The sequence below is a fragment of the Rheinheimera soli genome, assembly GCF_031457405.1.
In the GTDB taxonomy this organism is placed as follows: Bacteria; Pseudomonadota; Gammaproteobacteria; order Enterobacterales; family Alteromonadaceae; genus Pararheinheimera; species Pararheinheimera soli_A.
Window position 1 is genome coordinate 1 of record NZ_JAVDWR010000020.1, and the last position, 57,671, is coordinate 57,671.

45 protein-coding genes (1 of these 45 running past the window's edge) are annotated in these 57,671 nt (G+C 46.8%); 13 read left to right on the plus strand and 32 right to left on the minus strand.

Annotation, left to right across the window (positions count from 1 at the left end):
- Positions 1–403 precede the first annotated feature (403 nt).
- Positions 404–2,104 carry an alkaline phosphatase D family protein gene (locus tag J2W69_RS18035; protein ID WP_310281082.1) on the plus strand — a complete coding sequence of 567 codons (1,701 nt, stop codon included), beginning with the start codon at positions 404–406 and terminating at the stop codon, positions 2,102–2,104.
- A 55-nt stretch (positions 2,105–2,159) separates the two neighbouring features.
- Here the strand turns inward: J2W69_RS18035 and lnt are convergent, their stop codons facing one another.
- From lnt to miaB, 5 genes are all read right to left on the minus strand, one after another.
- Positions 2,160–3,689, minus strand: coding sequence for an apolipoprotein N-acyltransferase (lnt, locus tag J2W69_RS18040; protein ID WP_310281085.1), 1,530 nt, complete (start codon positions 3,687–3,689; stop codon positions 2,160–2,162).
- Between the two features lie 3 nt (positions 3,690–3,692).
- The gene (locus J2W69_RS18045; RefSeq protein ID WP_008900342.1) at positions 3,693–4,571 is read right to left on the minus strand and encodes an HlyC/CorC family transporter; all 879 of its coding nucleotides are present in this window, start codon (positions 4,569–4,571) and stop codon (positions 3,693–3,695) included.
- Positions 4,572–4,688: 117 nt separating this feature from the next.
- The gene (gene ybeY, locus J2W69_RS18050) at positions 4,689–5,150 is read right to left on the minus strand and encodes an rRNA maturation RNase YbeY (RefSeq protein WP_310281089.1); all 462 of its coding nucleotides are present in this window, start codon (positions 5,148–5,150) and stop codon (positions 4,689–4,691) included.
- A 3-nt stretch (positions 5,151–5,153) separates the two neighbouring features.
- The gene (locus tag J2W69_RS18055) at positions 5,154–6,218 is read right to left on the minus strand and encodes a PhoH family protein (RefSeq protein ID WP_310281091.1); all 1,065 of its coding nucleotides are present in this window, start codon (positions 6,216–6,218) and stop codon (positions 5,154–5,156) included.
- A gap of 72 nt (positions 6,219–6,290) precedes the next feature.
- Positions 6,291–7,718, minus strand: coding sequence for a tRNA (N6-isopentenyl adenosine(37)-C2)-methylthiotransferase MiaB (gene miaB / locus J2W69_RS18060; protein ID WP_310281093.1), 1,428 nt, complete (start codon positions 7,716–7,718; stop codon positions 6,291–6,293).
- A gap of 304 nt (positions 7,719–8,022) precedes the next feature.
- On the opposite strand from miaB, the gene leuE reads away from it, so the two are divergent.
- Positions 8,023–8,673 carry a leucine efflux protein LeuE gene (leuE, locus tag J2W69_RS18065; RefSeq protein WP_310281095.1) on the plus strand — a complete coding sequence of 217 codons (651 nt, stop codon included), beginning with the start codon at positions 8,023–8,025 and terminating at the stop codon, positions 8,671–8,673.
- Positions 8,674–8,965: 292 nt separating this feature from the next.
- On the opposite strand, the gene J2W69_RS18070 is transcribed toward leuE, so the two are convergent.
- The 7 genes from J2W69_RS18070 to J2W69_RS18100 form a co-directional block, all read right to left on the minus strand.
- Positions 8,966–9,832 (minus strand): DUF2971 domain-containing protein, encoded by an 867-nt coding sequence (locus J2W69_RS18070; protein ID WP_310281098.1) that lies wholly within the window; start codon positions 9,830–9,832, stop codon positions 8,966–8,968.
- Positions 9,833–10,011: 179 nt separating this feature from the next.
- Entirely contained in the window at positions 10,012–11,247 is a 1,236-nt protein-coding gene (locus J2W69_RS18075) for an ABC transporter permease (RefSeq protein WP_310281100.1), read from the minus strand.
- 10 nt (positions 11,248–11,257) lie between these two features.
- A complete protein-coding gene (locus tag J2W69_RS18080; RefSeq protein ID WP_310281102.1) occupies positions 11,258–12,568 on the minus strand; it encodes an ABC transporter permease in 1,311 nt (436 codons plus the stop codon).
- Between the two features lie 9 nt (positions 12,569–12,577).
- Positions 12,578–13,282 carry an ABC transporter ATP-binding protein gene (locus tag J2W69_RS18085; protein WP_310281104.1) on the minus strand — a complete coding sequence of 235 codons (705 nt, stop codon included), beginning with the start codon at positions 13,280–13,282 and terminating at the stop codon, positions 12,578–12,580.
- A gap of 36 nt (positions 13,283–13,318) precedes the next feature.
- Positions 13,319–14,593 (minus strand): efflux RND transporter periplasmic adaptor subunit, encoded by a 1,275-nt coding sequence (locus tag J2W69_RS18090; protein WP_310281106.1) that lies wholly within the window; start codon positions 14,591–14,593, stop codon positions 13,319–13,321.
- A 165-nt stretch (positions 14,594–14,758) separates the two neighbouring features.
- A complete protein-coding gene (locus J2W69_RS18095) occupies positions 14,759–15,646 on the minus strand; it encodes a hypothetical protein (RefSeq protein WP_310281108.1) in 888 nt (295 codons plus the stop codon).
- A gap of 192 nt (positions 15,647–15,838) precedes the next feature.
- Positions 15,839–16,690 carry a DMT family transporter gene (locus tag J2W69_RS18100; RefSeq protein WP_310281110.1) on the minus strand — a complete coding sequence of 284 codons (852 nt, stop codon included), beginning with the start codon at positions 16,688–16,690 and terminating at the stop codon, positions 15,839–15,841.
- Between the two features lie 222 nt (positions 16,691–16,912).
- On the opposite strand from J2W69_RS18100, the gene J2W69_RS18105 reads away from it, so the two are divergent.
- The 4 genes from J2W69_RS18105 to J2W69_RS18120 all read left to right on the plus strand — a co-directional run bounded on the left by J2W69_RS18105 (position 16,913) and on the right by J2W69_RS18120 (position 19,981).
- On the plus strand, positions 16,913–17,896 hold the full coding sequence (locus J2W69_RS18105) for a response regulator (protein WP_310281112.1): 984 nt from the start codon (positions 16,913–16,915) through the stop codon (positions 17,894–17,896).
- 10 nt (positions 17,897–17,906) lie between these two features.
- Positions 17,907–18,296, plus strand: coding sequence for an Hpt domain-containing protein (locus J2W69_RS18110; protein ID WP_310281115.1), 390 nt, complete (start codon positions 17,907–17,909; stop codon positions 18,294–18,296).
- Positions 18,297–18,380: 84 nt separating this feature from the next.
- Positions 18,381–18,761: a response regulator gene (locus tag J2W69_RS18115; protein WP_310281117.1), complete on the plus strand. Its 381-nt coding sequence runs from the start codon at positions 18,381–18,383 to the stop codon at positions 18,759–18,761.
- A 104-nt stretch (positions 18,762–18,865) separates the two neighbouring features.
- Entirely contained in the window at positions 18,866–19,981 is a 1,116-nt protein-coding gene (locus tag J2W69_RS18120) for a sensor histidine kinase (RefSeq protein ID WP_310281119.1), read from the plus strand.
- Positions 19,982–19,986: 5 nt separating this feature from the next.
- Here J2W69_RS18120 and J2W69_RS18125 read toward each other — a convergent pair whose 3' ends face one another.
- From J2W69_RS18125 to J2W69_RS18185, 13 genes are all read right to left on the minus strand, one after another.
- Complete coding sequence (locus J2W69_RS18125; protein WP_310281121.1) at positions 19,987–23,574, minus strand: EAL domain-containing protein; 3,588 nt, start codon at positions 23,572–23,574, stop codon at positions 19,987–19,989.
- Positions 23,571–24,626 carry a chemotaxis protein CheB gene (locus J2W69_RS18130; protein ID WP_310281123.1) on the minus strand — a complete coding sequence of 352 codons (1,056 nt, stop codon included), beginning with the start codon at positions 24,624–24,626 and terminating at the stop codon, positions 23,571–23,573. Before J2W69_RS18130 ends, J2W69_RS18125 begins: the two co-directional genes overlap by 4 nt.
- Before the next feature lie 13 nt (positions 24,627–24,639).
- Entirely contained in the window at positions 24,640–26,841 is a 2,202-nt protein-coding gene (locus J2W69_RS18135; protein ID WP_310281125.1) for a hybrid sensor histidine kinase/response regulator, read from the minus strand.
- 13 nt (positions 26,842–26,854) lie between these two features.
- Complete coding sequence (locus J2W69_RS18140; RefSeq protein WP_310281126.1) at positions 26,855–28,489, minus strand: methyl-accepting chemotaxis protein; 1,635 nt, start codon at positions 28,487–28,489, stop codon at positions 26,855–26,857.
- Positions 28,489–29,103, minus strand: coding sequence for a chemotaxis protein CheW (locus J2W69_RS18145; RefSeq protein WP_310281129.1), 615 nt, complete (start codon positions 29,101–29,103; stop codon positions 28,489–28,491). The genes J2W69_RS18140 and J2W69_RS18145 overlap by 1 nt, the downstream gene beginning before the upstream one ends.
- On the minus strand, positions 29,088–30,575 hold the full coding sequence (locus J2W69_RS18150) for a CheR family methyltransferase (RefSeq protein ID WP_310281131.1): 1,488 nt from the start codon (positions 30,573–30,575) through the stop codon (positions 29,088–29,090). The genes J2W69_RS18145 and J2W69_RS18150 overlap by 16 nt, the downstream gene beginning before the upstream one ends.
- The gene (locus J2W69_RS18155) at positions 30,572–31,057 is read right to left on the minus strand and encodes a chemotaxis protein CheW (protein WP_310281133.1); all 486 of its coding nucleotides are present in this window, start codon (positions 31,055–31,057) and stop codon (positions 30,572–30,574) included. Before J2W69_RS18155 ends, J2W69_RS18150 begins: the two co-directional genes overlap by 4 nt.
- Positions 31,058–31,206: 149 nt before the next feature.
- Positions 31,207–35,643: an EAL domain-containing protein gene (locus J2W69_RS18160; protein ID WP_310281135.1), complete on the minus strand. Its 4,437-nt coding sequence runs from the start codon at positions 35,641–35,643 to the stop codon at positions 31,207–31,209.
- A gap of 201 nt (positions 35,644–35,844) precedes the next feature.
- Positions 35,845–36,804: a cobalamin biosynthesis protein CobD/CbiB gene (locus tag J2W69_RS18165; RefSeq protein WP_310281137.1), complete on the minus strand. Its 960-nt coding sequence runs from the start codon at positions 36,802–36,804 to the stop codon at positions 35,845–35,847.
- Entirely contained in the window at positions 36,805–37,518 is a 714-nt protein-coding gene (gene mtnN / locus J2W69_RS18170) for a 5'-methylthioadenosine/S-adenosylhomocysteine nucleosidase (protein ID WP_310281139.1), read from the minus strand.
- Positions 37,519–37,617: 99 nt separating this feature from the next.
- Positions 37,618–38,502 carry a pirin family protein gene (locus J2W69_RS18175; RefSeq protein ID WP_310281141.1) on the minus strand — a complete coding sequence of 295 codons (885 nt, stop codon included), beginning with the start codon at positions 38,500–38,502 and terminating at the stop codon, positions 37,618–37,620.
- 105 nt (positions 38,503–38,607) lie between these two features.
- Positions 38,608–39,099: a methylated-DNA--[protein]-cysteine S-methyltransferase gene (locus J2W69_RS18180; protein WP_310281143.1), complete on the minus strand. Its 492-nt coding sequence runs from the start codon at positions 39,097–39,099 to the stop codon at positions 38,608–38,610.
- A complete protein-coding gene (locus J2W69_RS18185; protein ID WP_310281145.1) occupies positions 39,096–40,499 on the minus strand; it encodes an AlkA N-terminal domain-containing protein in 1,404 nt (467 codons plus the stop codon). Before J2W69_RS18185 ends, J2W69_RS18180 begins: the two co-directional genes overlap by 4 nt.
- A gap of 204 nt (positions 40,500–40,703) precedes the next feature.
- On the opposite strand from J2W69_RS18185, the gene J2W69_RS18190 reads away from it, so the two are divergent.
- The gene (locus tag J2W69_RS18190; RefSeq protein ID WP_310281147.1) at positions 40,704–42,035 is read left to right on the plus strand and encodes a PP2C family protein-serine/threonine phosphatase; all 1,332 of its coding nucleotides are present in this window, start codon (positions 40,704–40,706) and stop codon (positions 42,033–42,035) included.
- A gap of 11 nt (positions 42,036–42,046) precedes the next feature.
- Positions 42,047–42,544, plus strand: a complete 498-nt coding sequence (locus J2W69_RS18195; RefSeq protein WP_310281149.1) for an STAS domain-containing protein — start codon at positions 42,047–42,049, stop codon at positions 42,542–42,544.
- Positions 42,545–42,586: 42 nt separating this feature from the next.
- Here the strand turns inward: J2W69_RS18195 and J2W69_RS18200 are convergent, their stop codons facing one another.
- Positions 42,587–43,492 carry a LysR family transcriptional regulator gene (locus J2W69_RS18200; protein ID WP_310281151.1) on the minus strand — a complete coding sequence of 302 codons (906 nt, stop codon included), beginning with the start codon at positions 43,490–43,492 and terminating at the stop codon, positions 42,587–42,589.
- Between the two features lie 133 nt (positions 43,493–43,625).
- Here J2W69_RS18200 and ycaC point away from each other — a divergent pair, with 133 nt between their 5' ends.
- The 3 genes from ycaC to J2W69_RS18215 all read left to right on the plus strand — a co-directional run bounded on the left by ycaC (position 43,626) and on the right by J2W69_RS18215 (position 49,387).
- A complete protein-coding gene (gene ycaC, locus J2W69_RS18205; RefSeq protein ID WP_300930576.1) occupies positions 43,626–44,252 on the plus strand; it encodes an isochorismate family cysteine hydrolase YcaC in 627 nt (208 codons plus the stop codon).
- Between the two features lie 220 nt (positions 44,253–44,472).
- Entirely contained in the window at positions 44,473–46,383 is a 1,911-nt protein-coding gene (locus J2W69_RS18210) for an extracellular catalytic domain type 1 short-chain-length polyhydroxyalkanoate depolymerase (RefSeq protein WP_310281153.1), read from the plus strand.
- A 340-nt stretch (positions 46,384–46,723) separates the two neighbouring features.
- On the plus strand, positions 46,724–49,387 hold the full coding sequence (locus tag J2W69_RS18215; RefSeq protein WP_310281155.1) for a CHASE domain-containing protein: 2,664 nt from the start codon (positions 46,724–46,726) through the stop codon (positions 49,385–49,387).
- 62 nt (positions 49,388–49,449) lie between these two features.
- Here the strand turns inward: J2W69_RS18215 and J2W69_RS18220 are convergent, their stop codons facing one another.
- The 3 genes from J2W69_RS18220 to J2W69_RS18230 all read right to left on the minus strand — a co-directional run bounded on the left by J2W69_RS18220 (position 49,450) and on the right by J2W69_RS18230 (position 51,361).
- Complete coding sequence (locus tag J2W69_RS18220; RefSeq protein WP_310281157.1) at positions 49,450–49,797, minus strand: winged helix-turn-helix transcriptional regulator; 348 nt, start codon at positions 49,795–49,797, stop codon at positions 49,450–49,452.
- Between the two features lie 107 nt (positions 49,798–49,904).
- A complete protein-coding gene (locus J2W69_RS18225) occupies positions 49,905–50,204 on the minus strand; it encodes a YciI family protein (protein ID WP_310281159.1) in 300 nt (99 codons plus the stop codon).
- A 146-nt stretch (positions 50,205–50,350) separates the two neighbouring features.
- A complete protein-coding gene (locus J2W69_RS18230; RefSeq protein ID WP_310281161.1) occupies positions 50,351–51,361 on the minus strand; it encodes a hypothetical protein in 1,011 nt (336 codons plus the stop codon).
- Between the two features lie 73 nt (positions 51,362–51,434).
- On the opposite strand from J2W69_RS18230, the gene J2W69_RS18235 reads away from it, so the two are divergent.
- Entirely contained in the window at positions 51,435–51,782 is a 348-nt protein-coding gene (locus J2W69_RS18235; RefSeq protein WP_310281162.1) for a HopJ type III effector protein, read from the plus strand.
- Here the strand turns inward: J2W69_RS18235 and J2W69_RS18240 are convergent.
- From J2W69_RS18240 to J2W69_RS18250, 3 genes are all read right to left on the minus strand, one after another.
- Entirely contained in the window at positions 51,779–52,171 is a 393-nt protein-coding gene (locus J2W69_RS18240) for a response regulator (protein WP_310281164.1), read from the minus strand. The genes J2W69_RS18235 and J2W69_RS18240 overlap by 4 nt on opposite strands.
- A gap of 233 nt (positions 52,172–52,404) precedes the next feature.
- Entirely contained in the window at positions 52,405–54,351 is a 1,947-nt protein-coding gene (locus J2W69_RS18245) for a phytase (RefSeq protein WP_310281166.1), read from the minus strand.
- A 14-nt stretch (positions 54,352–54,365) separates the two neighbouring features.
- Positions 54,366–57,119, minus strand: a complete 2,754-nt coding sequence (locus J2W69_RS18250; RefSeq protein WP_310281168.1) for a TonB-dependent receptor — start codon at positions 57,117–57,119, stop codon at positions 54,366–54,368.
- A gap of 198 nt (positions 57,120–57,317) precedes the next feature.
- Here J2W69_RS18250 and J2W69_RS18255 point away from each other — a divergent pair, with 198 nt between their 5' ends.
- Positions 57,318–57,671, plus strand: the 5' portion of a protein-coding gene (locus tag J2W69_RS18255) for a GGDEF domain-containing protein (protein WP_310281170.1). The gene runs 546 nt beyond the window's last position; only the first 354 of its 900 coding nucleotides appear in the window; it begins with the start codon at positions 57,318–57,320; the stop codon falls past the right edge of the window.

Sequence of the window (57,671 nt, forward strand, 5' to 3'; positions counted from 1 at the left end):
CAGCTGATCCAGTAATTGGTCTGTAATTGGCATTCTTTATCCCTTCCAAGGAGTTAGGTAGAATGCCACTTACACAGATTTTTTTACACTCTCAATTTTTGCGTTGTATATTTCACATCTTTCTTTTGTTTTTCCCTATCTTATTTTATGTAAAACACAATTCTCTGCAAATCTGTACCTTAATTGGTTTGTAAAGTGCAATTATCTGGAAAATTGTTAACGATATTGTGTGATTTCATCTTTTGTTCTTTAAGTATTCTGATGTTCTAACTCCTAGCTTAGGTATGTAACTTTAATGTTGTTGGTGATAAGGGGGAGTGTGAATAAAAAGTGCTGTTACCCTGGCTTTTCGTCATAAAAAAATCACTAAAGCAATTTAAAGTGATCCTCTTTCGGAGGAACTATGTCGAATTTTAGCAGAAGAAATTTTATTAAAAACAGCGCTTTTTTAACCGGAGCAGCCTGGCTAAGTACCGCTGTCTTTGGTTGCAGCAGTTCAGTCAAAACAGCAAAAAACAGCAGTCCTATTCAGTTTTTGCATGGCGTTGCCAGTGGCGACCCTTTAACAGACCGCTTAATTTTATGGACTAAAGTGACACCTGAACAACAGCCGGATTCAGTGCAGTTGTTGCTGGAAGTCAGTGAAAATGCCGACTTTTCTGTTGTGCAACATCAGCAGCTTTGTCTGGCGCGTAAAGAAGCCAATTATTGCTGCAAAGTGGATTTAACCGGCCTGTTGCCTGGCCGCAGTTATTATTATCGTTTTAGTGATAGCAATACTATGTCTGCAACAGGCCATGCGAAAACTTTGCCTGAAGGTTCTGTATCGCATGTGCGTTTTGCTGTGTTGTCTTGCTCTAATTATCCGGCGGGTTATTTTCATGTCTATCAGCAAGTGGCAGAACAGCAACTCGATGCCGTATTGCATTTAGGTGATTACATTTACGAATACGAGCACGATGGTTATGCCACAGAACGCTCTGTTGAATTAGGCCGGGCTTTAGCCGCAGATAATCAGGGCGAAATTATCAGTCTGACGGATTACCGCAACCGATATGCTTTATACCGCAGTGACAAAGATTTACAGCAAGCTCATGCCAGCCACAGTTTTATCTGTGTTTGGGATGATCACGAAATTACCAATGATGCCTGGACAGACGGCGCTGAAAACCATCAACCCAATGAAGGCGATTATCAGCAGCGTAAGCTCAATGCGCTACAGGCCTATTACGAGTGGATGCCAATACGGCCTTTGGTTTCAGGACAACAACAAAGTTTGTACCGCAGCTTTTCTTTTGGTGATCTGGTCGATTTGCATATGCTCGACACCCGGATTGAAGGGCGTAATGTGCAACTGGAGTACAAGCATTACACAAATAAAGAAACCGGCGCCTTTGATACTCAGCGTTTTGTCGGCGATTTAACCAGTCCAAACCGTACTTTGCTGGGACAAAAACAGCAGCAATGGCTGCAAACTCAGTTGCTGCGTTCTAAAGCCCGGTATCAGGTGTTAGGCCAGCAGGTCTTAATGGCGAAGATGATGTTTCCATCTGAGTTGTTGTCAGCTTTTTCTAAACCAGGCCCTGAGCTGGTAAAACAGATTGCTGAACTTTCAGCATTAAAGCAGCGCGCACAGCAAGGTGATGGAAGCCTGACTGCACAGGACAAGCAACGTATAGAGTCAGTGATTGCTTACAACCTGGATGCCTGGGATGGTTATCCCTATGAGCGCGAACTGATTTATCAGACGGCACAGCAGCAGAATAAACAACTGGTGGTCCTGGCAGGGGATACCCATAATGCCTGGGCTTCGACTTTACATGATCAACAAGGTAAAAAAGTGGGAATAGAGCTGGCTACTGCTTCGGTTAGTTCCCCTGGTATTGAGACTTATCTGAAACTCAATACCGCTCAGGTAGAGCAGTTGGCTGATGTGTTACCTACACTGATCAACGAGCTGGAATACTGTAACTTGCATCAACGCGGCTACCTGTTGGTGTCATTCAGTAAAACACAAATAGATGCACAATGGTTTTTTGTTGATGACATCACCAAAGTTGTGTATCAGACGACCTTGGGACATCAGCAAAGCTACAAGCTTTAAGTTGTCTTTAAAACAACAAAGCCATCGCAAGGTGGCTTTGTTTATTGGAGGCGCGTCACTTAGCTTGATTAGCCAACTGGTAGCGTCTGACACTTAACAGACCAACACAAAGCAGGCTGATTATTAGCACTGGCCAGTCGCTCAAAAGGCTGTATAAAGTACGGCCTTGTACCAATGGCACTTCAGCTGTTAACACTCCCTCTTCAAACTGAGCTAAACGTGCTTGTTCTTTGCCATCAGCAGTCACCACAGCGGTAATGCCGTTATTGGTGGCGCGAAGTAGTGGGCGGCCTAATTCCAGTGCACGCATCCTGGCTATTTCTAAATGCTGGTGGGGGCCAATAGAGGCACCAAACCAGGCGTCGTTACTGACCGTCAACAGGAAGTGGGTATTATCATCAAAGTTGGCAATCATCTGGCGTGGAAAGGCAATTTCAAAACACAAAGCGGCCAGCAGTGAATAGCCATTGGCTTGTAAATTAGGCTGCAGCCAATCCCCACGGCTGAATGAACTCATCGGCAGGTTAAACAGCGGTGCTACATACTTCAGTACATCCTGAAAAGGCACAAACTCGCCAACGGGTAATAAATGATGTTTCTGGTACCTGTTGTCTGTGTTGTATCTGTAATCGCCGCCACTGGCTTCTTTAGAAAATTTCCCCAAGACGATCATGCCGTTATAAGCATCACCGTTTTGTTTGTAATCCAGAATACCTGTGACAACAGCTGTATTGTTTTCTGCCGCCAGCATATCCAGATTAAATAAATAGGCTAAAGCTAAAGGCTCGAGTTGTGGAATAGCGGCTTCAGGCCAAATCATAATATCGGCGTTCAGATGTGGGCGGCTCAGCTCCATATACTTGCGCATAGTGATGGCTTCCTGCTCCGGATCCCAGCGTAAATCCTGGGCTATATTGCCTTGCACTAAAGCTACCTTCACCTGCTCGCCAGTATCTTGCCAGCCTTTGATGCTGTTTAATGCAGGGCTGACCATCAATACTATGGCCGCTATCGCTGGCCAAACCCACAGCTTGCTCTGAATAGCTACTGCCACACAACCTGCAATCAACAGCATTAAAAAGCTGATGCCGGTTTCGCCCACTACCGTAGCCCATGGCGCCATCCAGCCATCGGTTTGACTATAACCCACAGATAACCAGGGGAAGCCAGTTAAAAACCAGGAACGGATATTTTCGGCGATAAACCAACTGGAAGCTAATAGCAGCGGAAACCAAAAGTTGCCTCGAAATCGCCAGCTAAACCATATAGCAAGGGCAGGGAAGAGTGCCAGATAACCTATCAGAAATGCCATAATAGCCAGGCTGGCAATCAGTGGCATGCCGCCAAAAGTGGCGATACTGACATGCACCCAACTGATCCCCACACCAAACCAGCCCAAACCATAGGCATAACCAAACAGGGCTGCCTGTTTTGGACTTTGTGCCTGCAGCAGGCAATACGCCATTACAGACAAGGTCAGCAGCGGTAACATATGGTAAGTAAAAGGGGCAAAAGCTAAGGTGTTTAATGCACCCAGCCCTGCTAAAAGCAGGGCTGGGAACCAGGAGGTTTTTGACAACAGCAAAAGTTAGTCCTTCTGTAGCGCTGTAGTTTCTGTGGCAGTTTTAGCACGAATGACCTGCAACTGCACCAGACGTCTGCTATTGGCTTTGCTGACTTTAAAGGTCAGATTTTGCAGTTCAATGGTTTCGCCTTTTTCCGGCATATGGCCAAAGGCATGCAGCACTATACCGCCTATAGTACCAGCCTCTTCTTCATCGAAGCTGGTGCCGAAACTTTCATTAAACTCGTCGACAGGTGTTAAAGCGCTGACCTGATAGACATGGCTGGCCATTTTTTTGATATCCAGATCTTCTTCATCGTCGTGTTCGTCTTCGATTTCACCGACAATTTGTTCCAGAATATCCTCAATAGTAATCAAACCGGACACGCCACCGTATTCATCAACCACTATGGCCATATGGTAGCGTTTCTGACGGAATTCTTTTAATAAGGCATCCACCCTTTTACTTTCAGGGATAATGACAGCGGGGCGTAATAAATCGCGCAGACTCCATTCGGTATTGCCTTGTAAGCTGTGCTGCAACAAGTCTTTAACCAGCAGAATACCTTCGATATGGTCTTTGTCTTCGTTAACCACAGGATAACGGCTGTGGTTATTTTCCAGCAGCAGCGGCATCATTTGTTCAAGGGACTGATCAATATTAATGGTAGCCATCTGCGAACGTGGCACCATAATGTCACGGGCGCGCATTTTGGAGACATCCAAAACACCCTGCAACATACTGTGAGTATCGTTATCAATCAGCTTGCGCATCGCAGCTTCGTTGATCACTTCAACCAGATCAGATAAATCTTGTGGTTCTGCGGTAAAAATCGCGGCTATACGTTCCAGCCATGATTTGGCGGCAGAACCCCGACTAGAGTGGGAATGGTCGTCACCCATGAGTGAACTTAAGCTCCAAGTAATGAAAAAGAAAATACCCAAAGTAAAATGAGTTGCGGCGAGAGTTTAAAGTCAACCAGGCTGCAGCTTCAGGTACGCAAGAAATTAAAATAACAGTTAATCTTCTAAAACATAAGGGTTCTTTATACCCAGTTGCTGCAAAATCAGAATTTCTTCTGCTTCCATTTGCTCCGCATCTGCGTCATTTATATGGTCAAAGCCTAATAAATGCAAGCAGCCATGCACCACCATATGGGCCCAGTGATGATGTAATTCTTTGCCTTGCTCTACAGCTTCTGCTGCCACTACCTGAGCACAAATAACTAAATCACCTAATAATGGCAATTCTTCCACGCCTGGTGGCAGCTCAAAAGGGAAGCTCAGCACGTTAGTGGGTTTATCTTTTTCACGGTAATCAAAGTTTAATTGCTGACTTTCTTCTTCGTCCACAATTCGTACTGTGACTTCTGCTATCTCCTGAAAAGGCAGAATAGCGGCTTCCAGCCAGAGCTGAAATTGGGCTTCGGATGGCAGGTTCGGCGCTTCGCTTGCCAGCTGTAAATCCAGGGTAATGCTCATGTTTTAGTCTTTACTCGTGTTGGCTGCGTCCAAAGCTGCTTGTTTTGCTGCCTGCTTTTCGGCTTGTTTTGCTTCTTCCTGGGCCTCCAGCTTTTTCTGTTCAAAAGCTTCGTACGCCATGACAATTTTTTGCACCACAGGGTGGCGAACCACGTCTTTGGCTTTAAAGAAGTTAAAGCTCAGATCCGGTACTTCAGACAATACATCCATCGCATGCTTTAAGCCTGAGTATTGACCACGGGGTAAGTCCACTTGGGTGATATCGCCTGTGATCACCGCTTTGGCATTAAAACCAATACGGGTCAGGAACATTTTCATTTGTTCTACTGTGGTGTTCTGGCTTTCATCCAGAATAATAAAAGCATCACTTAAAGTACGGCCACGCATATAAGCCAGAGGTGCGATTTCAATCACCCCACGTTCTAAGTACTTTTCCACTTTTTCAAAACCTAACATTTCAAATAAAGCGTCGTACAAAGGCCGTAAATAAGGGTCCACTTTCTGCGCTAAATCGCCGGGTAAAAAACCCAATTTTTCACCGGCTTCTACTGCAGGGCGGGTGAGCACTATACGACGCACTTCACCTTTTTCCAGCGAGTCGACAGCACAAGCCACAGCCAAATAGGTTTTGCCTGTACCCGCAGGGCCAATACCAAAAGTTACGTCGTGGCGCTGAATATTACGCACATATGCACTTTGAGTGGCGTTGCGGCCTTTGACTGCACCTTTTTTGGTTTTAATGCTGACCTGTTCTTCATCAAACTGCTGCTCTGTGGGTTCCTGCTGCTGTTGCTGGATCACCAGATGCACCTGCTCAGGGCTTAAAGGCACAGCTTTGCCCTGGGCATTCGCAGTTTCGCCATACAGAGATTCGATGATTTGTTTTACCGGCTCAAGTTGCTCAGTTAAACCCACTAAACGCAACTGGTTGTCGCGGTAGGACACCTGCACACGGTATCGGCGTTCAATCTGACGTAAGTTATCGTCAAAGGGGCCCCATAAAAAAGCCAGGCGCTGAGGTTCGAAAGGGGAGAGAGAAAATTCTAAACTGGTGATGGGGTTATCCAAAAGTTTTATCTCTTTTCAGTAGGTAACGCATAGAGGCCAGTTTTGATGCTGGCCTCAGCATGCTGTTTTTAACTAAGGAGTAAAAGTTGCCACTCCCAATTCGTCTGTTTTTGCCGCTTTAGCCGCCAGAATTTGTTGTGGCGATACTTCACGACGTAAATCCATCTCTTTTTCAGTGCGGATCACTTTACCTTTTAATGAGTTGGTAAAGACATCAGTCACTAAAACATCTACAAACTGGCCAATCATATCGGGTGAGCCTTCAAAGTTCACCACACGATTGTTTTCCGTACGGCCGGTCAGCTCCATAATGTCTTTTTTCGACGGGCCTTCCACCAGAATACGTTGTTCAGTGCCGAGCATAGCACGGGCAATTTGTAATGACTGCTGGTTAATACGGTCTTGCAGCAGATACAGACGTTGTTTTTTCTCTTCTTCCGATACATCGTCCGGTAAATCGGCAGCCGGAGTACCAGGGCGCGCGCTGTAGATAAAGCTGAAGCTCATATCAAAGTTCATCGCTTTGATTAAATCCATAGTGGCTTCGAAGTCTTCTGCAGTTTCGCCAGGGAAGCCGATAATAAAGTCAGACGACATACATAAATTTGGCCGTACTTTTTTCAGTGCGCGAATTTTCGATTTGTATTCGATGGCTGTATGGTTACGTTTCATCAATGCCAGAATGCGATCTGAGCCGGATTGCACCGGTAAATGCAGGTGATCCACCAGCTCAGGCACATCTCGGTACACTTCGATAATATCGTCTGTAAATTCAACAGGATGCGATGTGGTGTAACGAATACGGTCAATACCGTCAATGGCAGCAACTAAACGCAGTAACTCAGAGAAATGGCAGATTTCACCATCAAAAGTTGCACCACGGTAGGCGTTCACGTTCTGACCCAACAGGTTCACTTCACGTACACCTTGTTCAGCCAACTGAGCGATTTCCAGTAAGACGTCATCCAGTGGACGGCTGACTTCTTCACCACGGGTGTAAGGCACCACGCAGAAAGTACAGTATTTAGAACAGCCTTCCATAATGGACACAAAGGCGGTAGGGCCATCGGCTTTTGGTTCTGGCATACGGTCAAACTTCTCGATTTCCGGGAAGGACACGTCGACCACTGGTGATTTGTTGCCATGCACTGAGTTAATCATTTCAGGCAAACGATGCAAAGTTTGTGGTCCGAATACGATATCGACATAAGGCGCACGCTCACGAATGGCTTTGCCTTCCTGCGAAGCCACACAACCACCGACTGCAATAATCAAATCCGGGTTTTTCTTTTTCAGCGGACGCCAGCGACCTAACTGATGGAATACCTTCTCCTGAGCCTTCTCACGAATAGAGCAGGTGTTCAGCAGGATCACGTCCGCTTCAGCAGCATCTTCAGTCAGAGTGTAGCCATGAGTTGCATCCAGCAGGTCTGCCATTTTGGATGAATCGTATTCGTTCATCTGGCAGCCCCAGGTCTTAATGTGCAGCTTTTTGCCCATTTGTGTTGTAGCCCGTAAAAAAGTTAACGCCAAGAAAAAGGACGCGCATTTTATCCTAGTAGGGCTTGAAGTGCCAGCAGTGGATCGGCTGCGAGAGGATTTGTACTGCTTTAAAGCTGTATCATAAAACCTGCATAGCAACTTTTGTAGCTTAGTCTGGTGCTAAGTTGCTTCCATGCGGTAGTGTTCTCCGGGTTTTGTCAATTTCCCCGCTAAATTGCAGTGACTTTTATAAGCCGTTGGCCTGATAATATTTAGAGACAAATAACAACGCAGAGCCGGTAAAATTGTTGCTCAGAGGATAATGATGGAAACTTTTGGTGTGATTCAGTTCTGGACTTTTTTGGCCGGAGTAGTAGTGATTATCCTGATGCCGGGGCCAAATAGTCTGTTTGTGCTGAAAACCAGCATGGTGCAGGGACCAAAACATGCGTGGCGTGCACTTGCCGCCGTATTGTTGGGTGACGGCATTCTGATCCTGTTGTCTTACCTCGGGTTGGCGTCCATGCTGTTAGCCTCTCCGGAACTCTTTCGCTGGATACGGTATTTAGGTGCGGCCTATTTGCTTTATATGGGCGTACAAATTTTATTAAGTTTGCGCCAACCCAAAGCTAATGCAGATGCACAAGAGGTGCAGGCGGTTGCAGTTGCTATTAAAACAGGTTCAGTATTTCGCAAGTCGTTGTTATTAAGCCTGACCAACCCGAAAGCCATTCTGTTTTTCCTGTCATTTTTTATCCAGTTTATCGACTCCGGCTTCACCCCCAACTGGCTGCCTTATCTGGTGCTGGCGGTGGTACTGGAAATCATCAGTCTGCTGTACCTGACCACATTGATCTATGCAGGAGCAGCCATAGCCAGCTTCTTCAAAGGCCAACCCAAAGCAGGACAAGCAGGCAATCTATTGTTAGGCCTGTTATTTACCGGTTTTGCAGTGAGATTGGCTTTGGCGTAAAAGCTTTGAACAATGCCTACTATAGTTAAAAGACCTCTACAGCAACCGGACTTGATGTCGAATGGGCCCCCATTGGGGCGCGAGCCGGACAAAATTGGGAGGCCAAGGTTTTAAGACGAGGAGTGTTTGAGCGAGGAGCGGTAGCGACGAACGAGTTGCCGAGTCGCCTTGGACGCACGATTTTGGGCCGGGCTTTCGCTGCGACCTGGGGTCGCCTTTTCTTTGGATACTTGTCTTTTGGCGAAGCAAAAGAAAGTATCTCGCCAGCGGCGAAACCGTTTAGAAAACGGAGCTAATCAACATCATGTATCTCAATATTAAAGTCATTTTTATTGATTGCCGCTTTTGTGATTTTAATATCATTCTTCGTTAGCTCTCTAAGCGCGTTTACCGCTTGTTTGAGGTGTTCCAAATGACAAGCATCTATCTTGCAGCCCGCGGTAATCTCAGTAATTCTGAATCTATCCGGGAGATCTATCTCTACCCCGGCTATTTCCTTCTGTGTTGCTGACTCAAGGCTGTTTGGTGCGATAAGGCGTATTTCTTTTTCGTGTGCCCATTCGATTGATTTTGTGCAAAGTATTTTTTCAAAGGCTGAGCCCAAAAAAATATCCCAATAATTGATTGATTTAGGTTTGCTAGTGTAGTCAACACTTCGTAAATATCTGTTATGTGAATTGTGTTCAAATAACGATGTCTTTTGACCTTCTAGGGCGTCTACTATTTCATATGTGACGCAAAATCCGCTATGACCTTTGCTGTAATGGGACCACATTAATGTGTTGGATACCGTTTCAGAAAAGCATGCGATTGCGCATCTATGATGTGTTTGTGCGGAGTCTAAGATCACATTTAGATAGCTATCGTCTTCAATTCTCTCCCCAAAGAGAGTGTGTATTTGCTCGGTCATATCACTATCAAGAGTCGGAAGATTTTGGTCCAGCAGATTTCTGTGTTTTATATTATTTAAAATGAATTCACAGAGCTTGGCAGAGTCTGGAGAATTAAACCTATATTCTGTGTCGAGTCTGTATTTAAGCTCTTGCGGGTCATTAAAGGTCTTTGGATTGGACAGCCACAGCTTATTTCTTCGTACAGTTTCCAGTCGAAAATACTTGCCGTCTTTCTCATCAAAATTCAGGTACTGATATAGTTTCATTGCTAATCCTTGAGCAGTGCAGAAAGGCTTTTTGCATAACTTTGTGATCTAAAGGCGAGTGTTGATTGTTAACGATTTTGGCATGTAATACCACAAACAAAAATCCCTCAGCCGAAGGACAAAAAGCTGAGGGAAAGGTTGGTCACTTTTTACTTAATCAGGGATCAAAGATAAAACTCTTAAGCCCGTCCTCTGGTTGCCGTAGCTGGCGAAATTCTCGAAGCCACTAAGGCCGGATAACTGACCGCCAGCTGGCCTACGATCAGCAAGGCCACTACACCTATTACCAATAACACAGGACTTAACGGGCTCATGCTGAAGGTTGAAACCAACCAGATATTCAGGCCTATTGCACCAGCTGCGCCTAAGATTACGCCGGCGGAGCTTATCAACAGGTTTTCCAGCATAAAGTAGCGCATCACTTGCCACTGACTGGCGCCCAAAGCGCGGCGGGTGCCGATTTGGCGGGTGCGTCTGTTAATACTGAACATGGCCAGACCCACAATGCCAAAACCTGTGATCAGCGTCAGCACAATAATGACGGTCAGCAGGGTTGTATTAGTGGCCTGATGCTCCTGATAACTTTTATCACGGGTTTGCTCCATGCTGGTGACGTTGCGGATAATGCGACCTCTGTCACTTTCGGCCAGCATTTTTTCAATCACAGGCATTAGTTCATCACGACGACCTGGTTCGGTGCGAATAAAAAAGCGACTGCCTTTGTTATCCAGTTGTTGAGGCACCAGCATGCTGCGCTCCACACCATTCCAGCCGTTCCATGGTGCTTGCAGGGTGTTGATAATGCCTGTGATTTGCACAGGTTGATGATTGTCAATGTAGACAGTTTTGCCTAAGGCGCTTTTCCAGTCGCCTTCAAACATAGCTTCTGCTAATGCCTTGGTGATGATGGTTTTAGGAGGCCAGGTGGTACTGCCTTCTTCACGCCAGACGATGTCTGAGTTCTGGAAGTTTTCACCTGCAATAAGCTCCACGCCCAAAGCATTGATACCGTGTTCGTCGACCATATAAACTGCAGAACCAGTGCCTTCAATATCATCACCAGCTTTGGTTTGCAGGCTCATAGACCAGCCACCACCGCTTAGAGGAATAGCATTGATTTGAGTGGCATCCACCACACCAGGAGTTTGGCGAATACGCTGTAAATCCTGCTGCAACGCTGTCTTCAGGTTGTAATTCTGAGCAAAGACAGTGTTGCTCAGATAAAAGGTATTGCTTTCATCCAAACCGCTGGCTCTGGCCATTTGCTGGCTGCGTTCCTGCATCATAAAGATGGCGTTCACCATAATGGTCAATGTCAGGGCAATTTGCAGGGCAATCAGCAAAGCGCCAATTTTATTGCGCATTAAGGCGCGGAATATAGGTCCTAACTCTAATCCGGAAAACAGATTTAACATGGCAAACTCCTTATTGGCTTTTCAGCTGAACGGACGGCTGCACCTGACAGGCACGCCATGTGGGATACAAACCTGCTAATAACGCACTGACAATAGCTAAACCAATAGCCATGGCGACTAAAGTCAAATCCAATTGGGCCAAATCGCGGATCCAGTCGCCATACATCACTTTAATGGCTTCAAGCCCCAATATGGCTAGCACTAAACCTAATAAACCACCTGCCAAACCTATGCAGCCTGATTCAATTAAATGCTGAATAAACAAATCGTTACGGCTTGCACCTAAGGCCTGGCGCACGCCAATTTCTGAGGCTTTGCCTAAAAACTTCGCCAGCAATAAACCTACAGTATTGAGTAAACACACCAACAGAAACATCAACGACATGGCCATCATCATGTTGGCGTCGTCTGCGACCACTTGCTGGTTTTCCAGCCACTGCATCACGTCACGCAACTTGTTGTTGTCGGTACGGGCAAAGCGGCCATATTGATGTTGCTCTTTGGCGTAGGCATTCATAAAGCTGAAATAAGCCTCTTTATCCTGCTCTGTGGGTAGTTCCACCCACAATTGCAGCCAGATACATTCAGAGTCTAAAAAGGCCTGAAAACCTGAACCTGTGGGTTTCCAACAGTTGGTATTGCCAGAGCGGCTGAATTTTTGCTCGGTAATTAAGCTAAAAGGCACAAAAACTTCTTCTACATCATTAAAAGCACCTGTGCTGATGTCGTAGAACTTAGGTTTTGGGTTCCATCTGTCGATCACTCCTGTCACTTTGTAGTCTTCACCGGCCATACGCACTGTCTGGCCTGTCGAATCTTTGCCACCAAATAAGCGCTCGTTGAGCTCAGCGTTGATTACGATCACCCGCTCTTTTTTCAGATCGGCCTGATGATCCCAGCCCGTGCCATATAAAAAAGGCACATCAAACATAGGAAAAAAGTCGGCACTGTTAGCGCGGCCTTGCACCATAAAAGGCAACACTTCTTTATCTGCAGGTTCTATCACTGCCGCCATACCACTTTGAATCGTCTGGCGTTTGGCTTTTTGTGCCTGCCATAAATAAGTGCCATCACGATAGGTCAGTTGAGTGGGGGCGTCACCGTCGTCGTTGTATGGATTGTTGGGTTGCCAGGCGTCCATTTGCACAAAAAACAGTTGCTCACTTTTTTGTGGAATAGGATTGGCCGACATCAGGTAGTTCACTGTAATGGTGGTCATGGAAGCACCAATACCTAAACCTATGGCGCAGACCATCAGCAGCGTCATACCCCAGGTGCGTTTGCAGCTTAAGTAAGCCAGCTTTACATAATAAGAAAACATAGCCGCTCCTTAAGCTTCGCCAACCAGATGCAGGTTAGAGTTTTTATTGGTTAGCTCGCTGACATGACCATCTTTAATATAAATCTGACGTTTAGCACGGGCCGCCAGGCTGGGGTCGTGTGTGACCATCAAAATAGTAGTGCCGGCTTTATTGATGTCTTCCAGCAGGCTCATCACACTTTGTGCCATCTGGCTGTCGAGGTTACCTGTGGGTTCGTCCGCCAGTAAAAAGCGGGGCGAGGTTGCCAGGGCGCGGGCTATAGCCACACGTTGCTGCTGACCACCGGACAACTGGCTTGGCAGATGCTTCATACGTGAAGCTAGACCCACTTGATCCAGATGGTATTCAATACGTTTTTTGCGCTCTGCTGTATTCAGGCCACGGTAACGTAAAGGCACATCCACATTGTCGAACAGGTTAAGATCAGGAATAAGGTTAAAGCTCTGGAAAATAAAGCCTATTTTCTGGTTCCGCATGCGGGAGCGGCCGCTGTCGTTTAGTTTGGTGATGTCTTCGCCGTCCAGCAGGTATTCACCGTTGGTGCTGGTTTCCAGCAAACCTGCAATATTTAAAAAAGTGGTTTTGCCTGAGCCTGAAGGGCCTGTCACACTGACAAAGTCGCCTTCGTTGACATGCAGCTGGATATCACGCAGCGCATGAGTGACCACGTCGTCAGTGATAAAGGATTTACTGATTTTATTCATAGTTAACATAACAAGTCCTCTGGCGTTCTCGCCTTAGTTATTTATTCAGTTATTCAGTTGTACTGTGCTGGCGCCTTCAAAAATGTCAGTGCCTGAGGTAATGATTTGATCGCCTGGCTGCAAACCAGCCAGAATTTCAACTGAATTCAGGCTACGGGCGCCCAGTTCAATCGGGGTTTTAATCGCCATGCCATTGCTGACTTTGTAGGCAAATTTGCCATTGCTGCTGTCGAGGAACTGACCACGGGCGACCTGCATCACGCCTTCGCGGTGTTCCAATAAGATGCGGCTGCTTAACCTTTGGTTTTGACGCAAAGCAGGGGGCGCTTCTTTGGTAAAACGCACCCGGCCTTTGACCTGGTTTTCGAACACTTCAGGAGAAATGGTCACCAGCTTGCCCATATACAGCTTTTGCTCAGCTGTGACTTCCACTGGCAAACCAATGATTAAGTCGTTGGCATAACTTTCAGGCACGGCAATTTCGACTTCAAACTGGCTTAAATCCACGACGGATAAAATCAGCTGGTTTTTGGTGATATAGGTTTTGTTTTCTACCGCCAGATTACCCAGCAAACCATTGACCGGAGAACGGACTTGCAGGCCATTGACCTGGCGCTGAAAGTCTTCCACCAGCAAACGCTGACGGTCCAGTTGCTGAGCTAAACTTTGCACTTCAAAATCAAGGTTTTCTTTATTCAGGCGGGCATCTTCCACAGCGTGCTGGTGCTGCAATTTGGCAGTTTCTAAATCGTCCTGCGCTTTTTCGTGCTCAATTTTGCTGATCACACCTTTGTCAAAGCCCTGATCGGCACGGCGTTTCTCACGCTCTGCTGTGGTTAAAGTCACTTGTGCTATGTCCACCGCTTTTTTGTCGGTCAGTTGCTGCTTTTTGGCTAAGATTTTTTGACGGTCATGGCTGGTTTCTAAGCTGTAAAAGGTAGCTTGTTCCTGCAGCAGTTTATTATTCAGCTCGGGGCTGTCGATAGTCGCCAGCACATCCCCTTGTTTCACTTCAGTACCTGCATCCAGTAATAAGCTGATAGTGCCCTCAGCCGGAGCATAAAGTTTAGGACTGACCGCTGCGACCACCTGACCCTGAGCTGAAATATCCCGGGTAAAATCTGCTGTTCTTACTGTATCCAGCCGCACGCGCGACAAAGACACTGAGATATCTGACTGCGACCAGCTGCGTGCTGCAGGGACAATCTGCCATAACAGCAAGACCAAAAGCAGACTGACGGAGCCTGCTACCCAGAATTTCTTAGTGGTTTTTTTTGGTGCCAGCCGTTCATCCTGGCTGCTGGTATCCGCTATTTTCATGGTTTTTCCTGCACTCTTGCTCTTTGGACAGGCATTAAAAATGCCGCTATTACCAATGAGTCGTCAGGAGCAGGAAAAAGGTTTGAAGCGAATTAAAATAAATTTGAACAGGCAGGGGACTGCCACTATTTTGTGAGGAAAAGCCGCACTACTGCGGCCAGGGGCTTAAAGTGTTTTGCCTAATCCAGCAGAGATGGCTTCAACATAAGACGTCATCAGTTGCTGTGGATCGGAAGAGCCGTTGGCAACTATCTGATCCAAAGTCCAGATAAAGCCACCCCCCAGAGTTTTACTGCCTTTAAAAGATTTCATCAAATGCCGTACCAGTGCCGGACTGTCATAGGTCCAGTCTCCTGCCACAATAAAAGCTGTGGTATCAAAACCCGGAATAGCTTCAGCAATAGCATGAGCCCATTGTGAAGGCTGGTTGCCTTTGCCGCCGTTGTAACATTGCAGATTCCAGCCTTTCACTGCGCCTTTGTTGGTGTTGTTTAATTGCTGTAAGGCGTTGGTCCAGAACTGCTGATAGGTGTAGGGGCAAAAGGTTAAGTGAAAACCCAGACTGTTGGCGAGCTGGCAAAAGGCCACAAAAGACGGCAGGTCGTATTTATCTTCGCAGTCTAAATCAATAATGCTGATGGCCGGAAAAGTCTGTTTTAATACTTTTAAGTTAGTGGCCAGATTAGTGCCGTTGTAGCTGTTGTCGTTTTGCTGATAGATTTTTTGTAAGGTTTCAAAGTCCATCACCCCACCACCACCAATCGAAGCGCTGAGGCTGGTGACAGTGCCGCCCAGGGTGCTGTTGATCAAGGCCGGCCAGTCAGGGTCTGCTACATAATGGCCTTCGGAGATAATCAGCGTATTGTTAAAGTAAATATCCCCCAGGATCTGGCTGGGCTGAATCGAGTAGTTACGGCCTATATGAAACAAGCCAAGGATCAGGCTGGTAAAACCTGAGTTTTGTAACTGGGAAATGGTGGTACTGACGGCTTGCTGGCTGTGATCCGGATAGAGAATACCTTCGGCATAGACGGTGAAATTTAACCTGGACATGGTTCACTCCTTGTTGCTGAGGCGGACAGAGTTTTCCAAAATCGGCAGAGTGTTGCTTTTTAAACGGTCTGAAAGCCTTTCCCTGTTTTGGTTAAATAAAGCTAGACCTGGTTTCTTGTTTTAGCAACAAAAAATTAACCAAAACAAGGAATTTAATGGAAGTGTCATCGCACACAGGGACAGCTGGCTCGCTTACCACAAACGTTGTCTGGTGCTGATATAGCCAGCGTAAAAGATAATAGCCACACCGGCAAACCAGCTCATGGTGACAGGTTCGGACCAGAATAAATAACCAAAAAGCCCGGCAAAAATAACAGAACTGTAAGTCCAGATGCCAATATCAGAAGCGGGTGCTAACGCATAAGCTTTGGTCATGGCCATCTGACCTATAGCAGCCAAAATACCCATAAAAGCAAAAGCCCACCAGGCTATGGTGGGTAATTCCTGCCAATAAAAAGGCACGGGCACAAAAGAGATAATGGCGGTTAGCAAGGAAAAGTAAAATACGATACGGGCTGCGGGCTCAGTGTCAGACATATAACGTATGGTGGTTTTGGTGACTGCGACTAATACAGCCGACAGCAGCGCTATTAAAAACAGATAAAAAGCACCCCCTCCGCTGGCTACAGGTAAAGCCAATAATACGCCACCAAAGCCAAGAGCTATGCTAAATAAAGTCAGGAGACTGGCGGTTTCTTTGAGCCAATATTTAGCAATCAGCGGCACTATAAAAGGCGACATTAAAAGCACCACCATAGCTTGCGCTAAAGGCAGTTGGCTAATGACATAAAAGAAGCAGTACATCGAAATAATGCCGGTCACAGAACGGCTTAAATGCAGATACCAGCGCTGGGTATAGAGCAATTGTTTACCTTGCACCCAAAGCCAGGGCAGCATCACCAACAAAGCAAAAAAGTTGCGGAAGAACACCACCTGAGCATTGCTGGCGCTGTCGCTGGTCAGTTTGACTAAAGCACCTATACCGGCAAAACAAGCTTCAGCCAGTAACAGCAATAACGCGCCTTTCAGCAAATTGGGTTGCATCGGAAATCACATCCATCGAAGAGGCGCGCAGTATAGCAGAGCAACGCAGAAATTTACTGTGCTTTCAGGGAGTCATCAGGTGGTTCTGTCGATAATTCCAGCTGAACTTAAATGCTAAACAGAAGACAAACTAAGCAAATATCCATTTTCGCTACTAAACTGCAGTTAAAGATGCCCTAAGGCGATGATGAGATTAATAAAGTTAAAACAAGGAGCGTTTCGTTGATACCGACCCGTACTTTTACGATCCTGGTTGTAGATGATGTTCTGCTGATGTGTGACTTTTTATTTAAAGTTATAACCTCTATTAAAAACTGCAAAGTGCTAAAGGCAACTGATGGGCGTACTGCTATCGATATTCTTGAACATGAAACCATAGATATGTTGATCACCGACATTGAGATGAATGCACCAAATGGCCTTGAGCTGTTAAAAAAACTACGCAGTGGTGCGCTCAATAACCCTCACGATATTCCTGTTTTAATGTTTTCTGGTAATACCTATAAAGATATGGTTTTAGAGTGTCTGGCATACGATGTGAATGATTTTTTAGCTAAACCATTGTCTGCTGATGGTTTAAAGAAAAAAGTGCTATTTCATTTACAACACGAAAAACAGATCCTTGATGCTGAACATTACAAAAAAATTGTGTTTGTACCCGAGAAAAGAGAAGTAAAAGCGGCGGAGCCAGCTCTTACCGCTGAACCCTACCGATCTCATGTTGCCATAGTCCGTTCTTTGTCTGCTTCTGACCACAAGGGCTATGTGCCACAGGAAGAGAATGAAACTGAAACCGAACTCGCCGAATTAGTGGTCTGGCCGGAAAACTCAACAACGGGTTTTCACCAACTGGACAGGCGTATGTTGATCCTGGCGCAACGTATCAACTTCTTTCACAACTTATTTGTTAAAGAAAGCAAAGCTATTGCATTAGCAAATGAAATAAAACGCATTGTTGAGGCCATAGACTACTTAATTTATGTGGGGAAAAAACTGCAAAATACCAGCTATGGTCAGCAAAGCTTTTGGGTATTCTTTAATGACAGGATCCAGAAGCTGACTGAATTAGGGGGCGATCTGGCAAAAGCAAACCCCAAACATAACTCACAGATCCAACCTTTATTTAAGCGTATCACCTATTGGTGGGTGCAGACACTGAACAGGCCCTTTGTACACCCTATTGATGAATCAGACCGTCATGAATAAAGGGCCTGTGTTGCGACCCCTTTCGAACCGGCCTTTATTGACCGTTGAAGCCATCAGCCTGATTTATGGTGAATCAGATGCAGGACTGATTATCGACACTCTGCAACAATTCAGATCTGAAGCTCTGGGTTATGTGATTCAGATTGATACCTTGTGGCGCACCGGCGCCTTTGACGATATTACAAGATATGTACATAGTTTAAAGACAATGGCTGCTATGGTGGGGGCTGAACGAATGGCACGGCTTTGTCAGGTGTTTGAGCGGCAGCTCAAAACCAGAGATATGGTTGAAGCGCAGCGCAGTTATCCGATATTTGAAGCTGTATGGGCGGAAACTCTGGCAGAGGTGGACAGCTATATTTTGGCGGACGGAGAGGCATCCTCTGATGCAGAGCAATAACAGCCTTGTTTTGGCAGATGGAGAAGCGCCCTCTGATGCACAGCAATAACAGCCTTGTTTTGGCAAATGGAGAAGCGTGCTCTGATGCACAGCAATAATGCGCCTGTTGTATTGTTTGTCGATGATGAGCAATTTCTGCTTAACGCTTACCAGCGCATGTTCCGGCAGTCTGATTGGCAATCCTTATTTTGTCTGACGATGAAAGAGGCCTATGAGCTGCTGGAGCTACACCAGGTTCAGTTGATACTGTGCGACTATTATTTAAAGGACGGGACAGGTGCAGAGTTTTTTCGTGGCCTGGATAACAAACACCATGCTGTTAAGCGTGTGTTGCTGAGCGGCAGCAGTGAAGATTTTGCGGATGAGTTGATAAAAGCAGGACTGGTTGATCAGGTATTAAGCAAACCATGTAGTAAAGAGCTGCTGAGTCTGGTGATAGAAAGTTATCTGACGGCAGTGAAGTAAGCCGCCAGTCTGTCCTGAGTATGCTGTATTGCCTTTATCTGTGGTGTTCCGATATTGTGTTGGCTCAGGTTTAGTACTTTTCAGGATTAGATGGGTAAAACCTTATGACAGTATTGGATTCAATGTCGAGCGCCGTATTACAGCTATTGCATAAAGATCTGCTGGTGGTTGATCCATCAGGAGTGCTGTTGTTTGCGACTGGTATTTTTTCTGATTATAAAACAGGTAGTTTTTTATCTGATGTGATGCCAGGCATTTCCTTGCTGGAAAATAAGACCAACACACTGGCACTCTGTGGCCCGGTTCAGGTGAGCCAGGTCGGGCCAATGGTCTATCAGGTTGTTCCTCTTACTGAACCTCAATGCAGAGGCTATTGCCTGCTGTTTCAACAGGTATCGGATCACAATGTGTTGCAGAAAAAGTCAGAGCATATGCAACAGCTGCTGTTTCAATCGGAGAAAATGGCCGTCATTGGACAGTTAACGACCAGCGTGACCCATGAAATAAACAATCCTGTGGGTTATGTGCATTCTAATTTGCATACCTTTTCTGATTATGTGGATAACCTGATTAAAATCATTGAAGTGCTGTCTGCTCCTGGTAGTACAGAGCCATCAGAGGCCATTAAGAAGAGATTTGATTTTGACTACATTTGTGAAGACATTCGCAACTTGTTAAAGGAATCAGCCTTTGGCCTGGAGCAGGTGATCGCTCAGATCATGTCACTGAAAGATTTATCCCATACCGATGAAGGCCATTTCCAGCTAGCCAACATTGAAGCAGGAATTTTGTCCAGTTTGACTATTGTGAATAACGAACTGAAATACAAAGCTGTGATACACAAAGACTTTGCAGCTTTGCCTATGGTGGAGTGTATACCTTCACAGCTGAACCAGGTGATGCTGAATTTACTGGTGAACGCCGGGCATGCGATCTCCGAAAAGGGCGAAATCCATATCAGAACCGGAGTTCAGCAAGACTGGGTCTGGATTGAAGTGCAGGACAATGGCTGCGGCATCAGTGATGAACACTTATCACGAATTTTTGAACCCTTTTTTACCACTAAAGCTATAGGAAAAGGCACGGGTTTGGGCCTTGCCTTGTCTCTTAACACCATTGAACGCCATCACGGGCGTTTTGAGGTGACAACCAAAGCAGGTAAAGGCACCAGTTTTAAAATCTGGTTACCTGTACAACAACCTGTCGTATCTTCCACCTGAGCTGTTCAGCCTCTGTTTTTTTCATTGGCGAGTAACTGCCGTTTCATTTGTTCATTTTCTAACTGGATGGCTCTGAGCCTGAAGGCTTCAGCAAGCTGTAGTTTTAATTCATTTGGCTCCCAGGGTTTAGTAATAAACCGGTAAATCACACATTCATTGATGGCTTTCAGAATGCCACTGATTTCGGTGGTTGCACTGAGCACCATACGAATAATATCCGGATAGATAGCCCGTACTTTTTGTAAGAAATCAATGCCTGTCATATCTCCTAACCGCAAATCGGTCAGCACTATGTCTACATTGTTTTTAGCCAATAAATCTAAGGCCTGAGCTGCAGATTCTGCCAGCAGCAACTTATAATTTTCCAGACGCAGTTCTCGTTTCAGAGCCTGCAGTATATTGGTTTCACTATCAACCACCAGCAAGCAGCGTTGGCCATTGGCATAGAGTTCAGGCGGTAACTGGGCCTGTTCTCTGTGTTGAAGTTGATGGAAGCATTGCTCTGCAGGCAAAGGCAATGAATAAAAATAGCCCTGAATTTCATCACAGCCTGCTTTGAGCAGAAAACCAAGTTGCTCTATAGTCTCAACACCTTCTGCAATCACAGTGATACCCAGATTATGCCCCATGGAGATCATGGAGCGGACCAGCGCTGCACTATCAGGGTCTGTGTAAACATCGCTAATAAAACTCCGGTCAATTTTCAGCTGTCCGAAAGGGAAACGTTTTAAGTAGGCCAATGAGGAGTAGCCTGTACCAAAATCATCAATAGAAAAGTGAATGCCCAGGGAGCGGAGTTCCTGCATTTTGAGCAGAGATTCATCTGCGTCATGCATTAAAATACTCTCTGTCATTTCGATTTTGAGCCAGTCAGGCTCTACCTGATACTGCTCCAGTATGGTGCGAATACGGGGAACAAACTGTGCATCCATAAAACTTAAAGCTGAAAAGTTCACTGCAACCGAAACGCCCTGAAGCTCATTTTTCCATTGGCTGATTTGGCTGCAGACAGTGTTAAACACATAAAAATCCAGTTCAGTGATCAAACCACTTTGTTCTGCCAGTGAAATAAAAGCCAGTGGGGAGATCATCTGCTCTTTGTGGTACCAGCGCACCAGAGCCTCCAGGCCACAAAGCCGGCCTGTGCTTAAATCAGCCTGTGGCTGGTAATAAACTAAAAACTCTTTACTGAATAACCCCTGCCGTATGGCTTGTTCCATTTGTAAGCGTTGTTGCACTATAGTGTTCATTTCCGGCTTAAACATACAGATCCTGTTACGTCCCTGATGTTTTGCTTCGTACATCGCAGTGTCGGCATTTCGTAACAAAGTAACGCTGGTATCTCCGTCCATAGGGTAACGACAGATCCCGGTGCTGAAGCTAATCACAATTTCTTGTTGTTCAATAACAACAGGGCGGATCAATTGCTGTTTCAGCTTTTCCAGTCGTCTGACATGAATAGATAAAGGGCAATTGTCTGTCAGTAAAATAACAAATTCGTCTCCTCCCAGCCGGGCTATGGTATCTGTATCCCGTATTTGCCTTTTCATACGTTCCGCAATCTGCTGCAACAACTCATCTCCGGCAGTATGACCAAGGCTGTCGTTAATCACTTTAAAGTGATCGATGTCCAAAAACGCTAGGGTAAATTGCTGGTCATGACGTTTAGCATAAGCGATAGCCTGTTGCAGCCGGTCGTTGAGCAGATTTCTGTTAGGTAAGCCAGTCAGATTGTCGTAATTGGCCTGATGCTCCAGCTCCTGTCTGTAGTTTTTACTTTCAGTAATGTCCCGCAATATGCCGACAAAATGACTGGTATGGCCCCTGTCATTGACGACGGGGGCAAGAGTGAGTTCATTCCAGAATGACGAACCATCTTTACGATAATTCAACAGTTCAGCTTTGCCTTTACTGTTGTTTCTGATGGCCCTGCGAATGGAGTCCAGACCGGGTTGATGCCGATCCTGGCTTTGCAGAAGTCGGCAGTTTTTCCCCAGCACTTCTGCTGAGGTGTAACCAGTCATTTGTTCAAAGGCTGGATTGACATAAACAATGGGCTGATCTTCAGCTTCATTGTCGGTAATAATGACAGCATTGATGCTGGCTTCTATAGCTCTGGTTCGGATACGCATCTGTAAATCTTGTTGCCGCTGCTCTGTCATGTCCTGCATAACCGCAATAGCCCCTTGTAACTGATTTTGTTTATTAAAAAAGGGCACAGCTGAGCTGAGTAACGTCTGGATGTTTTGTTGATCCGTTTTCACATCTAACAGTATATTTCTGCAGGCTTTTTGTTGATGCAAGGTTTGGTGTAACAGCCAGTGACCCGGGTCGCAGTGACTGCTGCTGTCTTGCTGTATATGTTGTAACTGACCTGCCTGATCCAGACTCTGAATGACCACGCCATCTGCTATCTGACGGAATTCCTGATTACTGATAATCAATTTGCCATTCTGATCAGCAACCAGTACTGCGACAGGTAAATTATCCAGCACATTACGTAACATGGATTCACTGTTCGCCAGAGCTTTGGTGCGTTCCTCCACCAGTATTTCCATACTGTTAAAAAGCCGGGCACGGCCCAAAGCCATAGAGAGCTGACGTCCTAAGGATGCCAATGCATCCAATGCGTCTTTTGACCAGGCCATACCTTTGTCATGCACAACATTCAGTAAACCTATGGTTTCGCCTCCGATCAACAGCGGAATGCTGGCATGAGACCTTTGGGGATAGCTTTGCTTTAACAGAGGGCATTGATCTATGTCTGCCGGCTGGTTGATTTTGTCTCTGAATATGGCATGGTGGCAAGGGCATTGATTGATGCAATCTAACTCAGTCAGAGGCTGCATGAGCTGATCTAAACCTGAATGGCCTGCGACCATTAAGCTGTCTTCCTTGTCTTTATCAGGCATCAGTAACCAGGTTGCAGCTACATCAGGAAACTCCAACACCCGTTGTAATGCTTCATCGATCAGCTCTTTTTCCTTTTGCTGGCCGGTAATACCAGTGGTGAAATGAAATAAAGAATGCAATAAGGAATTAGAGCGGGCCAGTTCATCATGTTTTGTTCTTAATTCATGATTGATCCGGACCCCCTGTTCATAGGTTGAGATCAACAAGTCGAGGATTTGTTGCCGGCTTGCAGTAATAAAATGCCGCTCGCCTTCCAGCAATACTTCAAACCCCATTTGAACCCGCTCATGGGCGCGTAGCTCATGATTGACCAGGAAATAGCGGATACGTGACAGCAAATAACGCTCTTCATAAGGTTTTACAATAAAATTATCTGCGCCACAGGCCAGACCGTGGACCACATCTCTGGGATCCGCCAGTGCAGTCACCAAAATAACCGGGATCTGTTTGGTTTTATCTGATTGTTTTATTTTATGGCATAACTGATAGCCATCCATTTTTGGCATCACAATGTCGCTGACGATCACTGTTGGAGTGCGGTGTTGCAGGATCTCCAGGGCCTCAATTCCATTTTTGGCCACCCATACAGTGCAACCTGACTGCTCTAATAAAAATTGCAGCTCTGCCGCCTGAGTTGCGCTGTCTTCCACAATCAGAACATTCGCTTCATTAAACATCATTCAGACTCCTTCTGTGATAAGGATTGCCTTTTACTGTGCTGCAAATCATTGATAAAAAACGCAATTTTTTGAGGGCTAAGTACGCAGTGGGGGGCAGCTAAACGCAGTGCCGCCTGAGGCATTGAGTCTATTAAAGCAGTTTCCGGATCCTGGATGATACAAAGCCCGCCTGACTGGCTAACAGCTTTTATTCCTTCAGCTCCGTCCTGGCCCATACCAGACAACTGAATTGCAATCACCTTTCTGGCCATATGTTGTGCTAACGAATGAAACAAACGATCCGCTGACGGGATATTCAGATCCGAAGGAGAGGCAAGGCTTAGTTTGACCCTGTGCCTGGCATCATATTCCAGATGGAAACCTTCCGGAGACAGGTAAATATGTCCAGCCTGTAACTCCTGTCCATGGCAGGCAACTCCTACTTTCAGCTTTGACAACTGCTGTAGCCAGTCGATAAAACTGTCTAAAAAACCTGCAGCTATATGTTGGATCAGTATCACAGGCCATGGGATCTTCGGGTCCAGCTCTGAGAGCAGCAATTTTAAAGCCGCCGGGCCACCTGCAGAAGCGGCTATGGCAATAACCGCAGGTGAGGTGACAGGTGATGGTGGTTGAACCATAGGGGCTGTGAGTGTGGCAGTAGAGCGGGTGCGCCTGACCACTTTAATTTCAGACATCAGGCGCAAGGTTCGTAACAGATCGTTTATTTGACGCTCAAAGCCCGGTACAGTTGGGCCAACAGGTTTTTCCAGAACAGCAAGTGCACCTGCGGCCAACGCCTGTATCGCCGTGGTGGCCGCTTTAGCGTTTGCACTGGCGGTTAATATAATGATGGGCAGGTTATAGAGTTCAAGAATACGACCTATGGTTTCATAACCATTGAGTCCGGGCATATGCACATCCATAGTCACTATATCCGGGCTATGTTGTTGTAACAACTCAAGCGCCTGGTAGCCACTGGAAGCTTGTGTGACCAGGTGTCCTGCCTCGATAAATATAGTGCTCAACAGCAGGCGCGCTACAGCTGAATCGTCTACGACTAAGATATGCATCACTTCACTCCATTCAGATGAGCCGCTGTATGCTGTCCAGCAAACTGTCCTGTTCAAAACCGCTTTTCACTAAATAAGCATTAGCCCCTGCTTCCAGACCACGTTGTCTGTCATCCGGGCTTTGCAAGGCTGTCACTAAAATGACAGGCAACGAAGAAAGCATGGCATCATTTCGTACTTTTAACGTCAGGTGAAATCCGTCCATTTTTGGCATTTCGACATCAGAAACCAGCAAATCGAATTGTTGTTGTTTTAGTTGATTCCAGGCTTCCTGACCGTCGTTAGCCGTCATAACCAGGTAGCCAGCAGTTTCAAGAATGGATTTAAGCAAAGCTCTTGACGTAAAAGAGTCATCAGCCACCAGAATACATTTCGATTTTTGTTGGGCCTGACCACTGACCTGGGCTCCGGTATGTACTTGTTTTGATTTGTGATATAAAGCTGTTGGATCCAGAATGGGGATGAGCTGTCCGTCACCCATCAAAGTTGCACCTAACACACACTGGACTTTCTTAAGTTGTGGCCCCAAAGCCTTGACAGTGATTTCCCGATCACCAAGCACAGTATCGACAGACAAAGCGAAGGATTCACCTCTGACTTTGAGGATCACCACATTAGGGCAGGCCATAGTTTTGACTTTTGTATCTGCCAGCTCCAGTACATCGCTCAATTGCCATAACGCCAGCACCTGCGAGCCAACGGCTAAGGTGGCTCTGTTTTCAACATACTGAATGTCCTCTTCTTTGAGCCTGATACAGCGCTCTACTGCAAACAGAGGCAATGCCAGAGTCCGGTCAGCACAACGGATAAACAGCGCCTGGAAGGTAGATAAACTAACAGGTAAAGAGATCCTGATGCTGCAACTTTGATTAGCTACGGACTGAAGTTCTATCTGACCAGATAGACGCTCAATGATGTCCTGGACTATGGCCATTCCCAAACCCCGTCCTGAGATTTCAGTGATCAAAGCGCTGGTTGAAAGGCCACTATGAAACACCAGTGCCAGAGCTTCAGCTTCGGACATCAGCTGCAGTTCTGTTTCTGTGAATAGACCTTTGGCACAAGCCTCAGCTTTGAGACGTTGTATATCTATGCCCTGACCGTCATCTGTGATGCACAGTTCAAATTGATCGGCGGAATTCTGGTTTAACGCCAGCACAACTTTACCTTTGGCTGTTTTTCCTTTACTTAACCTGTCAGCAGCAGACTCAATACCATGATCGATAGCGTTGCGCACCAGGTGGAGCAGCACAGGCTTCAGCTCATCAATAATACGTTTATCAATCTGCAGGTTATTGTCCTGTAACTCTAACTCCAGTTGCTTACCGGTCTGGCGGCTTAGATCTTGTGCCATAGCAGGTAATCCGGCAAACAGCACTGAGCCAGCAACCAGCAGTACAGATTGAACTCCTGTGTAAAAATTATCTGAAAATTGTACTAAGTCTCTGCAGAAACGGGCTGAACTTTTTTGCAGCTTGCGGGCTGTATGGTACAGCTGATCCATATGTTGCTGACTCCAGTCGGCATAATTTAGTAATTCCCTCTTTTGTTCCTTTTGCTGTAGCTCCTGGCCGGATAAAAGCCTGCTGAACCAGTCGGAGTGCAGCCCGGATTGGCTTTGCTTTTTACGTAATTCTTCTATATCCAACACAACCTGCTTCAGCTGTTTATGGTATTCAATGTTGTCCTGTTTCAGTTGCTGTGCTTCTTCGGCAAGAAACAACAGAGTCGTTAAGTTATGGTTGCTGACTTTCACTCTTTCCGGCTCAGAAGCTGTGGCTCTGTTGCTGGCTAAATCTGGCGGTTCGGCAGAAGAGGGGGCTTGCCATTGTTGTCCTTTGGCTGCGGCTTCAAGGTTTTTTTTCAACTCTGTTTGTTGTTGAATATCCACCAGCTGCTCAAGGCTCAGGCAACGAACCATAGTCAAAGCCTGACGGCATAATTCCAGATTAGCGCTACAGAGCAGTGCCGGCTTTTTGCGTGCTGCAGCGAGCAAACTTTCCCAGTGGTGACACAGTTGTTCTGTGTCATTTTGTCCTACAGCTCTGGCAGCACCTTTGAGACTGTGTACTTCTCTGAACAAGTCTTCGACCTGCTCCTCTGAGGTGTTTTCTTCTTCCCAGCCGGACAACTGATCAGCGAGCAGCTGCAAGCGTTCTTCAGCTTCTTGTCTGAAACTGCTGAGCAGTAACTTTTGTAACGCTTCACGGTCCATGCTGATCGCAACCTCAGAGAGTAAATTTCATAGTCAGCTGTTTTAGTTTTAAACCCAACTGATTCAGGTTTTTAGCTGCCAGATCAACCTGGCGAGCTCCTACCACATTGTCCTGACTGGCCTGCCGGATGTTTTCCATCGCAATAGCTATTTGATCCATGCCAATTTTTTGCTGTTGGCTGGAGGCAGCAATTTGCATCGCTGCTCCGGAGCTTTCATCTATTCTGTTGCTCAGGGCCTGAATGGCTTCACCTGTCTGTTGTGCTCTTTCGTAGCCACGTTCTACTGTTTTACTGCTTTGTTCGGCCAGTAACACGGCTTTGGTCATGGCTCTTTGTATATCACCTAATATGGTTCTGACTTGTGTCGTGGCTTGTTTGGATTGCTCAGCCAAGGCTTTGACTTCCTGTGCAACCACAGAAAACCCTTTACCTGCTTCTCCTGCTTTGACCGCTTCAATAGAAGCGTTGACTCCCAGTAAGTTGGACTGCTCTGCTAAATCGCCAACTGAAGCTACTATTTCGCCTATCGCCTGACTTTGTTCTCCCAGCCGGACTATGCTGTCGGCAACAGCCTGCATTTGCTCTCTGATTTGGTCCATACCCAGTAAAGTTTCCTCAACGGCCACGCGCCCGCTTTGCACCTCCTGTTTGGTGGTTTCTGCACTATCCATCACTTCCTGAGATTTCGCGCCGGAAATAGTGGCCGTCTGTTTTACTTCCTGCACTGTGGTGGTGATTTCACTGATAGCTGTTGCAGTTTCCTGAGTGCTGGTGGCAACCTGATTAGTGACTGCAAGTATTTCTTCACCTGAAGTGGCCAAAACCGATGTGCTTTCGTTTAGTTCCTGTACCAACTCGCGTAAATATTTGCTCATAGTGGCAAAAGCTAATGACAGACGACCGACTTCATCACGTCTTACATTGTGCGGGACTTCTTTCGGTATTTCTCCACGACCTATTTGTTCTGCCATGATGGCCAGGCTGGCTAAAGGTAAAGCTATATGCCGGCTTAACAGCCAGGACAGCAAAATACCTGTTCCAACCATCAGCAACGAAAAAAATACTAAACGTTGTTTTAATGCTGCAAACTCCTGACCGGTGTCTTCGAGGCTTTGTTGCATGAGCTGAACAGTCAGACGCTCCAGCTCATCGGTTTTTTTCTCTATGTTGCTGGTTAACTCTGTACCATGTTCAGACATCAGCAGCCAGCTCTGGTCATATTGCTCCGCTTTGATACTGGGTAATACATTAGTCTGGAAGAAGTGAAGGTGTTCAGTTCTGGCGTTCTGGATAGCAGAGATCAATGCTTTCACTTCATCTTTGTTACCTTGCCCTTGTTGAAGGTGATGCAACAGAGCTGTATTTTTTTGTTGTAAATCTTCAATGTTCTGAATATCGGCGCCTTGGGCTGCGGCTTTTTGAATAATGGTTTTTAAAACCAGTTGGTTTTGCACCGCCATATTGGCTTTGAGCTCTTTAATATCCGAGATGCGGTCAAAGCGACGGCTGGTGGAATCCAGTTCTGACTGAAACCTGTCCAAAGTTAGAAAACCCTGATACAAGGTAGCTCCACAGCCCGCTATCAACAGCAGGAACGCCAGCATTAGTTTGCTTCCTATGCGTAAACTTAAAAAGTACCTGATCATTATTTAAACTCCTGGCTGATAATTAGTTCGGGATCCGTAAGCAGGGCGTGTCCATCTAAAAATATGGTTTGATCCCTGGTCACTCCTTGCAGATAACGCAGACGTATAGGGTCCAGATTAGGCAGGCTTTTGTTTAATCCCGTTAAATCCAGAAGTTGGATCCCTATAATGACATCGACCAGCAATCCAAATTCCATCTGTTCATTTTTTAGCAACACCAACATGTTCCGATCGGTTAAGCCAACCCCGGGTAATTGAAATAAGATGCGTAAATCAAGCACTGAAACAACCCGGCCTCTGACATAACAAATACCAGCCATATAGGCAGGTAAATCAAATAAAGCCGTGATTTGATAAATGGGCAGTACTTCAGAAACATAGGTACTGTGAATGGCATAACGTTCCGTACCTATATCAAATCGAAGTACTTCAACAAGCTGCAAACTACCTTCTGCAGGCTTTTCTGCTAAAGCTGCGGTTCTTTTTTGTAGTGCCTGGGTTATGCGTTCATTTTCGGCACTACATTGGTTATCCAACTGAAGTTCCAGCTCTGCTAACTGCTGCTTGATCTGATGCCAGTCGAACTGATGACCCGGATTCAGGGATGCAGGCATACCGACAGCTCCTTGGCGAGTTGATCACAGATCAAATTCATTTGATGCACATTTAAACCGTCCGAGCAGGGGACTTGCTGATCAGGGGCGTAAGAAGACAACAGTTGGCTACATAACCTTAATGCTTTTAACGCTGCTGGGCGTTGTTCCGTTTGCAACAGCAATTGGGCACGCAACAAATGAGCAATGATCAGATCGGGTTCCAGATACAGTGCTTTTTGCAGTGCGGTAAAAGCCTGTTCGGGAAGTTGCTGCTGGATATATAACTGCGCTGAGAATAAATAACTTTGTGCTGAATCAGGGTGTAAATCCAATAGCTGGTTCAGCCAGCTTCTTGCTTCGCTGCTGAGTTGTAAATCAGCACAAATTTGCGCCTGCACCAGATGGTACTGTTGTTGCTCCTGCAATGATAAAGGGCCTGATTCGAAATAGCGTAAGGCAAGTTGTTGTGCAACAGCAGGTTGCCCCTGACGACGCGCTTCATGCAACTGTTGCCATAACAGCTGTTTCGGCGATAACTTTTCCTGCAATGGAACTACAGGTGCAAGCGGGCGGATTGCTGGAAAGCCGCTTTGTTTTTTGGCTGCTGTTATTTTTTTTGTAGCAGGCTTAATCGATGGCGTGGCCAGAATAGCGGCAGCTTGTGTTTGCATCGGAACCGCATAATTGTCCGCTGCCCAAAAACCTGAGTGGCAGGACTGAGTCGCCAGGCTTGCTTCTACAGCACCTAATAGCAGCAGTCCATCGGCATCAAGCCGGTGTAAAAAACGCTGGACTATTTGTTCTGCCTGGGTCGACGAAAAATACATCAGCACATTACGGCAAAGGATTAAATCGAAGCTATCGGCAAAAGGCGGTGTGCTGTCCAGAAAATTAAATGGCATAAACTGGATGGAATTACGCCATTCAGTTTTGACTTGCCAGCTTGTAGTGTCGATCTCGTCAAAATAACGTTGTTTAAACTCCGGTGTGCAGTTTCTGAATGATGCTGCTTTATAAATGCCAAGTTTGGCTTTGGCCAGAAAAGCCGGGTTCAGATCCGTTGCCCAAATCTGCAGGGATAATGAACTCTTTTGCTGTGACAGCGCTTCTGACAGCTGAAACAGCATGCTATAAGCTTCTTCACCACTGCAGCATCCTGCACTCCAAATCTTTAGTCTGGTTGTTGATGTTGTTACAGCAAGTCGTTTCGGCAGCCATTCATCAATCAGCCATTGTGTGGCTTTTGGGTCGCGGCAGAAATAAGTTTCACCCACTGTAAAGACAGGTAACAGCAGTTGTGCTAACTCTGAATCCCACTGCTTAAGCGCTGCTTTCTGCAACCAGGCTTTGGTATTTTTTATGCCTAATTCCTGAGCACGCCATTGCAGACGCCTGAGCAGATCTCTGTGTTGATCCGGCTGATAGCTGGCGCCAAAATGCTGCTGGGCTTTGGTCATAATGTGGCTGATCCACTCCATGGGGATGTTCACGGCAACAGCTCCCTGTTTTGTGATGCCTGCATAGAATTTTGCAGCAGAAGCTCGTCTGATGCAGACAACAATTGTTCGATATCCTGAATTAACAAAATACCTTGCTCTGTCTGAATAACACCTTTGAGTTGATTGCTGTTGATCTGTGGATCAGTGTTGGAAATAAGTTGCTGTGGATCGTAACTGATCACTGAGTTGACCTCGTCCACAGGGATCACTATTTGACGATTTCGCAGTTTTAACCAGATCAATGGTCGCCAGAGTTGCAGTTGCGGCGAGGGCCAACCTAAGCAGCGCGCTAAATCAACCTGAGCCAGCAGCATACCTTTGACACTAATAACCCCGTCCACAGACAAAGGACTGCCTGGTAATTCAGTCCACAACACTGCAGGCAATACTTTGATGACTTCCGCAACCGGAATAGCCAAGCGATGTTCACCTAGACGGAAAGGTAATAAGTGCAGCTGTTCCACTTTTTGCATTTTCAGTTCCTCTGATAAATACAACATAGTTGGCATTGCAGCATCGTCAAGTGTCAGCAGCTGTTAATCAGCTGGTTACAGTCTATTAGAGGGTGAAATGAGGTGGTTTAGGGCAAGGCTGAGAAAAAATATTTTTGTTTATCAATAATTTAATTTAAGTGTTCACTATGCAGCCAGTTAATCAATTCTATGGCTGGCATAGGTTTGGCAAATAAATAACCCTGGATAAGATAACACTGGCGGCTGCTGAAAAAGGCCAGTTGCTGTTCAGTTTCTACACCTTCAGCGACACAACTCATACCTAAGCTGTTTGCCATCGACAAAATGGCTTCGATAATGGTTTCATCATCCGGATCTATGCCAATGTCTTTAACAAAACTGCGGTCAATTTTAATGGCGTCTATTGGCAGCTCTTTTAAGTATTTTAACGACGAATAACCAGTACCAAAGTCATCCAACGCCAGCTGAATGCCCAGTTGGTTCAGCGCCAGCATAGTGGTAATGGCTTTTTCGTGGTCGCGCATCAGCGCACTTTCGGTCACTTCATAACGCAAACAAGAGGCGGGCAACTGGTATTTATGCAGCAGCTTTTCGGTATGTTCCGCCAGGGACAGTTGTTCCAGGTGACTGGTGGATAAATTCACCGACAAATACAAATCTAATCCGGCCTGGCGCCATTGCTGTAAATCGACCAAAGCCCTTTCCAGCAGCGATAACGTCATAGGAATAATTAAGCGTAAATCTTCTGCCATAGGAATAAATTCGGTTGGCGGAATCAGGGTGTTTTTATGACTCCAGCGCATTAATACTTCAACCCCTATTACGGACTGGCTGCGGCAATCGACAATAGGCTGGTAATAGTTAATGAATTCGCCATCTTTAAAGGCTTGTCGTAACTGGGTTTCTTTTGCCAGTTGCATATGGGCTTTTTCGTTCATTTCGGCAATAAAAAATTGGAAGTTGTTCCGGCCCAAATCTTTGGCATGATACATGGCAACGTCAGCATGTTTTAATAACGAATTGGCGTCCGTGGCGTCGTCCGGATACACAGCTATACCTATGCTTGGCGATACGCTGACGGTATGGGTGCCTAACTGCATAGGCTCGCCAATAGACTGCAGCATTTTGCGCGCTACATGGCTGATATTGTCATCGTTTTTATAGCTTTCCAGCAGTACTACAAATTCGTCGCCACCCAAACGCGCTATGGTATCTGTTTCTCTTAAGGTGGCACGCAAACGTCTGGCGACTTCCTGCAGTAATTGATCGCCGACATCATGGCCTAAAGAGTCGTTGACCTGCTTAAACTTGTCGAGATCGATAAAACACAAAGCCAGAGATTTTTTAGCCCGTTTAGCCTGATCTATGCCATGTTGAATACGATCCATCAGCAAAGTGCGGTTAGGTAAGCCGGTTAATGAGTCGTAGCTGGCTAAGTAACGTAACTCTTCTTCTGCTACTTTTTGCGCTGTGATGTCGGTAAACACCAGTACAAAAAACTCAACCTTATCCACATCACCTATAGCGCTGATATTAATCAGGGCAGGGCGCTCTTTGCCGTCAGGGGTGTGCACCAGCTCTTCACCTTGCCAGTGCTGGTTGACGGTTAAACCCCGTAATAAAGAGGTGTAAAAACGACGACGTTGCAGGCTAATGCCCAGATGATGAGTTTTTGGGCTGACCAGATACTGATCGACAGAACCAAAGACATCAGCGAAAGACTGGTTAGCAGCTATGACTCTTTGGCTGGCGTCTAAAATCACCACCCAATCACGGGTTTGCTGGAAAGCCTCACCAAAAAGCCGGGCTTTTTCCTGGTTCGCTCTGGTTTCGGTAATGTTACTAAAGGTACCAATGACCCGTTCTGGCTGACCTTCGTCATCCACTTCGGCCACTTTCCCTATGTCGCGGAACCACAACCATTTGCCATTTTTATGTTGCATACGGTAGGTATGATCAAAGGTTTTATCCGGCGTTTGCATCAGTTTTAGCCAGGCTTGCTGATAAGCGTCTTTGTCTTCCGGATGCAATAAAGATAAATGTTGGCTCATCGCCAGCGGATTGAGCGCTTCCTGATAACCCAACATGCTGTGAATACGGGAGGCAAACATAATGTTTTTGCGGGCATGCCATTCCCAGGCGCCACTGTCGATGGAGTCCAGCGCTTGTTTTAAGCGCTGTTCACTGGCCGTCACTTTGGCATGAGCCACTTTGAGCATACGTTGCTGTTTTTGTCGGGTTCGCAAATAAAACAGCATCACAATCAGGGCAACTGAAGCATAAGCCATGTAGGCCCAATAACTCAACCAGGGGGCAGGTTCTACTTTAAGGCGCAGAGTTGCTACTTCGCTTTCAAGGCCTGTCACTGGGGATACAGCCACTACATTAAACTGATAATCGCCCGGCGTCAGTTGAGGGAACATCACCGAACTGGAGCTTTGCTCCGGAAAAACTAAACGCTGTGGGCCGTCCAGCCAATAACGGTAACGCATTTTGCCGCTGTCCCTGAAATTCAGGCTGGAATAACTGATGGTTAAACCCTGGCTGTTATAAGGCAAACTAAAAAACTGACCTGATAAATCGGTCAGCGGGCTTTCGATAGGCGAAGACAATAAGTCCAGCTGAGTAATGACAATACGGGGCTTACGTCTGGGTTCTGTTAACTGAGCCGGCGATAACAGGTTCACTCCGCGAATGGAGCCAAAAGCCATCTCGCCATTGCTTAAGCTTTGGCTACTTTGGCTGATAAATTCATTACTGGCTAAACCATCTTTTTTACTGAATTGTTCTATATGCAGGCTATCGACATTTAACGAAGAAACGCCATGCAAGCTGGAAAACCAGATATGGCCCAGCTGATCGCGGTTCACCGCATAAACCACATTGGTATTGAGTTTATTTTTGCTGTGAAAATGATGTTTCAGCTGCATAGTTTTCGCATCAAAAGCCAGCAAACCTATATCTGCAGCGCTGAACCATAAGGTATTGTTTTTATCCAAAGCCATCTGATCGGCAAAACGCATACTAAAAGCTGTACTTACTTCTGCCTGGTACAACAGCTTTAACTCTGTTGTTTTTTCATTGTAAGCCCAGAGTTTTTCATAAGCAGATAATACCAGCCAGTCTGGTTGGCCTGGCCATGTGCCTAAAACAGCCCGAACTTCACTGGCAGGCAACTTTTGCTTTAATGCTGTGAGTTCCTCTACTTGCCCTGTTCCGACCTGGTACAGATAAAAGCTTTCTCTGGTCAGCAGATAAAAAGGCTGTTGCTGGTTAAGCCAACTGCCGGGCCGCGCTGTGTTCAGCACGGCTTGTTCTTCCGGCCCTCTGACAGGGGCTTGCTGCAGCTTTTTATGTTGACTGGAGAAATAGTTCAGGCCACTGGAGGATAAAAACCATAGGTCACCGGCTTTATCCATCGACAAATTCATAATAGTACTGGTATGCCAGACCGCTTTTGGATCCGGGTTCACCAGAAAATGCTGAACCTGCTGAGTTTCCAGATTTAATAAGTTCAGGCCATTGCGACTACCCAACCACAACTCTTCCCTGCTTTTTTCAGCTATGGCAGTAATTTTGTCATTACTTAAAGCATCAGGTCCTGTACGACTGAAATTGCGAATGGCTTTGCTGCGTGGATGCCAATAATAAGCACCATCAAAACGACTGCCAAGCCAATAACCACCCTGACCGTCTTCCTGCAAAGCCACTATATTGTCGTCAGATAAATTAAAATTACTTTCACTGAATTTCAGCACCAACTCAGTGCTGTTTTGCTCTGGTGTATAACGTAACAAACCACGTTCTGTCGCCACTAATAAATGATCAGACTGGATCTTAATTTTCCAGACATTAGGCCCGGCAATCAGCTCTTTGCTTGCCGGAGTTTGCCCTGTTTGTAAAAACCGCTTTATGGCCGACAGTTCCAGTTGATACAAGCCTTCGACAGTACCTACCAGCAGATGCTGATCCTGAATTTGTAAAGCTTTAACATGGCGCTGATAGTCCAGTGACTGGCCTTGGGGCAAATGAGGCACCAACTGCAGTTGTTTCGTTGTTTTGTCATACAGCACTAAGCCATGACTGGTTCCCAGCAGTATCCAATCCGGAGTGGTCAGCAGTACACGTATATTGGCATCTGCTAATGCTATATCAGCCAACCTGGCTAAAACAGTCAGTTGGCTGTTGTCTGTCTGATAACTATATAGCTCTGTTCTGCTGCTCAGGAGCAAGTGTTCGTCATCGGATTGTATTAAATTGACGAAACGGTTTTGCAGTGTGGCAGTACCGGGTAAGGAGGCATGTAAAAACAACTGAGCTTTCAGTGGGTCAAAAATATATAAGCCTGAACGTGGCGCCAAAGCCCACAATCTTTGTTTTGGATCCAGTAGTAACTGAGTAAAAGCCAGGCTTTGTAATTGAGGGGAGTCTGCACCAATCAGCAGGTTTTGATAGCCGTCATAGCGGTTTAAACCCGCATCTGTAGCTATCCATAAAAAGCCCTGGCGGTCGAGTAACAAATCATTGACTGAACCCTGAGATAAGTTTTGATCTGGTGTTAATGGCTGCAATAGCGGTGCAGCCATTGCAGATTTGCAAAGGCAACAAAGCAGCAACAGGCCACAAACATAGCGCAATAAGGCTAAAACAGGCAAAACTATTCCTCTGAAGGTCGGGTTATTATTGTTATAGGTGTCAATCTGGTGCGAGAAGCATAAGAAAATACAGTGAATGACGTTACAAAGTCCAGCATAGTTCCAAAGAAATTTACAAAAACAGCAAGCTTATTAATAGATAAACCACAGGCTTTGTAACAAGCTGAAAATAAATACCAGAAGGGCAGAATAAAGCTGGAATTGCCGGTTCAGTTTAAGTGAACCAAGCATATCTTTTACTTGAGGTAAGGGCGCTGGACCAAGCCGTTGGCGCTGATTTTTCTGTTGCTGATAGATCACAGGGCCAGCCAGATTCACCCGCAAGGCAGAAGCCAAAGCCCCCAGAATAAGCAGATGTGGTAAACAGAGGTTCAGCTTAGCTGCCTGACGCCATTGCCGCACAGCGGCTGTGATATCAGTCAGCAAAGCCAGCAACAGCGCTGTGATCAGGCTGGCGGGAAAACTGGCCCATTGGGTTAATAAAGAGGCAGGGCGGCCAAAATAGCGGAAATTACTGTGTTTATCGTTCCATTGTTGATTACACAGCAGCAACAAACGATAAGCCACAGCAGCTAAACCGCCACCGATTAAAAACCAGAAACTGACCCCTATCCATTGCTTGGCCGTGCGAAGCCATAACATTTCGATACTGGCTTTGCATAAGCCAGTACTGCTTAAACTTTGAGTTTGGCGTAACACCAAAGGTTGTAATAAATCTTTGGCTCTGCTGTTTTGTTGCTGACTGACAGCCAAAGCTACTTTGTGACTTTGCTGGCGGTAATAAACAAAATCCAGGCAAAAATACAGCAGCAGACCATCCAGCACCAAAGGCCAGTCCGATAACCAGTATAAAGGAGCCAGCAAGCCGAGCGTAGGTAAGATCACTAAAGCTAAAGCTAAACTGCCGGAAATTAACTGCTGACTGCTGGCTCTGTTTGGATCCGGATGAACTTTAGCGGCCAGCTGTTTCGCAAAAATGCGGAAAAAAGTTAAAGGCTGATAATCCTGCGGCAAAAGAACCAGACTGCCAAGCAACCAAATGCTTAGCAGTACCAGTGGATAAGCCGAAAGATCGTCCAGCCAATACGGCATTTAGCTTAACTGAACCGTTTTCAGGTTTTTCAGCAGTTCCAGCACCATGGCTGAACTGTTTTTAGAGGCGATTTCTAAATAAGCTTCAAAAGAAGTAGGCGACTCTTTGCCTGCTATATCACTTAAACTGCGGATCACCACAAAAGGTGTATTGAGCTGATAGCAAGCCTGAGCTATGGCTGCGCCTTCCATTTCCACTGCTAACATAGTGGGAAATTCAGCACGGGTTTTGGCAATACGCTCAGGCTGACACATAAAAACATCACCCGTAGTGATTAAGCCTTTTTTCGTTTTGCAAAAACCTAAGGTAGTAATGCTTTGTTCTGCCGCGCTAATCAAGGCCGGATGCGCCGTAAAAGCCGCTGGCATACGAGGTACCTGGCCTATTTCATAACCAAAAGCTGTGACATCCACATCGTGATGCCGAACTTCAGATGAAATGACTACATCACCTACATTTAATTCAGGATCAAAACCACCTGCTGATCCCGTATTGATCACACAATCCGGTTTAAATTGGCTAATCATTAAAGTTGTCGCTACAGCTGAAGCGACTTTACCTATGCCTGATTGCACTAATACAACATGGGTATCGGCCAGACGGCCCTGATAAAACTCATAATCTGCCAGTTTGACGCTGGTCATATCGCTTAGTTGAGCTTTTAGAATTGCAATTTCCGGCTCCATAGCGCCGATAATACCCACAAGTTGCATCTGCCGATCCTCAAAATTAGAAAGGGCAGATGATAGCATCTGCCCTTCATTAATTACACCCGAACAATAGGCGGGCGTGGATAAACCACAGCCCCCACATTAGATTGATTTATGAATAGCTATGGTTTTGGCTTGCTGATTATTGGTCAGAGTTCCTGCCTGATAATCACGGATAGCCTGCTCAATTTCCTCTGGCTTATTCATCACAAAAGGACCGTATTGCACCACAGTCTCGCCTATGGGTTTAGCTGCTAACAGGATAAAACGCGCTGTGCCCTGTGCTGAGACTGTCACTTTGTCGCCATCTGTTAATACTGCTCCGTGATGATTGGCGACTTTTAAACCTTCAACAAACACTTCGCCTTCAAAAGGATAAAGATAAGCGTTGTGGCCCACTGTGACAGGTAAAGTCAGGCTTTGGCCTGCTTCTAACTGTACATCCAGATATAAAGGTTCAGTCGATAAGCCAAAAATAGGACCACGCACCGTTTTGCCATCCAGCTCTGTTTCACCAGCTATGACTTTGACAAAACTTTGCGCTGTTAAATTTACCAGCGGAATGTCGGAGGCCGGAATATCAACATAAGCGGCCTCTTTCATTTTTTCTGCGGCAGGTAAATTGATCCACAGCTGAAAACCACGCATCAGGCCAGATTCCTGCTGCGGCATTTCTGAATGAATAATACCGCGGCCTGCGGTCATCCACTGCACACCGCCACTGGTTAAATGGCCTTTATTACCCAAATGATCTTCGTGCAGCATATGACCATCAAGCATATAAGTGACAGTTTCAAAGCCACGATGGGGATGAGCCGGGAAACCTGCGATGTAGTCATCGGCCTGGTCTGAACCAAAAGCGTCCAGCATTAAAAACGGGTCCAGTCGCACCGCCTGGCTTTGGCCCAGACTACGTTTAATTTTTACGCCAGCGCCGTCAGACGCCAGCATGGCAGGGATCAGTTGTTTTAAAGTACGGGCTGTCATAATGACTTCACCTATTTGTTAGCTGTTGATAGGTCTATTAAAACAGCTCCTTTATCGAAACAATAGCGGATAGTTTTGCTTTGAGTGTTCGAAAAATTTGAACCTTCAGTTGGCCTCCAACTGGAACAACCCCAGAGCCAAAGCTGTAGTTTGCTCATGTTTCAGCAGCCAGTCTTTGCGCTCTAATCCGCCAGCATAGCCTGTTAAAGTGCCATTGGCTCCTATCACTCTGTGACAAGGCACAATAATGGTCAGCGGGTTACGGCCATTGGCTGCACCTACAGCCCTTACTGCTTTTGGATTATTCAGCGCTTGGGCAATATCGCTATAGCTACGCAGCTGTGCAAAAGGAATTCTGCTCAGTTGCTGCCAGACCGCTTGCTGAAATTCAGTGCCAATGGCGGCTAAGGGCAAATCAAATTGCTGCAAGGTGCCGGCAAAATAGGCATCAAATTGGGCTTTGCAGTCCTGCAGTAACATATCCTTGCTGTGATCCGGTGCCTCTGTAGCGTCGCGAAATAAAATGGACTCAATCCCCTTGGTAGTGGCAGTGACAACCAAAGGTCCTAAAGGCGTTGGAAATTGCAGTTGTTTCATTTGGTTTCCTCCGCTATTGCAGGGCGGGATAAGCTAAACCACAGCTGAAAGGTTGCATAACTGCGCCAGGGAGCCAGTTGCTCTGGGGTGATATCACCATGGCGTTTTAAAGCTTTTTGCACGCCTAAATCACCACCTAACCAGATGTCCGGATCGGCAAGGCCACGCATTTTGCTGTAGGCCACAGTCCATGGCCCTATGCCTTTGAGTTTTAACCAGTCATCCGGTGTGCTTTGTGGTTCAGTGATCACAGTAGCGGCCAGCTGTTTTAAGGTATCGCGTCTGGCTTGTGGCACTTTAAGCATTAAAAGCTCATTTTGACGTATAGCTTCCGGTGTTGGGAACAGTTTTTTCTCTGGATCATCAGCCAATGGTTCCGCTAATTCTGCCAGTAAACGGTTCAGTTGAGTACGGGCTCCCTGCACACTGACTTGCTGACCTAAAATAGCCCGTACAGCTGCTTCAAACGGGCTCCATAAACCAGGCAGCCGTAAACCAGACTCCAGAAAGTCACCAAAAACTGGTACAAGCTGCTGTTCTATCTGTGGCATATTGGCATCTAAATCGGCCAGTTGGCGAATACGTTGCAGCACAGAGGTCAGTTCCTGCTGGCTGGGCCAATGCAGTTTTAACTGCATCACACCTTCTTTGACCGGACTTAACTCAAACCAGCCATGCACCAGTCCTTCTGCGGTAGGCCAGCTAAAAGTTCTGCCATAAGCATCATCTTTTACCCACTCCATGCCATCCAGAGTACGCTGACGCCAGAAATCCAGCTGAGCTTGCCAGTTTAAAGGCGGCCTGTAACTAAGTTGTAATTCAATCACTGAAGAGTGTCCTGTCATTTTTTTACGGCGAATTTGGCTTGGGTTTAACAGCAACTGCTGCTTAAAGGCATCGTTAAAACGCCGGATACTGTGAAAACCAGATAAAGCGGCGATCTGATGCACAGGCAATTGGCTTTGATGCAACAGCTGCTTGGCCAAAAGCACTTGTTGATACAAAGCATATTGTTTGGGCGCAACCCCTAAATGCTGCTGAAACAGCTTACGTAAATAACGTTCGCTGATGCCAAGGCGCGAGGCTAAAGCAGCCTGATCGCCATGCACTAAAGCACCTTCTGCTATCAGTTTTAACGCCCGTCGCACACTGGTTTCCACGCCAAGCCAGGCGGGCGACTGTGGCGCACTGTCGGGCCTGCAACGTAAACAAGGCCGATAACCTGCTGATGCTGCCGCTGCTGCGCAGGAAAAATAACTCACCTGATGTTCAGCCGGAGACTTTGCCGGGCAAATAGTGCGGCAATAAATACCAGTGCTTTTTACCGCAATAAAAAACAGGCCATCAAAACGGCTGTCACGCGATAATCGGGCTTGTTGGCAGACTAAGGGATCCAGCATGGCGAAGACTCATCAGCAGAAACTAAACAGAGTGTACCTTGGCGGCAAAAAAAAAGCTGGCCGGATCCGGCACTGAAAGAAAAGCTTTTTCTAAGAGGGATCGTACGCCTGAGACTGCAGGTTTATTACAGGCGGCTATAGTTAAGCTATGCCTCTGCACTTCTTCAACTCGTGCGAACAGACATTAATGTGAAGGAAAGCTGTATGGAACAACACTTTAATGCCCAGCCCACTCAAGGCTCTGATGACGATGAACTGTTGTTTGCCGTTGATGCTGAAGCGGATGACGATCAGCAACCCAGCTGGACAGTGCTTATTGTTGATGATGAGCCAGAAATACATCAGATCACCTTATTAGCGCTGCGTGATTTTACTTTTTTGCAGCATAAACTGCAGTTTATCAGTGCTTACAGTGCCGCCGAAGCCCGGGATATTCTGGAAACGAACAGCAATATAGCGCTGATACTGCTGGATGTCGTGATGGAAACTGACGATGCCGGCCTTGTACTGGTACGTTACATTCGTGACCAACTACAAAACCAGCTGGTGCGTATTATTTTGCGTACAGGTCAGCCGGGTCAGGCGCCTGAGCATCGTATAGTGCTTGATTATGATATCAATGATTACCGCTCTAAAACTGAACTGACAGTGCAGCGCCTGACCACCAGTGTGGTGTCTGCATTAAGAGCCTATATGGCGATTGAGCAGTTGGCTCAGCTGAACGCCAGCCTTGAGCAGCAAGTCCAGGCCAGAACAGAGCAATTGCAGAGCAGTAATCAGCAATTACAGCATTCTCTGGCGGAACTGGAAGCGGGCGAAAAAGCCGGCAAGCAGGTGCAGTTTAAAATGTTACCGCCGCCAAGTTTCCATTGTGCTGAGTATCAGTTTTGCCATGCCTTATATCCATCTGAATTTATGAGTGGTGATTTTGTCGATTACTTTGCGGTCGATGAGCATAAGGTGGCGTTTTATATTGCCGATGTGTCAGGTCACGGCGTGGCATCCGCCTTTGTGACTGTGTATCTGAAGCGTTTTATCAGCGCTAAACTGGAACGTTATCAGCGTGGCACCTGCGACCATATTATTGACCCCGCTACTGTTTTGGCTGAATTAAACAAAGAGCTGTTGAAGGAAAAAATCGGCAAATACATAGCGCTGTTTTATGCGGTGCTGGACACCCGGACTGCAGAAATAACCTATGCCAATGCTGGAGCTTTTCCCTGGCCTTTGTTAGTGCAACAGCAGCATGGCAGCTATCTGGAATTAAAAAGTACCCCAGTGGGTATGTTTGATTTTGCTCATTACACGAACCAACGCTTGTTGATACAGGAAAACAGCAGCTTAGTTTTGTGGTCCGACGGTGTGTTAGATGTATTGCCACAACAAAACACGGAGCAGAAACTGCAGCATTTAATGCAGGTCAGTGCAGAACAAAACGACATTGCCGCTTTGCTTAAGACTTTAGCTATAGATCCAACTCAACCTTTACCAGACGATTTAACTATACTGAAGTTAACCCGGCACTCACGCAAATAAAGAGTAAAACTATGACGACACCACAAGATCAAATTCTGTTCGCCTGCGTGGAACACTGCTGTTATTTCAAATTATGTGGCGAGCTGCGTTACACCAATGCCACTGGCATGGACGATTTGGTTGAACGGCTGTTTTCTGCAAAACTGCAGTGTAAACAATTGGTGGTGGACTTAAACGAAGCCAGCTTTATGGACAGCACCTATATAGGTTTACTGGCCAGTCTGGCGCGTTATTGTCAGCAGCAGCAATTGCCAAAACCTACCTTGTTTTCCACCCAGCCCCAGGTCAACGAACTGCTGTTTAGCCTCTGTCTGGATCAGGCTTTTGATATAGTACAACAGCCTACGCACCATGCTGTGGATATGAACAGTGTTCAGGCTCAGCCCTACAGCGATCAGCAAAAAGGCCTGATGATTCTGCATGCACACGAAGCACTCATTGCGTTAAATGAAAAAAACAAGACAGAGTTTCAGTCCGTGGTGGATGTACTCAAACAGCAATTAGCCTGATGGTTAAAGCTGAGATTTCATACTGCCTTTGCAAGTCCGGAATTAATTTTCATTGATCGTCTGGTATTTTTCAGCAAAAAAATCTATCAGTGCCCGAACTGAAGGGAGCTGACCTCGCCGTGACGGATAGACCAGATGGATCACTTCGCGCCTCGGCTCCCAGTCGGGTAGTAACCGAATTAAACGGCCATCTGCCAGTTCTGTTGTCAGCATAAGTTGTGGCAGTTGTACTATGCCTACACCAGCCAGAGCAGCCATTTTCAGGGTCAGCATATCTGTGGTGATATAACGTGGCGTAAAGGTCAGGTTTACCTGAGTACCATCAGCATGACACAACTGCCAACTATGTATCTCTTCAGGTCTGGCTCTGCTCATAGCGGGAAAAAGACTGAGATCATCCGGATCCTGTGGTGTGCCATACTGAGCGATCAAAGAAGGGGCGGCGACCAGACACTGACCCCGGTCGGATAGCACTTTTAAAATCAGCTCACTGTCTTCAAGTGGTAATGGCCTTGCCCTCAATGCCAGATCCAGTCCTTCGGCCATCACGTCAGCTCTGCGGTTGGTGGCTTCCAGATGGACCTGTACTTTAGGGTAGCGCAGCATAAACTCCGATAACATAGCGCTGACATGAAAGTGCAGCAGGCCCACAGGGCAGGTGAGTCGCACCACACCGGCAGGTTCAGCTGCCAGCTCGTCAATCAGTTGCTGCGCAGCGTTAGCTTCCACCAGCATAGCGCGGCAATGCTCATAGTAACGTTGGCCTACTTCGGTCACGATAAAATGACGAGTGGAACGCTGTAGCAGACGTACCCCCAACCGATCTTCCAGCAATGCAATACGTCGGCTGAGTTTAGATTTAGCTATACCCAAAGCCCGGCCTGCCGGAGCAAAACCACCGTGCTCTACGGATTGCACGAAGTAATACAAGTCGTTTAGATCCTGCATTTTTATAATCCTTCAGAGTTCTATTTTCAGAACGATGAGTCATAGTTTAATAGTCTATCCGTGTTTTCGCATTGGTTTTAAGCTTGTGTGATGGCTAGCGCTGGCTAACCTTTGTACCATAGGAGAAATACTGATGAACAAGCCTTATGTAAGACTGGATAAAAACAATGCTGCTGTGCTTTTGGTTGACCACCAGACAGGTTTATTATCACTGGTGCGTGACATAGACCCGGATCGATTTAAAAATAACGTATTGGCACTGGCTGATTTGGCCAAATACTTTAATTTACCTACTATTCTGACCACCAGTTTTGAACAGGGTCCTAATGGCCCGCTGGTACCTGAACTTAAAAATACCTTCCCGGATGCCCCTTATATCGCCAGACCAGGACAAATTAATGCCTGGGATAACGATGATTTTGTCAAAGCAGTTAAAGCTACGGGCAAAAAACAGCTGATTATCGCTGGTGTCGTTACTGAAGTTTGTGTGGCTTTCCCAACCTTGTCTGCGTTAGCTGAAGGTTTTGATGTTTTTGTGGTGACTGATGCGTCCGGCACTTTTAATGAGTTAACCCGTGATTCTGCCTGGGACAGAATGTCCTCAGCCGGTGCCCAGTTGATCACCTGGTTTGGTGTGGCTTGTGAGTTGCACCGTGACTGGCGTAACGATGTGGATGGTTTGGGCCAGCTGTTTTCAAATCATATTCCGGATTATCGTAATCTGATCAATAGCTATGTGACCTTAACTGCGGCTAAGTAAACTCTGGTAACAGATCAAGGGCGCAATGTTGCGCCCTTGATCTGTCAGCTTTATCTCTCCTGCTTTTGTCACAGCACTAAAGTACTACCGCGCTTTTTAGCTGTTCCATCTATAGTTTTTTTCACGCCAAAGCCTGCTGCTGTAGTTGCTAATGAACAAACAGGGAAGGGCTGCGTTGCTTCGGTGTTCATCAAAACAATAAAGATAAGGAACAGACAAAGTGCAAAAATACTCTTACCCTCTGGCGGCTCTGTTAGCGCTGGGCCTCTTCTCTTCACCTGCTTTGGCCGGTAGCTGGCAACAAAATCATGCTGTTGGCGGCTTTAACAAAGTACATTTATATACCCCGGATTCAGTATCTTCTATTGGTCAGGGCCGGGGCTTGCTGCTGGTATTGCATGGCTGTACTCAGTCGGTTGATGCATATTTAACCGCCAATCTGGCGCAAGCTGCTGAGCAACATGGTTTAGTGATCGCAGTACCTGATGCAATGAATAAAGCGGGTTTTGGCTGCTGGTCCTACTGGCAGGGCACCAGAAACCGCAGCAGTGGCGACTATAAAAATCTGATCAACCTGGCAACTGCCTTAATGGCCACCCCTGGTTATCAGATAGACCCGAACCAGGTCTATATTGCCGGTTTATCCTCAGGAGCCTCTTTTGCCCATACCACAGCTTGTATTGCACCTGATATTTTTGCAGGTGTAGGGGTAAGTGCAGGCCCAAGCATAGGCACCAGTTCTAATGGTGCTCTTGGGCCTTGTGAAACCGCGGATGTTGCAGCGCGTTGCAGTCAATACGCTGGCAGTTATGCCAGTCACTTTAGCAGCCAAATAGCCTCTGTTGCCCATGGCCGTAACGACACCACAGTGAATCTTTGCTATAACGAGCAAAATGCCACAGGCATGGCTGATTTATACAATGTAAGCCGAATCAATGGCGAAAATCTGATCAGCAACGGCACGGGCCGGACTGCAGATGAAACGTTGTGGCAAAATGGCCGGGTGTCTATGTTGTGGCTCAATAATGTGGATCACGCCTGGTCTGGTGGTCAGGGTGCCAGCGGTTCTTATATCAATGGCAACGGTATTAACTATGCCAGTTATCTGGGGCAATATTTTAGTGACAATAACCAAAGGGTAAATCGCAATAGTGCGCCAGAACTGACGACTATCAGTGTAAGCCAGAGTGCAAATCAAATCAGCGTTAGTGGTAAAGCAACAGATGCCGACGCAGATCCCATCAGTGTCAACGCCAGTTTTACTAACAGCATAAACCAGATTGTGAATGCCGGCACAGTGCCGGACACCGCAGGCAACTTCAGCCTGACCAGCCCGGTTTTAGCCAATGACTGGTATCAAGTGACAGTGACAGCCACTGACAGCGAAGGTTTGGACAGTGAGTCCTACAGCTCCTCTGTTTTACTGGGTCCACCTCCTCCAGCCACTGCACCAGAGCTGAGTGAGCTGGCCGTTGTTGTAAATGGCCAATGTGCCACAGTCACAGGGCGGGTATTTGATCTGAATCGTGATTTAGCCTCAGTGAGCGTGGAATTCAGTACTGGCACTGTGGTTGCCACTTTGAACGGCGATTTATTTAGTGCCCAGCGTTGTGCTCTGGCTGGCGGTAACAATACGGCCTTAGTCACAGCACTGGATGCCGGAGGCTTGCTAAGTTCGGAATTAGTTAACTTCAGCATAGATGCAGGACAAAACGCGACTCTGGATCAGCACATTGCTGCGGGCCGGTTGAACTACACCAACTATGCCAACTGTTATCTGGAATACAGCACCGCCAGTTTTATATTGCGTGAGCAGTTAGTGACAGGCAATCAATGTCGCTGGCAGGATAATGACGCCAGTTGTTTCGGCCCCACTCAAAGTTGCAGCAGTACAGGCGGAGGGGACGATGGTGGCGATCCAACACCACCTCCACCGGCAGATTGTGTGCAGTTCAGTACCAATAACTACAGCCACAAACTGGCAGGCCGCGCTTACAGCACCGGCAATATTTATACGCCAAATTACTTCGCGACCGGCAGCAATACAGCACTGGCAGGTTCCACCTGGGGTGTCAGTGTTTTATCGTCCAGTAGCAGCGGTTATTGGCAACTGGGGGCTTGTCCGCAGTAATTAAATTGCCGCAAAGTGGTGGCTTAATGAAAGCAGGGTAAGATCCAAAGTCTTGCCCTGTTTTTGTTTTTATCTGAAACGGCAGCCAAAAATAACTCAATCTGTCTGCAGCACACTGGATTTATTGGCTGAAGTTTGTGGCTTGAGCTATCTTAGGATTGAGATCGTTGAATTGAATATAAGTTGCTGACAAACAGTCAATCATTGTTGGTGCAAACCGCTACGCTGAATCAAATAATCACAAGGCGGAAAAACGTTGTTTTAGTCAAATTAAAGCTGTGCATGCCTTCACCTGGTTGGGCAATGCAAGGCTTACCTTTTCAGCGAAATGCGGTAGCAGATGACAGCACTGAACCTGACCATACCAACCCCCATCATGCATGTGCTTTCCTTTAGCGGAAAAATCGCTTTGCTGTCTTTTGCTTACCTGCTCAGCGGTCAACTGGCAATGCTGCTGGCGGTACCTCCGGGCTTTATCAGTGCTATTTTTCCTCCGGTGGGGATTGCTCTGGCCGCTGTGCTGATCTGGGGTTACCCTATGTTGATCGGAGTTTTTCTTGGCTCTACCTTGCTTAACCTGAGCATAGCAGCCAACAGTTTCGAACAATTAAGCTGGCAACACCTGCCTGTCGCCTGCGGTATAGCTTTGGGCACTACAGTCCAGTGTCTCTGTGCTTCATGGTTGATCCGTCAAAGGCTTAGCTTCCCTAATCCTTTCACGGAAGACCGCAGCATTATGTTGCTGCTTCTTATCGGCGGGCCACTGACTTGCCTGATCAGTGCAAGCATAGGAACCTGGGTGTTGTACTTTCATCAGATTATTACCCCTGCCCAAACCATATTCAGCTGGTGGAGTTGGTGGATAGGCGACAGCATAGGGGTTATGATTGCCACACCGCTGGTCTTTATTCTTTTTGCCAAGCCGCGTGAACTATGGCGTAGCAGGGCCGCTACTGTAGGCCTGCCATTAGTGCTCAGTTGTGCGCTGATGATGCTGCTGTTTTTCCGCACCAGTGAAGGAGAGCAAAACAGGCTACAACAGCGCTTTCATGAACAATCCAAATTAATGGCACAAAGCGTCAAATCGCGCATTGCCTTGTATGGCAGTTCGGTTGCGCCAATAGAACGATTTTTTGCTGCATCAGATGAGGTTAGCCAACAAGAATTTGCCATCTTTGTTGATGCCATGGCGAAAAATCATCCAGGGATCCGGGCTCTGAGCTGGAATGCCAGAGTGACTTCAGAGCAACGTCAGTCTTTTGAAGCCGGGATCCAGACCAGCAGTCCCCTTGGCGTGGTGATCAGCGAACTCAATGACAATGATCTACTGGTGCCAGCAGCGAACAGAACAGACTATTTCCCTATCACTTTTATCGAGCCACTGGAAAAAAATCTCAATGCACCAGGTTACGATGTGGGGTCAGATCCTTTACGTCGAAGTGCTATGCATCTCGCGGCCGACAGTGCTACTGCACAACTGACAGCTCCGCTGGAGCTGGTTCAGGATCAGATGCGAAAGACTGGCATGCTGTTGTTTTATCCGGTTTATACAAAAGCACAAGCACCAACTTCTGTCAGCGAACGCCGCAGCTCACTGCGAGGTTATGTGGTGGCTGTTTTGCATATAGCGGATGTGATTGAGTCTTCCCTGAGTGACTATCCGGCAGACAGTTTCCAACTAAAGGTTGACGACATCACTGACGGCCATGCACAGGTTGTTTTCAGCAAGCTGACAACAGCACTTCCTGCCTATGCAGCACCACTGGTATGGCAGCAAGACTTTGATATTGCCGGTCGCCGGTTCAGTATGGAAGTATTGCCCAGCGAGCAGTTCCTAAGCACCCAGAGCAGTTTGCAACCCTGGGCCATTCTGGCCGGAGGTTTGTTGTTGTGTAGTCTGCTGGGTGGTTTTCTGTTGTCTGTGACAGGACGGGCCGAACAAGTAAGGCGACTGGTCCGGCAACGGACTTTGGAACTGAGTGGGATCCTGGACAATGCCGCCGAAGCCATACTGATCTTCGACTCTTCAGGGAGCATTGAACGCGCCAATGCCGCCGCACAGCAGCTGTTTGGCTACAAACAATTCCAGCGACTACATATAGGCACTTTGTTGCCCGAATTGCATCAAGCCAGTCCACTCTTTTTGCAGAACCGGCAAGGACGTTCTATCGAGGCTGCAGGTGTGACTGCTGAAAAAAAACTACTGGAACTGGAAATCAGCCTGAGCAGTTATGCCTTGCCTGGGCACATCTGGTTTATCTGCCTGTTGCATGACATCAGTGAACGGAAAAAGGTAGAACGGCTGAAAAGCGAATTTGTTGCTACCGTCAGCCATGAGCTCAGAACCCCGCTGACCTCCATTAAAGGCTCCCTTGAACTGGTGAATGCTGGCGTGCTCGGATCTATTCCTGAAACTGCCGGCACCATGCTGCGCCTCGCACAGAAAAACACCGAACGTCTGGTATTGCTGGTGAATGACATTCTGGATATCGAGAAACTTGAATTGGGCGAAGCCAGCTTGCCTCTTAGCCTCACCGATTTACGCGAACTTCTTGAACAGGCACTGGCCCAAAATCAGGGCTATGCCGACAATTTTTCTGTAGGTCTCAGCCTTAACCTGCACGAACTGCCTGCAACTGTGCTGGTAAGTGTAAATCACCAGCGTCTGCAACAAGTTCTGAGTAACTTAATCAGCAACGCTGTGAAGTTTTCAGCTCCAGGTACTGTGGTGCAATTGAGTGCTTGCCTCAGGGATCATGAGGTACTGATCAAGGTGTGCGATCAGGGCCCAGGCATTTCGCAGGAATTTCGCTCGCGGATTTTCCAGAAGTTTGCTCAGGCCGACGGCTCGGATTCCCGCCAGCGTGGCGGCACGGGTTTGGGACTCAGTATCTGCAAAGAACTGATGGAGAGGATGAACGGCACTATAGGTTTTGACAGTGTGGAGGGGCAGGGCAGTACTTTTTATATCACTTTGCCGTTGCAGACTCCCACAGCGGATTAAGCTGCGGTACAGAGTTTTTTAAAGTGAAGTGAGGGAATTTATTGCACCTGATAACTTTTGTATTAAAAATGTGCAGACTTCTGCTGCACAACCTCAGCCCATTGTTGCGACCAGTCTCTTAATGGATCCAGTGCTTTAACTAAAGCCTGGCCAGTCTGAGTTAACTCGTAGCCAGCATCAGTCATAAGCAGCAACTGAGCCAGTTTCAGTTGTTTGATTCTGCTGTTCAGCATCGAGGGAGCCACCTGACCACAAGCTAGCTGTAATTGCCTGAACGTCATAGGATTTTGGTTTAACTGCCATAAAATCCGCATAGTCCACTTCTGACCTAAGAGGTCAAAAGCAGCCATAATGGGAATGCCGGAGTCAGAGCCCCGGACTGGTTGGTGAGGCACAATTGGCTTTGCCATAACACTCAAACTCAGGTTGTAACAGATGATGGCGCTATGCTAGCAGATTTGTAACAGATGGAGCCAGCCGCCGGTACTGGTAAGCTTCACAGCACCGGGCTGAACCCTCAGTTGCCTGACTGTTCTAAGATTTGTGTATAGTCTTTTGACGCCATTACGGGAATAAATTGAGTAATTGAATAACTTACAGCTCCGCTTTGAATAAAGGGATCTGCATCTAACACCTGCCTTAACTCTTGTTCTGTTGCATGTTGGGATAACAGTATGCCGCCGGTTCGTGGCACTTTACGGCCACCAAACAGCAGTGTATGAGACTGGTATTGGCGCTCAAGGTAAGCCTTATGCTGTTGAGTTAGTTCAACTGTGATTTTGTCCATATCTAAAAATTTCATATCTACCAGAAACATAGTTTTCCCGCTTTTAGCTAAGCATATTTGCTATTGATTTGATAGCGGAAGTTTATAGCTACTTTTTTAGTAGCGCAACTGATAGTTTGCAGCAGTTTATAGCTGTCAGTTCAGCTTTATGCAGTCAGGCAGAGCCAATACGCCACTTATACCTTTAAATCAATCTGCTGCAATAAGCCCACCTCTTTATCTTCAGTGATAAAAATCGAGCTGCGCTCCAGTCGGCCTTGTATTTCGTCTTTGTGCCTTAAGGTAAAAGGAGTAGCAACAGAATCGACACTCAGGGCTGTGACGCCCATCTCTTTTAAGCTGTACAAGCCTTTTTCTTCAGGGCGCCATAACCATAGGCTTTGCCAGATAGGATCTTGTTGATCGATCAGGCCATTTTGGTCTTGATCAAAAGCGGCCAGTTCAGCAAAACCTTTGCCTGTGGTGGGGCCAAATAATTCGCTGCCTGAATCCACCACGCCATTGGCATTGCTGTCTTGAACCAGATAATACTGGCCTTGTGCAAGTTGCTGAATCTGCCTGGCATTATCTGTCAGGCGAAAAGCTGTAGTCTGGCCTGTCAGTTCAACAGGGCGGCCGTTAAAACTCATGACCAGCGGGTCTTTCATTGGCTGTTCTGTGCGTTCGCTGTAGCTGAATTCTTCATAGCTCATGGAAAATTGCATCGACCAGCTAAAACTGCTGCCATCCTCCAGCGCGACTGAACCTGAAAAATCAGCACTGACGGCTTCGTACCTATAGGACCACTCACGAATGGTGACGCCTGAAGCATTTTGATTTTCAATCGGGCCTGGCTGCGTTGTGGTGACCGGGCCATTCAGAGCCTGGTTTAATTCTGCCGGGTCTAGCCAGCCTTTTAGCTCTTCGCCTGTCAGTTGTTCCAGCAAACGTTTGATGGTGCCAATGGAGTACACTGCGTTAAAAAGACCATCGTCACTCTTCGCTTCTTTCACATCTGCGGCTTTTGACGCTGGCATATTTTCAGAAGAAATCACATTAGCCGAAGGTAACAGAGCAGTCTGAGTTAAACTTCTGTTATCCTTTGTTACAGTTAAGCGGTCATTTTGCTCTGGACTCACAGTGCGACCTGAATACAATAACTGCTGACTGCTGGAGTTCTGTTGTTGCTTGATGCTGAGGATTTGCATTTTGGCTCCCCTCTGACTTGGGCTTAACGACTATATCGGCCAGGATTGTACAAACTTTAATCAGGGTTTAATCATGTTAGAAAATTTTTTCCGCCAGTTGACGACAGATCCAGACAGCATTAGCTTTCAGCAAAGCATAGAGTTGATTGATCACTTGTATGACTTTACTGAAACTGCGTTTCAGAACGGCGATAAACACAATGCGGCCGGTGAGAATAATGGCTCTTGCAAGATTTTAGCTTTTGCCTTGCTGCACCGTTTGTCAGAGCCTCAGGCTTTGCAGATGTTTGGTGATTATTACCGTGTGGATGTATTATCCAGCCCGGCAGGCTCAGATCACGCCAATATCAGGCAGTTTATGCAATACGGCTGGGATGGTATTGAATTCAGCGGCCAGGCGTTAAAGCCAAAATCCGTTTAAGCGGATTGGGCCTGGGGCAAGTTGCAGATACGATTCATCGTTGCCTGAATTTTTTGTGGGGTAAAAGGTTTTGCCATAAAACCACTGGCTCCTCCTTCAACACTGCGTTTTACATTTTCCACAGTGCTGTGTGCTGACATAATGACCACATGGCACTGGGGATCCAATGCTTTAATGCGACCTAACAGCTCATGACCGTTACTGTCCGGTAATTCAATATCCAAAAAAATCACATCATGATGATCAGTGCTGATAGCCATTAAAGCTTGTTGCCCTGTACTGGCTTCTGACACTTTTTCAGCGCCCATAATACGTAAATTTTGATTTAAGAAATAACGAACTGAACTGACGTCATCGACGATCAGGATAGAGGATTGATCTATAGTCATGCGCAACATCCTTGCTTGGGGCATTTACTTAACTTAAGCATGTCGTGATTCTGTTAAAAGCGCAATAAGTAAAGGATATTTTCCCGATAAAACAAGTTCAGCAGACTAATAGATGTAGTGAAGAGGCCTTTAAGTGTTGCTACATAAAATAAAAAAGCGACTGGTTTTTTGACTTTGACCAGTCGCTCTGCTGCTTTTTGTATTCACTCTGCTAAAGAGTTATTTCACTCAGCTTATTTGTTTTGCCCTGACTTCTCCAACTCTTGCAGCAAGCTATGCCAGGGCACCAGTTTCATATTCTGGCCTTGCTCCGGCATCCGGTTGCGGCCATCCTGCACTATCAAAGCACCTTGTTCAAAACCCGGACCCAAAGAGCGGGTAGTCACTTCAAGACCATCGGTTTCAGAAGCGCCATCTATGCCCAATTGTGGATTTGTGGTCACTCTGAATCTCAGACGTTCAGTGTAAGGAGCTGCTGCATCGTAAATCACATAGCTGTCGTTGCCCTGACTGGAAACCACCAGATAGCTGGCTCCATTGTGTTCAGCCAGCGCTATGCCTTCTACGTCATCGACCAGACGTTTGCCATCCACCAGTATGATTTTTTCACCTGTGCTGTTGGCTTCTGCACCTGCTGCAAAACGCCATACTCCTTCATCTTCTTCGCCAACAAATAAAATACCGCGCTTGTCATCGGCAACACAGCCTTCAGGCTGACTTGGCACCTGCAAAGAACGCACTAAAGTGCCTTGCCAGTTTGTGCCATTGCTGTCGATGCGGTATTGCTCAATTAAGCCAGATTTATCATTAACAAAAACGTAAGGGGTGCCAGTTTTGGCATCCTGGTACATGCACAGACCATAAATATCTTGCATTGAGGTTGGCACTTTACCGGCATTATGTAATTTCCCTTGCTGATCAATAGCAAAAAGTTGCAGGCTGTTGTCATCGCGTAAACTGGCTGCGGCGATGTCATGTTTTTTTCCTTGCCAGCTTAAATTGTAACGCAGATCCACATTATTTAAGCGCCCGACGGCCAGTTGTTGCACTCGCTTGCCTTGCATACTGTACACATCAAGGCCAGCGCGTTTGTCGGTGCCGAGGATCAGGCTCAGCTCTGGTTGGGAAGGATGGTGCCATACCGCAGGGTCATCCATCACATCACCACGCTGGCTGGCCGCTTCGGTTTGCAGCGTTGGTTGCACCTGCACCATGGCTGGTTTTGCTGTTGCAACTGCAGTTGTTGCTGTCGGCAGTGTCAGACTTTGCACCGCGTCTGCATCTTCATTGCTGATATAAGCTGTTGTGCTGTTGCCTTTTACACGGACTGATAAACCAGTGGCTTCAGCGAAAGCTGGTATTGAACTGTGGTGGATCACCTGACCTGTACTGCTAAGATGCAGCAGTCTGGCAGGTTCTGCTTCCAACGCCAGCAGGCTGCTGTCTGGCAGCAGCTGCAAGCCTGAAATTTCACCTTGCAGCTGACCAAATGGCTGATTGACCTGGACTAAGCTGCGGCCTTCATCTGCTTCAGGCTCAGCCTGATAAGACCAGATAGCTCTGTCTGCTTCCGCTATGTACAGTGCTGCAGTTTGTTGGTCTACAGCGCAGGCTTTGCTGTCATAAGGCACATTCAGTTCACGGATCACCACTGGCTCTGCCAGCCACTCTTGCTTTTGTTGCAGCAATAATTGGTCAGCACCACCGCGGCCACCCAGTAAAAATAAGCTCAATTGCTGATTTTCGTGGCTCTGATAAAAACACAAGTCTTCAACCACTCTACTGCTGATCAGCTGTTGCTTCATCAGCACTAAAGGCTTTTGTTCTTTTGGCGAAAAACGCCACAAGTACAAGCTATTGTCGTTACTGTCCATAGCGGCCAGCAGCAGGCTGTCGGCTGAAAGTGGCTGTAGGGTCAGACGGTTAAAACTGCCGCTGTGGCTGCTTTGTTGGGTTTCGCCCAGCTTGATCTGTAAGCCCTGACCATCAGTGAAAATCTGGTACTCTTGCCCTGCAACCTGCACCTGATGGTAATGACTGGCTTTGATCTTCAAAGCTGCAGGCGCAGAAGCAGAAGTTGCTACTTGCTGCTTTGCCTGATCGGCCTGACAGGCACTCAGTACAGTGGTCAGCGCCAGCGCTATGGTGCTTAATTTAAAAAAATTTGTAGTCGATATCATGATGTTGTCCTTACTTACCAGTTAGTGATTTGCAGACCCAGCACAAAGGTGCGGCCATACTGTTCATACTGGAAGTTATAAGGCTTACGCCCTGTATACGCGTAATAAGGTTCGTCATTCAGGTTGACGACATTAAAGTACAGCTGCATGCCTGGTTGCACTGTCCATTTACTGGTGAAATCAACCTGCATATGGTCATCGGCGTACACGTCGTACTCTTTGTCCGTGATGTCACCCACTTCAGCCAGATAATCAGATTTATAGTTAGCAGCAAGTCGCAGGCTCACTACGTCGGTTTCATAACCCAGGCTGAGGTTAGCGGTTTTATCCGATTGGCTGGGTAAGGCCACTTCACGACTGAATAAAGTACCATCATCAAACCATTCAATATCGGCGGTTGAATCCGTCAGCGTCAGATTTGTTGATACCAGCAGGTTATCCAGCCAGTTGCCGAAACCTGAAACTTTATGCACAGCATTCAGTTCAATACCATATAAATCCGCTTTACCGCCGTTGACATAGGTTTCTGCCACAGCAAAATCGGCGTATTCTCCACGGCCAGCCAGGTCGGCTTCATAGATAAAGTTGTCAATTTGTTTGTAAAACAGCATGGCCGACAACACACCCAGTTTATCTGCGTAGTGTTCAATGCCCAGGTCAAAATTGTTTGATGTCAGAGCTTCTAATTCAGGGTTACCAAAAGCAGCTTCCAGCTCGTCGTCATCTTCTTCCAGCAAAAAGGCGGGTGACAGTTGCTCAAAGTTTGGTCTTACCAAACCTGTGCTGAAAGCAGCACGCACTATGCTTTGCTCCGACAGGTTATAACGTGCAACTACTGCTGGTAACCAATAGCCTTCAGAGTTTTTCACCTGATTGGCACTAAAGGTCTCGTTGATGGCGTCATAACGGCTGCCCACAGCATCACGTTTTTCATATTCATAACGCACACCAGTGATGAGCTGCCAGTTATCGCGTTCCCACTGCGCCATAAAATAGGCGGCGCTGATATCTTCGTCTACCTGGTAGTCATTAATTCGTGACTCGACTTCATCTACAAAATCATCGCGCTTCAGGCTGTTCACCAACTGATAGATGTCGTTGCTGTTGACGGCTTGCCCCATAGTGCCCAGGCCATAATCCACCTGTCCACCGGCATAATCGGCCATGCTCAATGCAGCGACGCCTAAGTCTTCAAAATCTTCAAACAACCAGATATCTTCGTCCGCTGTTTTTTCACGCTGGCTGAATTTAGCGCCACTTTTGAGCAGCATAGTGCCCTGGCTTTGGGTAAATTCGCGACTCAGGTCAAATTTGATATTACGTTCTGTCTCTTTGGCATAGGTATCGCCCATTTCGACTTCTTTTAACTCATAGCCCTCAGCCAGATAAGCTTCTGCTGGTGCTGTCAGACGCAAAATAGTGCTGCCGCTGTAACCTACGCCTTCGTCAAATTCCCGCTCAAAGTCGGCGGCGCCAATATTAAAAGGCGTATCTTCATCTGCTTTGCTGGCACCGGCTTCCAGTTGCCATTGCCAGTCCCCAGATGTCTGTTTGGTGCCCAGTACAAAAGCACTGATACTTTGAGTTTCTTCCCGCTGTTTTAAGGAACGGATCAGCACTGCTTCACCTGTATCGCCTGCAAAAAGCGGATCAGCCAGTTCAACGATCATGCCCTGACGTTCTTCTGTATCGCTAAAGCGGCTGTACAAAGTACGCAGGTAATAGTCATTGTTATTGCCTGGTCTGTAGTCCAGATTCAGTGCCACACCCAGGCGTTCACGACTGATGCTGTAATCCCGTAATTCAAATTCTTCCAGACCTTCTTCAAAATCCCAGGCGCCGCCACTTTCAACGTTTTCAGAGCCAAACTTACGTTCAGCAAAACTGGCAGCCAAAGCCACACCAAAGACATCAGTTTCGCCACCTAGATCCATGATTTTACTGATCACACCTGAAACTTTAGGGCTGGTTTTGCTCTGTAGTTCGTTATGGCCAGCTTCCACAGTGGCGGAATAAAAGTCATCGCTGCGATCAAAGGCAGATAAACTTTTGATTTCTACTGTGCCGCCCAAAGAGCCTGCCGGCATATCCGGAGTCAGGGTTTTATTTACTTCCACCGATTCAAGTAAATCAGAAGGAATGACATCCAAAGCCACGGCACGGCGGCCCGCTTCAGGAGCAGCCAGTTGAGTGCCGTTATAAGTCACTGCATTGTAGTCCGGAGCCAAACCCCGAACCCGGACAAAACGGCCTTCGCCCTGATCCCGTTCTACAGATAAACCTGCGAGGCGTTGCAATGCTTCGCTGACGTTGCTGTCTGGAAACTGCCCCATTTCATCTGTGCTGGCCACAGTTAAAATGCCGTTGGCGTTACGCTGGCGGTTTAACGCTTTGCTGATCGCCCCTGATTGGCCCACCACTTCTATATGTTCAACAGAATTGCTTGCCGATAGAAGTTTGATATCCGCCAGTCGTTGCTGCGTATCCGCAACCACCAGTATCTGGCTTTGTGGTGCTGCACCTAAGTAGTTGACTTGCAACGTATAAGTTCCTGCAGGTAACTGTCTGAAATGAAAGCTGCCATCGGCACCTGTAGTGCGGCGCAATTTAAGTTCAGGAATACTGACCTGTGCTCCTGCCAGCAAGCTATTACGGTTATCTGTGATCCGGCCTTGTACATCGGCATCGGCCAATAATGAGGTGGATACTGTGCTGCAGGCCAAAGTAACGGCAAACGCAAGCAGGTTGGGACTATAGTTCAGTTTCATTTTAGCTCTCAGTGGACTTATTAAACCTGTTAGCCAGTCTGCCGTTGCTCTGTGACAAAACGCCGTTTCAGAATAAGTCCGGCTGAGCGCTGCTGACCCGGGTCTTTACCGCTCAGCCTGATACGCTCAGCGCTTCACTTTGTCATGTAACTGTCATGCGCCAACCGCAAAATGATTTTTATTTGCCTGGATCTGAGAATGATGTGGCGTCAACATCGGTATAAATTGGTATGTAGCCTGCTGCTTTTACTCAGCGGTTTATTGCTCGCGTTTTATTGTGGTGATGCAAAACAAAGCTATGAGTTTGATTGGGTGGATGTACTTGGAGAAGGCACGACTTTACTGGTTGCTTGTGGCTGGTTGGGATTAATTGTCAGCAGTCGTCCGGCAGGAAGGGTGACCGAGTGGCTGTACTATGGCAGCTTGCTGTTAGTGTATTCCTATTTTCTCGATTTATTGGACGAGTTTATCCAGTACCCTGAAGATGTGCGCCTGATGAGTTGGCTGGAGTCATTACCTGCGCCAGTGGGAATGCTGATTTTAACTTATGGT

What these genes read in the sequence shown, in the direction of transcription:
- J2W69_RS18115 (WP_310281117.1), top strand. Translation starts at nt 18,381, where the DNA reads ATGCACAGCAATAATGCGCCTGTTGTATTGTTTGTCGATGATGAGCAA.
- J2W69_RS18140 (WP_310281126.1), bottom strand. Translation starts at nt 28,489, where the DNA reads ATGATCAGGTACTTTTTAAGTTTACGCATAGGAAGCAAACTAATGCTG.
- J2W69_RS18120 (WP_310281119.1), top strand. Translation starts at nt 18,866, where the DNA reads ATGACAGTATTGGATTCAATGTCGAGCGCCGTATTACAGCTATTGCAT.
- J2W69_RS18240 (WP_310281164.1), bottom strand. Translation starts at nt 52,171, where the DNA reads ATGACTATAGATCAATCCTCTATCCTGATCGTCGATGACGTCAGTTCA.
- J2W69_RS18135 (WP_310281125.1), bottom strand. Translation starts at nt 26,841, where the DNA reads ATGGACCGTGAAGCGTTACAAAAGTTACTGCTCAGCAGTTTCAGACAA.
- J2W69_RS18230 (WP_310281161.1), bottom strand. Translation starts at nt 51,361, where the DNA reads ATGCAAATCCTCAGCATCAAGCAACAACAGAACTCCAGCAGTCAGCAG.
- J2W69_RS18075 (WP_310281100.1), bottom strand. Translation starts at nt 11,247, where the DNA reads ATGTTAAATCTGTTTTCCGGATTAGAGTTAGGACCTATATTCCGCGCC.
- J2W69_RS18225 (WP_310281159.1), bottom strand. Translation starts at nt 50,204, where the DNA reads ATGTTTCTGGTAGATATGAAATTTTTAGATATGGACAAAATCACAGTT.
- J2W69_RS18095 (WP_310281108.1), bottom strand. Translation starts at nt 15,646, where the DNA reads ATGTCCAGGTTAAATTTCACCGTCTATGCCGAAGGTATTCTCTATCCG.
- J2W69_RS18250 (WP_310281168.1), bottom strand. Translation starts at nt 57,119, where the DNA reads ATGAAACTGAACTATAGTCCCAACCTGCTTGCGTTTGCCGTTACTTTG.
- J2W69_RS18070 (WP_310281098.1), bottom strand. Translation starts at nt 9,832, where the DNA reads ATGAAACTATATCAGTACCTGAATTTTGATGAGAAAGACGGCAAGTAT.
- J2W69_RS18100 (WP_310281110.1), bottom strand. Translation starts at nt 16,690, where the DNA reads ATGCAACCCAATTTGCTGAAAGGCGCGTTATTGCTGTTACTGGCTGAA.
- J2W69_RS18175 (WP_310281141.1), bottom strand. Translation starts at nt 38,502, where the DNA reads ATGACAGCCCGTACTTTAAAACAACTGATCCCTGCCATGCTGGCGTCT.
- leuE (WP_310281095.1), top strand. Translation starts at nt 8,023, where the DNA reads ATGATGGAAACTTTTGGTGTGATTCAGTTCTGGACTTTTTTGGCCGGA.
- J2W69_RS18215 (WP_310281155.1), top strand. Translation starts at nt 46,724, where the DNA reads ATGACAGCACTGAACCTGACCATACCAACCCCCATCATGCATGTGCTT.
- J2W69_RS18200 (WP_310281151.1), bottom strand. Translation starts at nt 43,492, where the DNA reads ATGCAGGATCTAAACGACTTGTATTACTTCGTGCAATCCGTAGAGCAC.
- J2W69_RS18160 (WP_310281135.1), bottom strand. Translation starts at nt 35,643, where the DNA reads ATGGCTGCACCGCTATTGCAGCCATTAACACCAGATCAAAACTTATCT.
- J2W69_RS18180 (WP_310281143.1), bottom strand. Translation starts at nt 39,099, where the DNA reads ATGAAACAACTGCAATTTCCAACGCCTTTAGGACCTTTGGTTGTCACT.
- J2W69_RS18130 (WP_310281123.1), bottom strand. Translation starts at nt 24,626, where the DNA reads ATGCATATCTTAGTCGTAGACGATTCAGCTGTAGCGCGCCTGCTGTTG.
- J2W69_RS18190 (WP_310281147.1), top strand. Translation starts at nt 40,704, where the DNA reads ATGGAACAACACTTTAATGCCCAGCCCACTCAAGGCTCTGATGACGAT.
- J2W69_RS18085 (WP_310281104.1), bottom strand. Translation starts at nt 13,282, where the DNA reads ATGTTAACTATGAATAAAATCAGTAAATCCTTTATCACTGACGACGTG.
- J2W69_RS18235 (WP_310281162.1), top strand. Translation starts at nt 51,435, where the DNA reads ATGTTAGAAAATTTTTTCCGCCAGTTGACGACAGATCCAGACAGCATT.
- J2W69_RS18155 (WP_310281133.1), bottom strand. Translation starts at nt 31,057, where the DNA reads ATGCAAAAAGTGGAACAGCTGCACTTATTACCTTTCCGTCTAGGTGAA.
- J2W69_RS18090 (WP_310281106.1), bottom strand. Translation starts at nt 14,593, where the DNA reads ATGAAAATAGCGGATACCAGCAGCCAGGATGAACGGCTGGCACCAAAA.
- J2W69_RS18145 (WP_310281129.1), bottom strand. Translation starts at nt 29,103, where the DNA reads ATGCCTGCATCCCTGAATCCGGGTCATCAGTTCGACTGGCATCAGATC.
- J2W69_RS18165 (WP_310281137.1), bottom strand. Translation starts at nt 36,804, where the DNA reads ATGCCGTATTGGCTGGACGATCTTTCGGCTTATCCACTGGTACTGCTA.
- J2W69_RS18185 (WP_310281145.1), bottom strand. Translation starts at nt 40,499, where the DNA reads ATGCTGGATCCCTTAGTCTGCCAACAAGCCCGATTATCGCGTGACAGC.
- ybeY (WP_310281089.1), bottom strand. Translation starts at nt 5,150, where the DNA reads ATGAGCATTACCCTGGATTTACAGCTGGCAAGCGAAGCGCCGAACCTG.
- J2W69_RS18220 (WP_310281157.1), bottom strand. Translation starts at nt 49,797, where the DNA reads ATGGCAAAGCCAATTGTGCCTCACCAACCAGTCCGGGGCTCTGACTCC.
- J2W69_RS18245 (WP_310281166.1), bottom strand. Translation starts at nt 54,351, where the DNA reads ATGATATCGACTACAAATTTTTTTAAATTAAGCACCATAGCGCTGGCG.
- ycaC (WP_300930576.1), top strand. Translation starts at nt 43,626, where the DNA reads ATGAACAAGCCTTATGTAAGACTGGATAAAAACAATGCTGCTGTGCTT.
- mtnN (WP_310281139.1), bottom strand. Translation starts at nt 37,518, where the DNA reads ATGCAACTTGTGGGTATTATCGGCGCTATGGAGCCGGAAATTGCAATT.
- J2W69_RS18195 (WP_310281149.1), top strand. Translation starts at nt 42,047, where the DNA reads ATGACGACACCACAAGATCAAATTCTGTTCGCCTGCGTGGAACACTGC.
- J2W69_RS18080 (WP_310281102.1), bottom strand. Translation starts at nt 12,568, where the DNA reads ATGTTTTCTTATTATGTAAAGCTGGCTTACTTAAGCTGCAAACGCACC.
- J2W69_RS18035 (WP_310281082.1), top strand. Translation starts at nt 404, where the DNA reads ATGTCGAATTTTAGCAGAAGAAATTTTATTAAAAACAGCGCTTTTTTA.
- J2W69_RS18125 (WP_310281121.1), bottom strand. Translation starts at nt 23,574, where the DNA reads ATGATGTTTAATGAAGCGAATGTTCTGATTGTGGAAGACAGCGCAACT.
- J2W69_RS18045 (WP_008900342.1), bottom strand. Translation starts at nt 4,571, where the DNA reads ATGGGTGACGACCATTCCCACTCTAGTCGGGGTTCTGCCGCCAAATCA.
- miaB (WP_310281093.1), bottom strand. Translation starts at nt 7,718, where the DNA reads ATGGGCAAAAAGCTGCACATTAAGACCTGGGGCTGCCAGATGAACGAA.